General features: G+C 63.4%; 31 protein-coding genes and 2 tRNA genes. 18 read left to right on the forward strand and 15 right to left on the reverse strand.

What is annotated here, in order from left to right; genetic code table 11:
* The 4 genes from EK16_RS00005 to EK16_RS11680 all read left to right on the forward strand — a co-directional run.
* Positions 1–678 (forward strand): Hint domain-containing protein (locus EK16_RS00005; protein WP_051928679.1); only part of this gene is annotated, 678 nt, incomplete at its 5' end.
* Positions 679–947: 269 nt separating this feature from the next.
* Entirely contained in the window at positions 948–1,538 is a 591-nt protein-coding gene (locus EK16_RS00010) for a YqhA family protein (protein ID WP_038033309.1), read from the forward strand.
* 80 nt (positions 1,539–1,618) lie between these two features.
* A complete protein-coding gene (locus tag EK16_RS00015) occupies positions 1,619–2,251 on the forward strand; it encodes an RNA polymerase sigma factor (protein WP_156098387.1) in 633 nt (210 codons plus the stop codon).
* Positions 2,252–2,969: 718 nt separating this feature from the next.
* The gene (locus EK16_RS11680) at positions 2,970–4,673 is read left to right on the forward strand and encodes a pentapeptide repeat-containing protein (protein ID WP_081910087.1); all 1,704 of its coding nucleotides are present in this window, start codon (positions 2,970–2,972) and stop codon (positions 4,671–4,673) included.
* Between the two features lie 250 nt (positions 4,674–4,923).
* Here EK16_RS11680 and glnA read toward each other — a convergent pair whose 3' ends face one another.
* Both glnA and EK16_RS00035 read right to left on the reverse strand, forming a co-directional pair.
* A complete protein-coding gene (gene glnA / locus EK16_RS00030; protein ID WP_038033320.1) occupies positions 4,924–6,345 on the reverse strand; it encodes a type I glutamate--ammonia ligase in 1,422 nt (473 codons plus the stop codon).
* Positions 6,346–6,695: 350 nt separating this feature from the next.
* Positions 6,696–7,034 (reverse strand): P-II family nitrogen regulator, encoded by a 339-nt coding sequence (locus EK16_RS00035; protein WP_038033323.1) that lies wholly within the window; start codon positions 7,032–7,034, stop codon positions 6,696–6,698.
* A gap of 482 nt (positions 7,035–7,516) precedes the next feature.
* Between EK16_RS00035 and EK16_RS00040 the strand changes: the two genes are divergently transcribed.
* The 3 genes from EK16_RS00040 to tig all read left to right on the forward strand — a co-directional run bounded on the left by EK16_RS00040 (position 7,517) and on the right by tig (position 11,125).
* Complete coding sequence (locus EK16_RS00040; protein WP_231573544.1) at positions 7,517–9,151, forward strand: NAD(P)H-hydrate dehydratase; 1,635 nt, start codon at positions 7,517–7,519, stop codon at positions 9,149–9,151.
* Between the two features lie 133 nt (positions 9,152–9,284).
* Positions 9,285–9,369: transfer RNA gene (locus tag EK16_RS00045), tRNA-Leu, on the forward strand.
* Between the two features lie 187 nt (positions 9,370–9,556).
* The gene (gene tig / locus EK16_RS00050) at positions 9,557–11,125 is read left to right on the forward strand and encodes a trigger factor (protein WP_081910088.1); all 1,569 of its coding nucleotides are present in this window, start codon (positions 9,557–9,559) and stop codon (positions 11,123–11,125) included.
* Between the two features lie 308 nt (positions 11,126–11,433).
* Here the strand turns inward: tig and EK16_RS12065 are convergent, their stop codons facing one another.
* On the reverse strand, positions 11,434–11,577 hold the full coding sequence (locus tag EK16_RS12065; protein WP_156098388.1) for a hypothetical protein: 144 nt from the start codon (positions 11,575–11,577) through the stop codon (positions 11,434–11,436).
* 253 nt (positions 11,578–11,830) lie between these two features.
* On the opposite strand from EK16_RS12065, the gene EK16_RS12070 reads away from it, so the two are divergent.
* On the forward strand, positions 11,831–11,986 hold the full coding sequence (locus tag EK16_RS12070) for a hypothetical protein (protein ID WP_156098389.1): 156 nt from the start codon (positions 11,831–11,833) through the stop codon (positions 11,984–11,986).
* A gap of 61 nt (positions 11,987–12,047) precedes the next feature.
* On the opposite strand, the gene EK16_RS00055 is transcribed toward EK16_RS12070, so the two are convergent.
* The 7 genes from EK16_RS00055 to EK16_RS12075 form a co-directional block, all read right to left on the reverse strand.
* Positions 12,048–13,001, reverse strand: coding sequence for a sulfurtransferase (locus EK16_RS00055; RefSeq protein WP_038033325.1), 954 nt, complete (start codon positions 12,999–13,001; stop codon positions 12,048–12,050).
* 206 nt (positions 13,002–13,207) lie between these two features.
* Positions 13,208–13,642: a hypothetical protein gene (locus tag EK16_RS00060; RefSeq protein WP_038033327.1), complete on the reverse strand. Its 435-nt coding sequence runs from the start codon at positions 13,640–13,642 to the stop codon at positions 13,208–13,210.
* A gap of 81 nt (positions 13,643–13,723) precedes the next feature.
* A tRNA-Glu gene (locus EK16_RS00065) sits at positions 13,724–13,798 on the reverse strand.
* A 129-nt stretch (positions 13,799–13,927) separates the two neighbouring features.
* Positions 13,928–16,123, reverse strand: coding sequence for an HlyD family efflux transporter periplasmic adaptor subunit (locus EK16_RS00070; RefSeq protein WP_051928680.1), 2,196 nt, complete (start codon positions 16,121–16,123; stop codon positions 13,928–13,930).
* 14 nt (positions 16,124–16,137) lie between these two features.
* Positions 16,138–17,673 (reverse strand): efflux RND transporter periplasmic adaptor subunit, encoded by a 1,536-nt coding sequence (locus tag EK16_RS11205; RefSeq protein WP_051928681.1) that lies wholly within the window; start codon positions 17,671–17,673, stop codon positions 16,138–16,140.
* Positions 17,670–18,653: an HlyD family efflux transporter periplasmic adaptor subunit gene (locus EK16_RS00080; RefSeq protein WP_081910090.1), complete on the reverse strand. Its 984-nt coding sequence runs from the start codon at positions 18,651–18,653 to the stop codon at positions 17,670–17,672. The genes EK16_RS11205 and EK16_RS00080 overlap by 4 nt, the downstream gene beginning before the upstream one ends.
* Before the next feature lie 30 nt (positions 18,654–18,683).
* Complete coding sequence (locus tag EK16_RS12075) at positions 18,684–40,091, reverse strand: Ig-like domain-containing protein (RefSeq protein ID WP_038033329.1); 21,408 nt, start codon at positions 40,089–40,091, stop codon at positions 18,684–18,686.
* A gap of 283 nt (positions 40,092–40,374) precedes the next feature.
* Here EK16_RS12075 and EK16_RS11210 point away from each other — a divergent pair, with 283 nt between their 5' ends.
* A complete protein-coding gene (locus EK16_RS11210) occupies positions 40,375–42,612 on the forward strand; it encodes a putative bifunctional diguanylate cyclase/phosphodiesterase (RefSeq protein WP_051928683.1) in 2,238 nt (745 codons plus the stop codon).
* Between the two features lie 790 nt (positions 42,613–43,402).
* Here EK16_RS11210 and EK16_RS00095 read toward each other — a convergent pair.
* Together EK16_RS00095 and cysK are read right to left on the reverse strand one after the other, a co-directional pair.
* The gene (locus EK16_RS00095) at positions 43,403–44,263 is read right to left on the reverse strand and encodes a HesA/MoeB/ThiF family protein (protein WP_038033330.1); all 861 of its coding nucleotides are present in this window, start codon (positions 44,261–44,263) and stop codon (positions 43,403–43,405) included.
* 19 nt (positions 44,264–44,282) lie between these two features.
* Entirely contained in the window at positions 44,283–45,281 is a 999-nt protein-coding gene (gene cysK, locus EK16_RS00100; RefSeq protein ID WP_051928686.1) for a cysteine synthase A, read from the reverse strand.
* A gap of 182 nt (positions 45,282–45,463) precedes the next feature.
* On the opposite strand from cysK, the gene EK16_RS00105 reads away from it, so the two are divergent.
* The 8 genes from EK16_RS00105 to EK16_RS00140 all read left to right on the forward strand — a co-directional run bounded on the left by EK16_RS00105 (position 45,464) and on the right by EK16_RS00140 (position 52,407).
* Positions 45,464–45,940: a 4Fe-4S dicluster domain-containing protein gene (locus tag EK16_RS00105; protein WP_038033332.1), complete on the forward strand. Its 477-nt coding sequence runs from the start codon at positions 45,464–45,466 to the stop codon at positions 45,938–45,940.
* 205 nt (positions 45,941–46,145) lie between these two features.
* Entirely contained in the window at positions 46,146–47,996 is a 1,851-nt protein-coding gene (locus EK16_RS00110; RefSeq protein WP_038033334.1) for an aldehyde ferredoxin oxidoreductase family protein, read from the forward strand.
* Between the two features lie 203 nt (positions 47,997–48,199).
* The gene (locus EK16_RS00115; RefSeq protein ID WP_038033337.1) at positions 48,200–49,444 is read left to right on the forward strand and encodes an NAD(P)/FAD-dependent oxidoreductase; all 1,245 of its coding nucleotides are present in this window, start codon (positions 48,200–48,202) and stop codon (positions 49,442–49,444) included.
* 51 nt (positions 49,445–49,495) lie between these two features.
* On the forward strand, positions 49,496–49,915 hold the full coding sequence (locus tag EK16_RS12080) for a hypothetical protein (RefSeq protein ID WP_156098391.1): 420 nt from the start codon (positions 49,496–49,498) through the stop codon (positions 49,913–49,915).
* Positions 49,900–50,151 carry a MoaD/ThiS family protein gene (locus EK16_RS00125; RefSeq protein ID WP_038033340.1) on the forward strand — a complete coding sequence of 84 codons (252 nt, stop codon included), beginning with the start codon at positions 49,900–49,902 and terminating at the stop codon, positions 50,149–50,151. Before EK16_RS12080 ends, EK16_RS00125 begins: the two co-directional genes overlap by 16 nt.
* Before the next feature lie 71 nt (positions 50,152–50,222).
* Complete coding sequence (locus tag EK16_RS00130) at positions 50,223–50,498, forward strand: hypothetical protein (protein WP_038033342.1); 276 nt, start codon at positions 50,223–50,225, stop codon at positions 50,496–50,498.
* 142 nt (positions 50,499–50,640) lie between these two features.
* The gene (gene fumC, locus EK16_RS00135; protein ID WP_038033369.1) at positions 50,641–52,038 is read left to right on the forward strand and encodes a class II fumarate hydratase; all 1,398 of its coding nucleotides are present in this window, start codon (positions 50,641–50,643) and stop codon (positions 52,036–52,038) included.
* 123 nt (positions 52,039–52,161) lie between these two features.
* Positions 52,162–52,407 carry a ribbon-helix-helix domain-containing protein gene (locus EK16_RS00140; protein WP_038033345.1) on the forward strand — a complete coding sequence of 82 codons (246 nt, stop codon included), beginning with the start codon at positions 52,162–52,164 and terminating at the stop codon, positions 52,405–52,407.
* Between the two features lie 10 nt (positions 52,408–52,417).
* Here EK16_RS00140 and EK16_RS00145 read toward each other — a convergent pair whose 3' ends face one another.
* The gene (locus EK16_RS00145) at positions 52,418–54,292 is read right to left on the reverse strand and encodes an aminopeptidase P family protein (protein WP_038033371.1); all 1,875 of its coding nucleotides are present in this window, start codon (positions 54,290–54,292) and stop codon (positions 52,418–52,420) included.
* 525 nt (positions 54,293–54,817) lie between these two features.
* Here EK16_RS00145 and EK16_RS00150 point away from each other — a divergent pair.
* Positions 54,818–55,024, forward strand: coding sequence for a DUF1127 domain-containing protein (locus EK16_RS00150; RefSeq protein ID WP_038033347.1), 207 nt, complete (start codon positions 54,818–54,820; stop codon positions 55,022–55,024).
* A gap of 148 nt (positions 55,025–55,172) precedes the next feature.
* Here the strand turns inward: EK16_RS00150 and EK16_RS11215 are convergent, their stop codons facing one another.
* Together EK16_RS11215 and EK16_RS11220 are read right to left on the reverse strand one after the other, a co-directional pair.
* Positions 55,173–56,258 (reverse strand): 50S ribosomal protein L11 methyltransferase, encoded by a 1,086-nt coding sequence (locus EK16_RS11215; RefSeq protein WP_081910091.1) that lies wholly within the window; start codon positions 56,256–56,258, stop codon positions 55,173–55,175.
* 137 nt (positions 56,259–56,395) lie between these two features.
* Positions 56,396–57,196, reverse strand: a complete 801-nt coding sequence (locus tag EK16_RS11220) for a pentapeptide repeat-containing protein (protein WP_051928685.1) — start codon at positions 57,194–57,196, stop codon at positions 56,396–56,398.
* Between the last annotated feature and the right edge of the window lie 434 nt (positions 57,197–57,630).

The following is a 57,630-nucleotide window of genomic DNA, read 5'->3' on the forward strand; positions in this document are numbered from 1 at the left end:
GATCCGACGACGACGGAAACGGCCATGGAGTTTGCCTGTTTTCCGGCGGGAACCCGAATGCTGACGGCCTCGGGGCCGAAGGCCATCGAGCGGCTGCGCGCCGGGGATCTTCTGATCACCGCCTCCGGCAAGGCGCGGCCGCTGGCCTTTCTCGGTGTGCAGACGATCCATCCTCACCCCGTTCACGGGCATGCCGCGCGCAATCTGCCGGTGCGGATCGCGGCGCACGCCTTCGGGCCGGGGGCGCCGGCGCGGCCGCTGATCACCAGCTGGTGGCATGGCATCATGCTGCAGGGCGGCTGGATCCGCCGCTGGTTCGGAGAGGAGCGCATCATCGTGCCGGCCGGGCGGCTGATCAACGGCGGGAGCATCCGCCCGCTGCCGGCGGCGGGCGTGATCACGCTGTACAACGTGGTGCTGGAGGCCCATGACGTGGTTTTCGCCGAGGGGCTTTCGGTGGAGACCTTCCGGCCGCTGAACGGCAACCAGCGCGATTTCGACAACTGGCGGGAGTTTGCGCCCTTCCATCTGCCGGATGCCGAGCTGGAGGCGCGCTATCCGCCATGCTGCCCGGTTCTGGACAGCGACGCGGAGGGACGGTTCATCGGACAGAACCTGCACCGTCTGGCCGGCGAACAGCTGACAGCGGCGCTGCTCTGGCCGCTGCAGGCCGCGTGAGCGCACCCCGCGTGTCCCTCGCAGTCCGCTCGTTGCCCAAGCCCTGCCTGCAAGACGGGTATGATCACTGAGTCATTGCAGGAGAGGACGATCCCGGAGCGTGAACAGGGGGATGGGATTAGTCCTCTCCTTGCATGGCGGGCACTCGTACCGGAAAGACCTGATCTTACCGCCATTTAAAGAGAAAGAATTGCCCTGCCCCTTGCCAGATCGGAGAAAGGCTCTACCTTTTGCCGGAATCGTGTAACGGACAAGGGAGCGTCCCTGGCATGAGATACATCGAATGGCTTTTCGAGGGGTTTCTGTGGAACGCCCGCCTCATCGTCATCGTTGCCGTGCTTGCCTCGCTCGCCGTGGCCTTCGCCATCTTCTACATGGCCACGGTGGATGTCATTTCCATGCTCGTGCATCTCGGCGGCTACAGCAGCATGGAAGGCGCCGAGCGCGCGATTTTGCATGACCAGACCATCAAGCACGTGGTGCAGGTGATCGACGGCTATCTGCTCGCCACCGTCCTGCTCATCTTCTCGCTCGGCCTTTATGAGCTGTTCATCTCCCGCATCGATCAGGCCGATTCCAGCACCGCCTCGCGCATTCTGTCCATCCGCAACCTCGATGATCTCAAGAACCGCCTGGCCAAGGTCATTCTCATGATCCTGGTGGTGAAGTTCTTCGATCATGCCATCAGCATGAAATTCAAATCCTCCTACGACATGCTCACCTTTGCCGGCGGCATTGCCCTCATTGGCCTCGCCCTGTTCCTCACCCACGCCGCCGAATCCCATCATTTTCACAAGCACGTGCCCGAGAATGACGATCACCGCCCGAAAAGTGCGCAAAAACAGGCCGCCGATGATTGAAACCGGCCGCCGCGCACGCCAGATTGGCTTTTGAGGACGGAAATCTGAACACCACCGGATTTTACAAGCGGGAGAAAACAATGACCGACAAGGGCCTGTGGGAGAAGATCGTTGCCGGTGATCGCGAAGCCTTCGATGCGCTGGTGGAACAGGAGATGGCCGGCCTGCTCGAGGCTGCCAGGCACGAAATCCGCTATTATGAGGATGTCGGCGATTTTCCGCCCCGTTACATGACGCCGGAGGAGCTGGTGGCGGAGGCGATGATCCACGCCTGGGATCACCGCAAGAAGAAGCCCGAGGGCATGCAGCCGCGCGCCTGGCTCTATGCCATGCTGTTCAAGGCCGCCGATGCGCTGGCCGCCCGTCGCCGCGCCATTCAGGAGCACGAGACCCTTTCCACCGATGAAAGGATCCCCGACGATCCGCTGGTGCTCGATCCCGTCTATGATGACGATGAGGAATTCTACGAGTGGTATCAGCCGGACGAGGCCCTGAAATGGGAGGACACCCTGCCGGCCGACACCCTGCCGCCGGAGCAGATCATCGCCTTCTGTGAGCGCGAGCCGCAGGGCCTCGCGCCTGTGGAGCGGCGCGCCACCCTGCTCTATTTCCGGCTCGATTTCGACATGGAGCAGGTCTGCCGCATCCTTCAGCGCAAGCCGGAGGAGGTCGGCCCCATGCTGGAAAAGGCCAAAACCAAGGCCGCATCCTGATCCTCAAGACCCCGGCATCATCAGGGGCCCGTCCTGGCGCCCGAGTGCACATAGGCATGCCCCGGATATCCCGGGGCAGCTTGCTCATGCGCACGCTTGTCCAAGAAAATTTAGGAAGCATGACGCAGCCATCGAACAGTCCGAAGAAAAAGACTTTCCATACGTTGGGCGCTAGTTGCTTAACTCATTGATAGACAAAAAGAAAACGTCATTGCCGCCCTTGCCTGTCCCGGGCTTGAACCGGGATTCCGGCAATCCAGGGCCACAAGCGAAACGGTTTTGGTGGGCGGTGGCGTCTGCCAGCAGGCTTGGTTTGCGTCATATGGATATAAAATGCCGGAACGGGATTTTATCCCGTTCCTTCAACATTTTGGTGGGGTATTCTCCCCCCTGCATGGTGAACAGGATCGCGGGGGTTGGTGGCGGGATTGAAAATCCCGCCTAAACGTTCCGGAAGGGGTTGCAAACCCCTTCCGGCAATAAGGTTCTGTTTGCCCAAGGGCAGCTGGCAAAAAGGGCGCATAGCTCTATCCTTCCCCTGATAGGGGGAGGTCGGCCCCGCAAGGGGCCGGGAGGGGGTCGGGCCACAAGTGTATGAGATTGTTGCCCGCCCTGTCGCCTAAAAGCAGATTCCATCTGCTTCCGGAACGGTCTGGCTGCGTATTCTCCCCTGCCATGGTACAATAAATTGCCATTCCACCACCGCGAGCACAGAACCATGGCGACGGATTATTTGGAGCTGAACCGGGAAGTTCTGGAGGAGCTAAAGGAGAGCCATCCCGTCAAATACCGCTCCCTGAAGCTCTATCTGGAATGCCAGAATATCTATGCCAAGACAGGCGACTGGGACCAGGCCGCCGCCCACTGGAACGCCTGGGCCGAAAATCTGCTGGCCGAACGTAAGAAGCTGGAAGAAAGCGGGGAATGGCAGGTAACAAAACGCACACCTTTTGGGACTGAGGGAAAAAATATTCTGACAAGGCATTGGCTGAATGCCGCTAGGGTAGATTTCTCTAATGTTTATTTTATTACAAAAACTATGAACAACGAAAATAATAATAAAAACAATTCTTACAGTAAAGCACGACTTCGTGTGTTGGTGAATGATCTGTTATTTAGGGATTTTATTTTTCCTAGTGATGCCATTTTTTGGAATGCAAAATTCAGAAACGATGTCACCTTTTCATATGCCACAATAGAAGGTGATGCCAACTTTCAAAATGCTGTTTTTACTAGAAGTGCTTGGTTTCTTGGTACAACGTTCTACAGTCGTGTTGGCTTCGAGAATGCCAAGTTCAAGCGTGACGCCAACTTTGGGGATGTCAAATTTAGCAAAAATTCCAAGTTTTCAAATGCCACATTCAATGGCGCAGCTTGGTTCAGAGAAGCTATTTTCAGCAGCGACACCTCGTTTAGAGAAGCTACTTTCAGCGTCGAGGCTTGGTTTGGGAAAACTATATTTAAAGGTGTTGCTTGTTTCAATGAAGCGATATTTAGTGGCTATACTCGGCTCGAGCATGTCACATTTAGCGGTGACGCCTGGTTCAATGGAGCAAAGTTCAGCAATGATGCTTGGTTTGGAAAAATTGCATTCAGCGGTGATGCTTGGTTTAAAGAAGCTAAATTTAATCGTGGTGCTTGGTTCGATGATACCACCTTCAATCGTAATGCCAATTTTCAGTTAGCGCAATTTGAGCAACCAGCGCTTTTCCTAAGAGCCCAGTTTCGCCAAAAAGCCGATTTTTCCTCCATCCGCAGCGAGAAGGGCTTTTCGTTGCATGAGGCGCGGTTTCAGGTTGTGCCGGATTTCAACGAGGCGGCATTTCATGCACCGCCGGTGTTGGATGCTGTGCATGTTGATGAACAGCTTACGGCAAAAAGGGGCGCTTGGCCCTTCCGGTTCCGGCACGTTCCCGAGCCGGGGGAGAACGCCAAACGCATTTCCCGAAACTTCCGCGCGCTGGGCAAGATGGCGCACGAGGCGCGGGACTGGCTCAACGAGATGGAGTTTTTCGCGCAAGAAATCCGCGCCCGCCGCTTCGGTCAGGATTTTCCTTTTGGGAAGAACATGGGCCGCTTCTGGTTCGGGCTGATCTATGAGAAGGCCTCCAACTTCGGGCGCAGTTTTGCCCGTCCGCTCGTCTTGTGGGCCGTCACCACGGCGCTGTTCGCAGCCCTTTATGCCGCGCTGGCGTCAGAGCGGGGCGCGTGGAATGGTTGGGACGCGCTGTATCTGTCGGTGCGGCACGGGCTGGTGGTCGGCGGGCTGGTGCGCACCGGCCACATGCAACAGGTCATCGAGGCCATGTTCGGCGAGATGGGCAGTGGTCTCGCCCTGCTGATGATGGGGCAGACGATCGTTTCCGCTTTCTTCCTGTTCCTCTTCTTCCTCGCCGTGCGCAACCATTTCCGGATTCGGTAAGCGCATCCCATGATTGCCAGGGCGGGATTGTATCCCGTTCCTTCAACGTTTTGGCGGCGTATTCTCGCCACAGTGAACAAGGAACGCGGAGGATGGTGGCGGAATTGAAAATCCCGCCAAAACGTTCCGGAAGGGGGCTGCCCCCTTCCGGCAGGAGATCGTCCGGTCTTCCGCAACGAAAAACGCCCGCGGGCGCAAGGGCCTGCGGGCGCAAGTGTTGGTGCGTGCAATACGCTCCGGAAAGGGCGGATTACACGGAGTAGTACATGTCGAACTCCACCGGGTGCGGCGTGTGCTCGAAGCGGATGACCTCCTCCCACTTCAGCTCGAGGTAGGCCTCGATCTGATCCTTGGTGAAGACGCCGCCGGCGAGCAGGAAGTCGTGATCCTTCTCCAGGTTCTCCAGCGCCTCGCGCAAGCTGCCGCAAACCGTCGGAATGCCTTCCAGCTCCTCGGGCGGCAGGTCGTAGAGGTCCTTGTCCATGGCCTCGCCCGGATCGATCTTGTTGAGGATGCCGTCCAGACCCGCCATCAGCATCGCCGCAAAGGCGAGATAGGGGTTGGCCGACGGATCCGGGAAGCGCACCTCCACGCGCTTGCCGTTGGCCGAGGGCGCATGCGGAATGCGGCAGGAGGCCGAACGGTTGCGCGCCGAATAGGCCAGCAGCACCGGCGCCTCAAAGCCCGGCACCAGACGCTTGTAGGAGTTGGTGGTCGGGTTGGTGAAGGCGTTGATGGTCTTGGCGTGCTTGATGATGCCGCCGATGTAGTACAGGCACTCCTTGGACAGATCGGCATACTCGTTGCCGGCGAACAGCGGCTTGCCGTCCTTCCAGATGGACTGGTGGCAGTGCATGCCGGTGCCATTGTCGCCATAGACCGGCTTGGGCATGAAGGTCGCCGTCTTGCCGTAGGCCTGCGCCACGTTGTGCACCACGTACTTGTAAAGCTGCAGCTTGTCGGCGATGCGGGTCAGCGTGTCGAACTTAATACCCAGCTCGTGCTGCGCCGCGCCCACCTCGTGGTGATGCTTCTCCGGCTCAAGGCCGAGCTCGGCCATCACCGACACCATCTCGGAGCGGATGTCCTGCGCGGAATCCACCGGGTTGATCGGGAAGTAGCCGCCCTTGGTGCGCGGACGATGGCCCATGTTGCCGGTCTCGTACTCCGCGCCGGTGTTCTTCGGCAGCTCCACGTCATCGAGGTGGAAGAAGCAGTCATAGGGCTCCGCGGCGAAGCGCACGTCGTCGAACATGAAGAACTCCGCCTCCGGGCCGAAATAGGAGGTATCGCCCACGCCGGTCTGCTTCAGATAGGCCTCGGCCTTCCGCGCCGTGCCGCGCGGATCGCGCTCATAGCGCTCGCCGGTGTCGGGCTCCAGAATGTCGCAGAAGATGCCAAGCGTCGGCTGCGCATAGAACGGATCCACATGCATGCTGGCCGGATCGGGCATCAGCACCATGTCGGACTCGTTGATCGCCTTCCAGCCGGCGATGGAGGAGCCGTCGAACATGATGCCGTCGGCGAACGAATCCTCGGTGATGGCGTCCGCCGTCATGGTGAGATGCTGCAGCTTGCCGCGCGGATCCGTGAAGCGCAGATCCACGAACTGAATGTCCTTGTCCTTGATGGTCTTGAGAACCTCTTCCGCCGTGGCTTCCTTCTTGGCCATGACTTGCCTCTCTCCTGTTGTCGGTTGCGGTTGCTCGTCGTTCCGGATTGCGCCGGATTCATCCGGGCGAGGAAACGGCACACCGCGCCGGTGATCACCCTAGACGGATGAACCGCTTAACGTTCAGGTGATCACCCGGATTTGGGTCGCCCCCTCCCCTTGAACATGCGCGGGAAAAAGGCTCCGCTCCTGACGTGATGTGCTCTCCCTCCCGATGCCAGGTTCGGGCATGCCCTGTTGCCCTTTATCATCATCCGGCCAGGGCAACGCCCGGAAAAAATCTGTCCTGAAACGTCCTCCCCTCTGTGCCGGCATGGAGCCGGCCGCTTCTTAGATGTCTCTGCCCTGCCTTACAGCGCCTCTTCGCCGCGCTCGCCGGTGCGGATGCGAATGGCCTCGGCAATGTCGGAGATGAAGATCTTGCCGTCACCGATGCGCCCGGTGCGCGCGGCCTCCTGAATGGCCTCCACCGCCTTGTCCACCATGTCATCCGGCAGCACGATCTCGATCTTCACCTTGGGCAGGAAATCGATGACATACTCCGCACCACGATAGAGCTCCGTATGGCCCTTCTGGCGGCCGAAGCCCTTCGCCTCGATCACCGTGATGCCCTGCACGCCGACGTCCTGCAGAGCCTCCTTCACCTCGTCCAGCTTGAAGGGTTTGATGATGGCTTCGATCTTTTTCACGGTCCTGTCCCTGCTCTGGTTGCGACTGGCCCGGCCCGCCCCCGCTCGCCGGGCCGCCCTCCCCTGTTTTCGGCTGACGCCTCAGGCCCGCATGCTCCAAGGTCGTCAGCCTTTTCCTTTCATTGTCTAGCAGGAACCATGCCAAGCCTGTCAATGCCGCAAATCGCGCAAAACCGGGGCTTTTCCGCACAAAACGCCGCTTTTTCCCGCACCATGATGATGAAAAAATATGCATTTGATCAAAATTTAATCACAGACCAATGCACAAGGAGAGCCGCAAAATTGAACCCCCAGCCTTGATGAAAGAGCAAAGAAAGGAGCAAAAATCCCTGCCCATCGGGCTTTCCTCTGCGGGGAACAGCTCGTATCGTGCAGACAGGCAGCGCGGCGCAAACATAACAGACCCGCGGGCAATAGCCGCCTTGTCCTTTCCTTTAGGCCTGTGATGATGAACTAAAGATTCCGGTTCCGGGAACAAGGCCATGACGAAACAGGAGAACACCGGCCTGAATGCGCCAGACGATTCTTGCACCGTGGAAGGGACACGCCTGTGCGCCTGTGACATTCTCAGCGTCAGGGAAATGTATGCGGCCGATGCCGCCGCCATGGAATTCGGCGTTTCCGGCCCCGCCCTGATGGAGCGCGCCGGCCGCGCCGTTGCCGAGGCCGCGCTGGCCCTGTATCGCAGGGAAGGCTTGCATGACAGCCCCGTGCTCGTTCTCGCCGGTCCGGGCAACAATGGCGGGGACGGTTTCGTTGCCGCCCGCATTCTCGCAGACGAACACCGCCTGCCGGTCACGGTGGCGCTGCTTGGCCCGCGCCAGCGCCTGAAAGGCGATGCCGCCCGCGCCGCCGCGCAATGGACCGGCCCGCTCGCCTCTCTGGACAGCCTGGCGAAGGAACGCAAGCGGCTGTACGCCTATCCGCTGGTGATTGATGCCCTCTTCGGCGCCGGGCTTGACCGCCCCCTGAAGGATCCGGTGGCGCGCATCGTGCGCTTTCTCAACGCGCTGCATGAACAGGGGCGTGTGCGCATTCTCGCCGTTGACGTGCCCAGCGGCCTGCATGGCGATCTCGCCCGTCCCCTGCCGGAAAGCCTCTGTCTGAATGCGGATATCACCGTCACCTTCTTCCGCAAGAAGCCGGCGCACGTGCTCTATCCCGGCAAGGATCTCTGCGGAAAGGTGATTGTCGCCGATATCGGCATTCCCGAGCATGTGCTGGCAGGCCGTTTTCACACCACGAAAGAAAGCCACCCCTGCTTATGGCAGAATCAGCTGCCCGGGTTTTCGCGCGCCCAGCACAAATATGAGCGCGGCTCCGTCGTCGTTCTCTCCGGCAATGCCCTGCATACCGGCGCCTCCCGCCTTGCCGCATATGGCGCATTGCACGCCGGCGCCGGCGCCGTCACCCTCGCCGGAGAGCCTGAAGCCCTGAAAATCCAGGCCGCTCATGTAACCGAAATCATGCTCGATCTCTTCACCCGGCCGGATGAATTTCCGGACGTGCTGAAGCGCAAGCGGGCCCATGCCGCCCTGCTCGGCCCCGCCGCCGGCACCGATCAGCGCCTAAAGGAGAGCGTTCTTGAAACACTGAAGACCCCCGCGCTGGCCTGCGTGCTTGATGCCGATGTCTTCACCGTTTTCCGCAACAATCCGCAAGACCTCTTCTCCGCCATTGCCGAACAGAACGCCCCGGTGGTGCTCACGCCCCACGAAGGCGAGTTCGCCCGCCTGTTCCCTGACCTTGCCGTGAATGCCTGCGATCTCAACAAGATCGAACGCGCCCGCACGGCCGCGCGGCGCGCCGCCGCCACCGTCGTGCTCAAAGGGCCGGATACGGTCATTGCCACGCCTTCCGGTGATGCGTTTGTTGCCGCACATGCACCGCCCTGGCTGGCCCGGGCCGGATCCGGCGATGCTCTTGCCGGTCTCATTGCCGGCCTTCTCGCCCGGGGATGCCATGGCCCCGTGGCCGCCTGCGCCGCCGTTCATGCCCATGCCGAGGCCGCCTGGCGGCTGGGCCCGCACATGATCGCCGCTGATCTGCCCGCCGCAGCCGGGCGCATTCTTGCGGAATTGTCCGGCCAGGAGCAGGTTTGGCGCGTTCGAAGATAGGACAGCCCGATGACAGATGACAAAAGCGCGGCATTGTGGTCATACAAACACTGGCCGAATGCCCGGGGCTTTGCTATAGAGCGCGCAATTCACCTCCTGGCGCATGCTTGAGCCGGAGGGCGTCCTGCCGTTTGCGGGCGTGGCGGAATTGGTAGACGCGCAGGATTTAGGTTCCTGTGGGGCAACCCGTGAGGGTTCGACTCCCTCCGCCCGCACCACCGGGCGGGGCGCGAACCGGGCGGTTGGCTCACGGCGTGCGCCGCTTCGCCGGCAGGCAAAAAAGGGGAATTCGAAAAACGGGGCCGTCGCCACCGCATTCGGATCAGGACCGGTCTGAAACCGGCCGTGACGGAGGCGAAAAACGGCGGCCAAGAGGGTTTTGCCAGAGGAATGGATCGAAACGTCATGGAAGCACAGGAAATTCTCAACGAGGGCTTGAAGCGCCAGTACAAGGTCACGGTTCCTGCCGCGGAGCTCGCCGGCCGGCTCGATTCCCGTCTTGCCGAAATGGCCAAGAACGCACGAATCCCCGGCTTTCGTCCCGGCAAGGTGCCGGTGAAGCACTTAAAGCGCCTTTACGGCAAGCAGGTCATGGCCGAGGTCATGGACGAGGCCATCCGCGACACCGTGCAGAAGGTGCTCTCCGACAATGCGCTCAAGGCCGCCTATCAGCCGGACATCGCCCTTGCTGACGAGAGCAAGGAGGCGGTGGAGAAGATCATCAACGGCGAGGCCGATCTCGTCTACACCATGACCTTCGAGATCACGCCCGAGATCGAGGTCGGCGATCTCTCCGACATTGCCCTCACCCGTTACAAGGTGAAGGTGCCGGAGGAGGATATCGAGGAGGCGGTCAAGAACATCGCCGAGCAGTTCAAGGATTATGAGGATCGCCCCGAGGGTGAGCCGGCCGAGGAGGGCGACCGGGTTGTCATTTCCTTTGTCGGCCGCATCGATGGCGAGGAATTCGAGGGCGGTTCCGCCGAGGATGTGCCCCTCGTGCTCGGCTCCGGTCAGTTCATCCCCGGTTTTGAGGAGCAGCTCATTGGCGTCAAGGCCGGCGAGGAGCGCACCATCGAGGTCACCTTCCCCGAGCAGTATGGCGTGGAGAAACTGGCCGGCAAGAAGGCGGAGTTCACCGTGCGGGTGAAATCCGTGGAAAAGCCGGTGGAGCAGGAAATCGACGACGCCTTCGCCCAGAAGATCGGCTTTGAGAACCTCGAGCAGCTCAAGCAGCGTGTGCGCGAGCAGGTGGAGGCCGAATTCGAGCAGACCGCCTATACCGAACTGAAGCGCGCCGTTCTCGACGCGCTCGATGCGCGCTATGACTTCCCCGTGCCGCAGCGGCTGGTGGATTCCGAATTCGAGCAGATCTGGCACACCCTCGAACACGAGATGAAGGACGCCGGCCGCACCTTCGAGGACGAGGGCACCACCGAGGAAGAGGCGCGCAAGGAATATCGCGACATCGCCGAGCGCCGCGTCCGCCTGGGCCTTCTGCTCGGCACCATTGGCGAGCAGGCCGGCATCACCGTCAGCGACGAGGAGCTGCAGCAGGCGCTCATTGAGCGCGCGCGCCAGTTCCCGGGCCAGGAAAAGCAGGTGTTCGAATATTACCGTGAGCACCCCGAGGCCTTGATCGAGCTGCGCGGGCCCATCTTCGAGCAGAAGGTTATCGATCACATCATCGAGCAGGCTCAGGTGACCGAAAAGGAGGTCACCCGCGACGAGCTGGAGGAAATCCTCAAGGAAGAGGAAGAAAAGGCCGAAGCCAAAAAGAAGGACGGCGCCAAGGAAAAGAAGGCCAAATCCGGCAAGAAATCGGCAAAGTCGGCGAAATCCGCCTCCGGCAAGGCTGCTGAAAAGAAAACGACAAAGAAGGCCTCCGCCAAATCCACGTCAGCGAAGAGCAAGTCCGCCTCCAAGAGCAAGAAAAGCACCAAGAAGAGCGCGGACTCCGAGAACAAGGACTAAGTGCCTACGTAAAGATTCTAAAAAGCCCCCCGCGCTCCCACCCAAGTACCCTGTTTGATGCACAAATATCGGGTAGCTTAAGTGGGGGCGTGGGGCGATGGGCGGTGCGAAAATTTGCCCGCGGGCGAATAGCTCTAAGGAGCCCCGATTACAACATGTCTTTGCGCCTTCGCCGGTTCTGGCCGGTGAAGGCGTTTTCTTCTTCACACCCTGAAACCGAAAGGGCGATGCATCCGGCGGGATGCATCGCCCTTTTCATTCTCGGCATCACAGAAGCACGCGGAATGAAAATCACAAACCAACCCTTGTCATTCGCGCAGGTCGGGCCGCAGGTCCATCACGCGATCCGCATGTTCTCGTGATGCCCGCACCAGCGCCATGAAATGCAGCGCAAAAATGCTGGCCATGGCCATGACCAGCAAGGCGAGAAAAATGATCAGTGCCGAAGACATTGATCCAAGCCCCCGTCCATGTGCGGCCTGCCCCGTCCGGCCGCGTGCCTTGCCTCTGTTCGAATCACCTGCCCCTGGGAAAACTTTAGCAGGCCCACAAGCCTCTGCAACCCGCACGCGCCTTTCGCGTGCGGTTTTATGCTTAACCGGGTGTTAAGCGCCTTTGGGCAATCTTGCTGAACATGACCGCCGGATTGCGCCGGCGTCGTGTCATGTCAATCGTGTCGATCTCAAGTTCCGGGGTTAAGGGGTCATGATGCTGTTTGTGGGCGCTTCCTTCCTTCTGGCCACCGTTCTCGTCTTTGCGCTGCATGCCATCGCCCTGCGCAAGGCCATGCGCGAAACCGAGGAGCTTTACGCCATTACCTGGTTCATGAACGAGGACGCCGACCTCGGCGAACAGGCCTGAACGCTCCCCTTCCCTGAAAGCCGCCTTTTTCCGGGCGCTTAAAACCCTGTCCGGGGCGGCATCAGCCCTTTATGGCGTGAATATCCAGCGCGGCCACCACCGGATGCGTGGCCGGATCCAGCCGCGTCCATTCCGCCAGTGAGCCGTCATAGAGCTTCGAGGGCTCTCCCAGCATTTCCGAGCGCACAAACCAGCCCAGGGAAGCCCTGTGGCCGGTGTTGCAGAAATGAATGGCCGCCCCCGGCTTCACGCCCAGCAGCTCATGCAGGCGCGCGGCCTGTGCCCGGGTCAGGAGCTTGCCCTTGTGGGCCAGCCAGTCTTCCGGCACGTTGATCGCGCCGGGAATGGTGCCATAGCGCTTCACCGAGCCGGACTTGAACACGCCCTTGTGCTGCCCCACCGGGCGGTTGTCGATCAGCTGCACCGCCTTCGTCTTCAACGCTTCTTCCACATCCGCCGCCTTGGCCAGCCAGGCTTCGGTGTAACGGGGTTCAAAGCGCTTGGCCTGTGGCTTGCGGCTGCCCTTTTCCAGCGGAAAGCCCTTCGCCGCCATCCAGCCGCGCATGCCGCCGGCAAGCATGGAGACGGCCTTATGTCCCATCGTCTTCAGCGACCAGTACACGCGCGTGGCCATGCCCACATCACCGGAGGAAAAGCCTGCCGGCACCACGATCACATGATCCTCGTTGCCAATGCCCAGCGCGCCGATCATCGCCGCCAGCTTCTCCGGTGGCAGCATCACACCCGGCACGCCGTTGATTTCCGTGCGCCAGTCGTCATAGGCGGTGAAAACCGCGCCCGGAATATGTCCCCGCGCATAGAATCGCGGCGAGGTCACATCGAGAATCACAATCCCCGGCTTGTCCAGACGCGCTTTCAGCCACTCCCGGCTCACCAGCGGCGCAACCGCGCTCTCGCCCGTCTTCGCCGCAACGGAGCGCACGCCGCCAACGCCCATGATCATCGCCAGCGCCGCCGCACCGCTCAACCATTCCCTGCGCGTGATGCCCTGCATGCTGACGCCCTCCCTTCTGGCATGGCTTTCCCTCGATAAGATAGGCAGCAGCCCCCCACTCTCACAAGGGGAGCACACCATTTCGTGATGCACTCAGGAAAGCCCGCAGGCAAGGCGTTTGCTCAGACTGTAATCCGAAACACCGCCTTCAACGCGCCAAAAAACAGGCAGGGAAAAGATGGAATGGAACGGATGAGAATCAGCCTTCAGCGCCGAAAGCGCAGCCGGGGCGTGCCGTCCTTTTTATAGAGCCCCTCAAACCAGCGGCCATTGCGATAAACACGGCCGCATTTGTAGCGCCCCTTCGTCCAGACCTTGAAGGAAACACAAAGGGCGTTGCCCTTGACCGTCCAGCGCCCTTCATCAAACCGGTTATCGGAAACCGCGCGCAAGGTGCCATTGGGCTCAATCTTCACCTTGGCCTTGTGCCCTTTCCAGATCGCCACATAAACCCCGCGCAAGTTTTTCAGCGTCGCGGCGGAAACCGGCGCGCCTTTCGCATGGGCCGAAACCGAAAGATGCGCAATGAAAACAAAGTTCAGGCCGGCCAGCAGAAAGACCAGGAGAAACGCCCGGAAAACGCCTCTGCTTGTGTCTTTAAACCATGAGCGATGAAACGGGCTGGAAAGTCTGACGATCATGCGGATACGGCTCGCTTCGCTTGATCAGGTCCCCCATTCACACGTCGTCTGAATGCCAAAACATATGGGGGAAAGCGGCAATGGCGCGCCCTAGGGGAATCGAACCCCTCTTTCCAGCGTGAAAGGCTGGCGTCCTAGCCGATAGACGAAGGGCGCCCGATTGGCGAGCCCTCTATAGGGAGGTTTTGCGAAGCTGACAAGAGGGAGAATGCATCTTCTGCGCCGGAATTGGCCCAACTTCCCTCTCATTACATCCCAAAACGGCAAAGTCTCCGGGATTGGGGCTCAAAAACCCGCTCCCCGAAAGATGACGAAAAAGACCCGCCGCATGATGCGCACAAGCAGGCTTTCCGGTTCCGCCTCCACGATCACCCGCCCACGACAGGCCTGTGGACAAAGATCCGCCTTCTCCGGAAAGCCATCCATCCGCGCCCGCAGCCGCAGCGGAAACATGCCGCGCCGCAAACGAATGGCGCCCCTTTCGTCCCGTTCCGCCGCCACCGGCCCGCCATGCACCGAGGCAAGATACGCAATATCGCGTCCTTCCCGCCGCGCCGCATCAATGCGGGTCAGCACAAGCGGTACGCGCGCCCGTGTCGGATCATCGGCGATGAACCAGGCCTTCGCTCCCGGCTTGATACGGCGGACCTCGGTTTCCACAATCAGGGCTGCCGCGCGCTGCCCTGCGCCATCGGCAATGCGGGCAAGCAGCGCGCCGCGCTCAACCCATCCCCCGGGGCGCAACCCGCGCGCCACATCGCGCAACTGCCCGCTCACCGGCGCTTTCAGAACAAGCGCCGCACGCCGCTTTTCCAGCCCGGCGATTTCCGCAAGCAGCGCCGCGCGCCGCTTTTCCAGCACCGCCTTCTTCTCAAGCAGCGTGCGGCTGGCCGCCAGCCGCGCAAGCTGCACCTCAACCAGCCGCAGGCGGATGCGCGCCCGCTTCAGCGCATGCGCAAGCTCCGGCGAATGAAGCGTTGCCAGAACCGTTCCGGCCTCAACCCGCTCACCGGGCCGGATATGGATCTCATCGATGCGTGCCGCTTCCGGCGCCCGGATCTCCGCCTCCTGCCCTGCCAGCAACACCGCCGGCGCCTGCACCGTATGCCAGATCGGCAACACCAGAAAGAGCATAAGACCGGCAAGGATGAGCAAAGGGCGCAGTGGCCGCCCCTGCCGCAGAACCTCCCCGCGGCGCGACCACCAGTCCCGAACCACGCCGCCCACAGGCTTCAGCACGAAAAACCAGATTCCCACCCCCGCCAGCGGCAGGCCCAGCACCTTGGGAAAGGCGTGATAGACAAGAAGGGCAATGCCCGTGAACAGCAGCAGGCGATAGATCCACGAGGCCCAGGCATAGAGAATGAGCCCGCGCGCCAGCCGCGACGGAAACTGTTCCGGCGGCGCCTCTTTCAGCCCCAGCAGCACCTGGCGCAAATGCCACAGAGCCAGGGCGAAGGCCCGCGGCTGCAGGTTGTGCATGCTCAAGATATCGGCGAGGATATGATAGCCGTCAAAGCGCATGAAGGGGCTGGCGTTGATCGCCAGCGTCCCCACCAGCGAGGTTACCGCAACGAAATAGGCCGCCGCGCGCCCCGGCCCGTCCGGCAGAAAGGCCCATAGAAACAGGGCAACACCCGCCAGCGCCAGTTCCACCAGAATGCCCGCGGCGCTGATCAACAGCCGTTTTTTATGATCGCGCACCCGCCAGGCATCGCCGACATCGGTATAGAGCATCGGCATCATCACCAGAAACGCTACCCCCATCGTCGGCACCCGGCAGCCAAAGCGCAGCGCTGTCAGGGCATGACCCAGCTCATGCGCCGTCTTCACGAACACGAGCGCCAGCGCATGCAGCATCAGCCCTTCCGCCGTAAGAGACCGCGCGAAGGTGGCCGAAAAGACATCCCACTGCCGCAGGGTCATGAACAGACCAAAAAGCCCGATCACCAAGACAAGGAACAGCCCCGCCGGTCGCCCCAGCCACAGCACATGGGGCAAAAGCCGCTCAAGCCACCTTTGCGGCTTCACCAGCGGAATGCGGAAGAACAGGTATCCGTGCAGAATGCGCTTCCACAGCGGCTGTCTGTGCGCCTGCGCCTGCCGCACCAGCCCTTTCCAGCCGCCGCCGGCGACGGCAAGCAGGCCGTTGCTCGCCAGGAAGCGTAGCATCGCCGCCACGCCCTCTTCCGAAACATCCAGCCCGTATTCGGCCTTCAGCGCTTCGCACAACCTGAACACGCTGCCCGCCTGCCAGCAGGCCAGCGCCCGCGCCATGGTGCGAGTGATGTGAAAATAGCGGTTACGCACGGGATCGAAGATCAGCCAGCCCTTTCCGCGCGCCGCATCCCGCCCCGCCGGCATCAGGCGCAGATCCTCCCGCAGCGGCGGCAGCGGCACATCTTTTTCCGCTGCCTCGCCGAGATCATCATCCTGCGGCGTGATGCCATCCCTTGCCGCGATGTGCAGTTGCGCCGTCATCCCCGCGCCATCCCCTAGAAGCCGAAATACTGGCGCAATGCCGCAATCGGCCGCCGGAACAGATAAAAGCCAAGCGGCACCGTCTCCCCGGAAATCTGCGCCGTACCGCGAAAACCGATGCGCAAGGCCTTCTGCGCCGCATCCTTCTTTGTCTGGGCTTTCTCCCTTTCACCGGCCGCAACCGCTTCCGGCTCGAAACGTGCCATGACCCGATAGGCCAGAACGCCGCCGGCCACTTCCCGCGCGTGATAGCCGGCGTCCGTCACCCGCGCCGGTATCGCATGCAGCGGATCGGCATCGAGAAAGACACGCACCCGCGCGCCGGGACGGATGGCAATGGCATCCTTCACCGGCACGTCGATCCGAAGCGCCAATATGTGCGGATCGGCGATTTCCATGATCTTCTCGCCGGTGCTCACCGGCCGCCGCACCCACTCCCGGCGGTCGGAAAACACGGCAATCCCCGCCTGCGCCGCCCGCAGCTCCACCTTGGACAACAGCTCCTGCGCCCGCGCCTGCTCGGCCAGCGCCAGGTCCAGCTCGGCCTGCGCCTGCGCCAGCTCCGCTCGCGCCCGCGGATCGTCAAACGCCGCCTTGCGCAGGGTTTCCACCCGGCTTGCCGCCACCGCCACCTTGCGCGCCGCCAGCTCCGCATCGGCCTTCAGGCGCGTATCGTCATAAACGGCAAGCAGCGTGCCGCGCATCACCTGCGCCCCGGGATCCACCACCACCTCGCGAATAACACCGTCCATGGGCGCGGCCACCACCAGCGGATCGGCCGCCACCACCTCCGCCGGCGCCATGACCGTCATCGGCACCGGCACCAGCATCAGCAGGGCCACGAGTGTCGCAACGGCAATAAGCACCCGCGGCTTGCGCCAGAAGGCCAGCCACGCCTTTCGCGGGCTGAGCAAGGCATGCGCCTGCCCCAGCGCTTCCGCCAGGCGCATGCCGATGGCCGCATCCGCCTCCGTGAAGGGCTCCGCCCGCAACAAAAGAAGCCCGGCCCGCGGCTGTGCCCTTGCGGAAGAAGGCGTTTCCCCTTCTGTGTCATTGGCCTCTGGCCCGTCTGCCTCCGGTGCATGCGGCGGAATGAGGGGCAGCCACAAGGCCTCGCGAAAGGCCCATTCCTCCATCACCGGCCCGTCAAGCCAGGCCTCCAGCCGCCCCATGCGGGCGGACAGCCCCGCCTCCGCCGCCGCACGCCCGGCCGCGGCCTCCATCATGGCGATCAGCGGTGCCTGCCTGTCGATCACCGACAGCCCCGTGGCCGCAAGAACCCGCGCTTTTTTGCGCCCGCGCCGTCCGCCTTCGTCCAGTTCCACGAAGAAGCCCTGCACGAAGGGCAGAAGCGTCTTCAGCTCATTGACCGCGAAAATGCGCATCGCGTTGACATCCGGCAGGCGGCGGATTTCGCCCTCCAGCCGCAGCAGGCGTTCCATGCGGGCGATGCGCACCGCATCCGCCCCCGGCAATGCGTTCTGTTCCTGGTCGGAATGCTGGGACTCCGCAGGCTGTTGCCGCCTTTGCGCCCGTGCTGCCATGGTCATGGCATGCGCCTTTCCTCTCGCGCCGGATCATGCCGGTCGGCCTGCTTTCTCTTGCGCATGAAACGCACAACCCCGCCCATGCCCGGTCGCACTGAAGGCGGCAACACCGCCATCCTGCCCGTAACCTTCACCGTCTGCGAAACCGGATCCACCACCGCGCCAATGCGGGCGAGCATGCCCTCAAGCCGCAGGTTCAGGCCATCCACATCCAGCGTGAAGCGTTGCTTGAGCTTCAGCCACGCCAGCCACGCCGCCGGCACGATCACGTCCACTTCCGGCTTGTCCGTGCTCACGATTTTCAGGATCGGCTCGCCGGCGGAAGGCGTCTCATGGGGATGCTTCAGCCATTCCGCCACCAGGCCGTTCCACGGCGCACGTATGGTGCATTCCTTCACCCGCGCCCGGGCCGCTTCGGCCTCGGCCGCCGCCTTTTCCGCCTCCGCCCCGGCCACGGCGACATCCAGCCGCCCGGCCGCCATGTGCTTCAGCATCTGGCGCTTGCTGCGCGCCTTCAGCGCCGCCGCCCGGGCTTCCGCCTGCGCCGCCTTCAGCGCCGCCTTCAGGCGGTCACAGTCGAAGGCAACGAGAATGTCGCCCTTGCGAAAGGCCTCGCCCTCGCGAAAGGGCATGCGCAGTATCCGCGCCGAAAGCCCGGCCGCCAGCGCCGCACTGTGCGCGGCCCGGATCACGCCCCGCGCCTGCCCTTCCGCATCAGGATGTGCGGATGTTCCACTCTGCAGATCACGCCCGTCAGAACCGGCGGCAACGGCGGAGGTCGTGGCCATGCCAGCGGAAGCGGCAAGCGCAGGCCCCGCAAAGATCACAGAACAGATCACGCCCGTCACACACGCCAGCGCCCATCCGGCAACCCGCCGCTCTATCCGCCCTGTGCGCACAAGTCCCCTGCGCCGCACCGCAGCTTCGTCATCGGCGGCGGGGCGAACCTCATCGCCCCCCACCGCCATGCTTTGTTTCGTCATTGACTGCCTCCTTGGGATTTCGCCATCCGGTCACTCAGCCGCATGCAGCGCCCGCAACAGGGCCGCATGCCGCTCCTCTTCCGGATCCAGAAGCTGCTTTTGCACATCGTTCAGCAGCCCCTGGCGCTGAGCGCCTGTTTCATGGGAAAGCACGGTGATGGTGCCGTCGCTGACGTTGACGCGCACAATCCAGCTTTCCATCACCACCTCACCCTGCATCCGCTCGATACGCAGGACCACCGCGCTCTGCCCGGCCGGCACGTCCACGAGGATCGTGCGCATATCAGCCCGGTTCATCTGCCAGGGCAGCGCCCGCCCTGCCGCATCGCGCACGCGCAAGGAGTCATGGGCGGGAAGCTCGATCGCCAGCAGGCCATCGCGCGTCACCAGCGTGCGCACCTGCATGGCCGTGCCATCCGCAGCCGCCTGCAGCAGATGATCCGAACCGCGGTAGGGCGGCGTGAAGAGATCATCGGCCGCCGGCGTGCTGTGCGCGGCATCAAGGCCCCTGTCTTTCGCGCCCAGATCGCGCGCCCAGGCCACCACGCGGGTGATGCTCCGGTCATTGCTCAACGCGGAAGCGGCGCCATCAAGCCCGCCCATGGCGTTGACCACGCCGCCAATGGCATTGTCACGGCCAAGAGCGCTGCCGCCGAGCGGATCGATGGCATCCACCACCGCGCCAATGAGGCCGCTGGAGCCACTGCCGTCGCCATCGCCACCGGGGCCGAAGCTGCCGGGATCGCCCGCGCCGGAACCATCACCGTCGCCTTCGCCCAGGCCGGTGCCGAAACCGGAAGCGCCACCATCACCGGATCCCCCTTCGCGGCCGTTGCCTGCGCCGGCACCGCCGCTCTCCTCGCCGCCATGACGGCCGCGTCCGCCGCCGCCATCGGGCGTGATGCGGTTGGGCGCCTTGGCGCCGAGGATGAAGGTGGTGCTGGCGGTGCCGCCCTGTCCGTCATCCGCCGTCACCGTGATCACGAAGGGCCCGCGCACGGAGGCATCCGCCGGCAGAACGCCGCTGATGACGCCGGTGTCCGGATCAATGGAGAGCCCTTCCGGCAGACCGCTGGCGCTGTAGGTGAGCCTGTCGCCATCGGCATCGACAAAGGCCTGCGCCGTTTCAATGCGCACCGGCTCGGCATTGTTGCCCTCCACATCCGCAAGCGGCGTCACCACCTGCGGCGGCACATTGCGCGCCTCATACGTGAACCGCAGCACCACAGCATGGCCGCCTTCATCCGTAATTGTCACCGCCACCGGATAGCGGCCATCACCATTCGGCCCGCCGGTGGAGGCATCCGGCGCCACCGTGCCGGAGATCACACCGGTGGCGGGATCGATGCTCAGGCCTTCAGGCAGGCCCGTGGCGGAGAAAGTGAGCGTCCCGCCTTCCGGATCCGTCACATAGGCGGACAGATCAAGCCGCACCTCTTGCGCATCCGAAACCGTCTGTGTGGGCACGACGGTATCGGGATCCACCTGCGGCTGCGGATCGCCGGGATCCACCGGACGCTGCGGATCCACCACCCGCGGCCCGTCATCACTACCATGCAGGGTGATGGACAGCGTCGCCGTATCCATGCCGCCTTGACCGTCGGCAACGGTGTAGGTGACGGTATCGGTGGCCGTCTCACCCGCCTTCAACGCCTCGCCAAGGGCATTGGGCACAAAGCGCCAGCGCCCGTCAGCCTCAAGAACGAGATCGCCATGGGCGAGATCGATCACCTGCCCCACATTCGCCGCCTCGCCATTGACGGCCGTCACCGTCAGGGCATCGCGATCCGCGCCGCCGTCATGGTCATTGACCAGGACGGAGCCCGCCTGCTCGGCGCTGTCATCGCTAAAGGCAACATCATCCTCCGCCACCGGCGGCACATTGTGCACGGCATATTCGAAGGTGAAGGTCACCTGTTCGCCGTTCTCATCGGTCACCGTCACCGTGACCGGATAGCGGCCATCGCCGTTCGGTCCGCCGACGGAGGCATCCGGCGTAACCGTGCCGGAGATCACGCCGGTGGCCGGGTCGATGGTCAGGCCCGCCGGCAGGCCGGTGGCGGCAAAGGTCAGCGCCCCGCCCTCCGGATCGGCCACATACTGGCTCACATCAAGCGGCGTGATGGCCTCGCCATCGTTCACCGTCTGCACCGGCATGATGCTGTCCGGATCCGCCGGCTTCGGATCGCCCGGTTCGCCCGGATCGGTCGGGTCGATCACCACCGGCCCGTCGTTGGAGCCGGTCAGCGTGATCGACAGCGTGGCGGTGTCCGTGCCGCCCTGACCGTCGGAAACCTGATAGGTCACCGTATCCGTGACCGTTTCGCCTTCGCCCAGGGCGTTGGCCGCCGCATTCGGCGTGAACGTCCACGAGCCGTAAGCATTGATCACCACCGTGCCATGATCCAGCTGCACCGGCTGGCCTACGTTGGCTGCATCACCGGCCACCGTCGAGACCGTCAGCACATCGGCATCCGGCGCACCATCCGCATCGCCCGTCGCGACATCGGTGATGACATTGCCCGACAGCACGGCATCCTCACCACCCGCCGCCGCATCATCCTGCGCCACAGGCGGGATGTTGCGCACCTGTAAGGATACGGTGAACTGCACGTTCGCGCCGGAGGGATCGGTCACCGTCACCGTGACCGGATAGCGGCCATCGCCGTTCGGTCCGCCAACGGAGGCATCCGACGTAACCGTGCCGGAGATCACACCGGTGGCCGGATCGATGGTCAGACCCGCCGGCAGGCCGGTGGCGGAGAAGGTCAGCGCCCCGCCCTCCGGATCGGCCACGTATTGCGAGACATCAAGCGGCGTGATGGTCTCGCCATCGTTCACCGTCTGCACCGGCACGATGGTGTCCGGATCTGCCGGCTTCGGATCGCCCGGCTCGCCCGGATCGGTCGGGTCGATGACCACCGGGCCGTCGTTGGAGCCGGTCAGCGTGATCGACAGCATGGCGGTGTCCGTCCCGCCCTGGCCATCGGAAACCTGATAGGTCACCGTATCCGTGACTGTTTCGCCTTCGCCCAGGGCGTTGGCCGCCGCGTTCGGCGTGAACGTCCACGAGCCGTCGGCGTTGATCACCACCGTGCCATGATCCAGCTGCACCGGCTGGCCGACGTTGGCCGCATCGCCGTCCACCGCCGAGACCGTCAGCACATCGCCATCCGGCGCGCCATCCGCATCGCCCGTGGCGGCATCGGTGATGACATTGCCCGACAGCACATCATCCTCACCACCCGCCGCCGCATCGTCATTGGCCACCGGCGCAACGTTCGACACGGCGATGGTGAACTGCTGCGTCACCTGCGCGCCGCTGGCATCGGTGGCCGTCACCGTCACGGTGTAGAGGCCATCGCCGTTCGGCCCGCCCTGGCTGGCGGAATGGTCGATGGTGCCACTGATCGTGCGCGTGGCCGGATCAAACGCCAGCCCCTGCGGCAGGCCGCTCACGGTGTAGGTGACCGGATCGCCGTCCGGGTCGATGATCAGGTCGTCCAGCACGATCGGATCGATGGTCTCGCCGTCCGTGGCCGTGCGGTTGGTCAGCCCCACATTCGGCCCCAGGTGACCGCCATTGCCGCCACCATTGCCGCCACCGGTGCCACCGCCGGAACCACCGTTGCCGCCATTACCACCGGAGCCGCCATTGCCGGCACCGTCATCGCCCACGTGCACCGTCACCGTAGCGGTATCGGAAGCGCCCTGCGCGTCCGTCACCGTGTAGGTGAAGGTATCCGTGCCCTCAAAGCCCGCCTCCGGCGTGTAGGTAATGGAGCCATCGGCGTTCACCACCACCGTGCCGCGCTGCGGCTGATCAGCGATGGACGCTGTGAGCGCATCACCGTCCGCATCCAGGTCATTGGCCAGCACGCCCAGCTGCAGCGGCGTGTTCGGGTTCGTCCAGCCCGTATCATCCGCCGCCTCGGGCGCCGGGTTGGCAACGTTCAGCGTAAGCACGCCCGTCACCTGCTTGCCATCCGGATCGGTGGCCGTGATCAGCACATCATACGGCCCTTCCGCCGAGGCATCGTTCGGCAATGTGCCGGTGATGACACCCGTGGCCGGATCGATGGAGAGCCCTTCCGGCAGGCCGAGGCCTGAGAACGTCAGCGGCTGCCCGTCCGGATCGGTAAAGGCCGAACCCGCATCGATCGGCGTGATCGTCTCGCCATCCGTCACCTCCACCGGATCCATGATCACCGGCAGGCCGGAGCCGCCCGTGCCTCCACCGCCACCGGAGCCACCGGAGCCGCCGCCGGGGCCGACGATCTCCGGCACGCCGCCATCGTCATTGCCCACGTTCACCGTGACCGTCGCCTCGTCACGCCCGCCGTTGGCGTCTTCCAGCACGTAGGTGAAGGTATCCGTGCCGGTGAAGCCCGCCTCCGGCGTATAGGTCAGCGTGCCGTCCGGGTTCCGCGTCACCGTGCCGTGCTGCGGCTGATCGCTGATCAGCGCGATGTGCAGCGGATCGCCGTCCGGATCGCTGTCGTTGGCCATGGCGTTGATCACCACCGGCGTGTCGGCAGCGGTGTTCACCACGTCATCCACCGCATCCGGGCCGGGGTTGGAGACGTGGAAGGTGAACGTCTCCGTCACGTGATTGCCATCCGGGTCGATGGCCGTCACGTGCACCTCATATGGCCCGTGCTTCGAGGCGTTCGGATCGATGGTGCCGGAGATCACGCCCGTGGCCGGATCGATGGTCAGGCCCGCCGGCAGGCCCGTGGCCGTATAGGTCAGGTCTTGCCCGTCCGGATCGGTGAAGTGGCCGGAGACATCGATCGGCGTGATGGTCTCGCCATCATTGCCGGACTGATCGGAAAGTCTAGTGCCTTCCGGCACGCCCGGCAGCTGCGGCTTCGCCGGACCAGCGCCCACTTCCACCGTCACCTGCGCCGTCACCGTGCCGCCCTGGCCGTCCGTGACCGAGTAGTCGAAGGTATCGGTGCCGACAAAGCCCGTGTTCGGCGTGTAGGTGACGGTGCCATCGGCATTGATGCTCACCGAACCATGCGCCGGCGCCGTGGTGCCGGAGATGGCAAGCGCATCGCCGTCCGGCGCGCCGTCCGCGTCGTTCGCCAGCACGTTCACCACCACGGACGTGCCCTGCGTGGTCGCCGCCGCGTCGTCCTGCGCCTGCGGATCCACGTTCTCCACGGTGAACAGCACCGTCACCGAGGTCATCTCGCCACCGGGCCCATAGGCCGTCACCAGCGCGTGATACGGCCCGGAGACGGAAGCGTCATCGGCAATGGTGCCGCTAATCACGCCCGTGGCCAGATCGATGGAGAGCCCCTCGGGCAGGCCCGTCGCCACATACGTGAGCGGCAGGTTCTGCGGGTTGCTGATGGCCTGCGAGACATCAATCGGCGTGATCGTCTCACCATCGGTCACCGTGCGCTGCACCGCCGGCGGCGCGATGATCAGGCCGTCGTTGGAGCCGGTCACCGTCACCGTCAGCGTGGCGGTGTCAAAGCCACCCTGCCCGTCCGAAACCTCATAGGTGATGGACGTCGTGCGGCTCTCGCCTTCCGCCAGGGCATCGAAGTCCATGCCCGGCTCGAACGTCCACGAACCGTCCGCTTCAATCACGAACGTGCCGCCGCCGGAGCCGGCCACCGGCTCGCCCACATGGGCCGGCGAGCCCGCCACCTCGGACACCATCAGCGCATCCGCATCCGGTGCACCGTCGGTGTCGTTGGTCAGCACATTGCCTGTTACGGCCGCGTTCTCATCCGTGCTGGCCGCATCGTCCGCCGCCACAGGTGCCTGGTTCGACACCGCAAGCCGCACGGTCAGCTCCACGCTCTCGCCGTTGCCGTCGGTGGCTGTCACCACCGCCTCATACACGCCCGGCGCGTTCACCGGATCGGTGCCGCCCTGCGAGGCGGACGGATCAACAGTGCCGGAGATCACGCCGGTGGCCGGGTCGATGGAAAGGCCCGCCGGCAGGCCGGTGGCGGAGAAGGTCAGCGCCCCGCTCTCCGGATCGGCCACATATGGCGAGATGTTGAGCTGCGTGATGGCCTCGCCATCGTTCACCGTCTGCACCGGCACGATGGTGTCCGGATCCGCCGGCTTCGGATCGCCCGGCTCGCCCGGATCGGTCGGGTCGATCACCACCGGGCCGTCGTTGGAGCCGGTCAGCGTGATGGACAGCGTGGCGGTGTCCGTGCCGCCCTCGCCGTCGGTGATCGTGTAGCTCACCGTGTCCGTCACCGTCTCGCCTTCGGCCAGCGCGTTGGCCGCCGCATTCGGCGTGAACCTCCACGAGCCGTCGGCGTTGATGGTCACCGTGCCATGATCCAGCTGCACCGGCTGGCCGACGTTGGCGGCATCGCCATTCACCGCCGAGACCGTCAGCACATCGGCATCCGGCGCGCCATCGGCATCGCCCGTCGTGGCATCGGTGATGACGTTGCCGGAGAGCACATCATCCTCGCCGCCCGCCGCCGCATCATCCTGCGCCACCGGCGGGATATTGCGCACCGTGAAGGTGATGGTGGTGCGGGCTTCCGCACCCTCCGGGTCGGTGGCGGTAACGGTCACCTCATACACACCATCGCCGTTCGGCCCGCCCTGCGAGGCGGATGGGTCTATGGTGCCGGAAATGACACCGGTGGCCGGATCGATGGAGAGACCTTCGGGCAGACCGCTGGCGCTGAAGGTGAGCGCCGCACCTTCCGGATCGGCGAACACCGCCGCCGCGTTAATAGGCGCAATCGCCTCGCCGTCTGTCGCCGTCACGTCGGCCAGCACGTTGTCCGCATCCGGCGCCGGTTTCGGATCGCCCGGCTCGCCCGGATCGGTCGGGTCGATCACCACCGGCCCGTCGTTGGAGCCGGTCAGCGTGATCGACAGCGAGGCGGTGTCCGTGCCGCCCTCGCCGTCGGAAACCTGATAGGTCACCGTATCGGTCACCGTCTCGCCCGCGCCCAGCGCGTTGGCCGCCGCATTCGGCGTAAATGTCCACGAGCCATCGGTGTTGATCACCACCTCACCGTGCGGCAACTGCACCGGCTGGCCGATGTTGGCCGCATCGCCAGCTACCGCCGCAACCGTCACCGGGTCGGCATCCGGCGCGCCATCGGCATCGCCCGTCACCGCGTCCGTCAGCACGTTGCCGCTCACGGCCGCATCCTCGCCGGTGCTCGCCGCATCATCCACCGCCACCGGCGGCACGTTGTTCACCTTGATGGGCACGGTGAACTGCGTGCTTTCGCCCGAGGGATCGGTGGCCGTCACCGTGACGGTATAGCCGCCATCGCCGTTCGGCCCGCCCTGCGAGGCGGAGCGGTCGATGGTGCCGGAGATTACGCCGGTAATGGGATCGATGGACAGCCCCGCCGGCAGGCCGGTGGCGGCGTAGGTAAGCGCCTCGCCCTCCGGATCGGCCACGTATTGCGCCGCATCGAAGGTGACCGCCTCACCGTCCGTCAACGCCTGCTGCGGCACCACGGTGTTCGGATCGGCCGGCTTCGGCTCGCCCGGCTCGCCCGGATCGGTCGGATCAATCACCACCGGCCCGTCATTCAGGCCGATGACCGTGATGGTCAGCGTCGCCTGCGCCTCGCCGCCCTGACCATCAGAGACGCGGTAGATCACGGTCTGAATGGCCGTCTCGCCGCTCTTCAGCGCGTTGGCCGCCGCGTTCGGCGTGAACGTCCAGCTGCCATCCGCGTTCAGCACGATGGAACCGTGCGACAGCAGCAGCGGCTGGCCCACCTGCCCGCCGACGACGGCGCTCACCGTCAGCGCATCCGAGTCCGGCGCGCCATCGGCGTCGTTGGCCAGCACGTTGCCGCTCTGCGTGGCATCCTCCGTATCCAGGCTGGTGTCCGCCTGCGCCACCGGCGCCACGTTGGCCACCATCCAGGTGAAGGACATGCTGGCCGTGCCGCCGTTGCCGTCATCCACCGTCACCGTGACGGGATAGACGCCATCGCCGTTCGGCCCGCCCTGCGAGGCAGACGGATCAATGGTGCCGGAAATCCGCCCCGTGGCCGGATCGATGGACAGCCCCGCCGGCAGGCCAGACGCGTTGTAGGTCAGCCTATCGCCGTCCGGATCATTGAAGAAGGCGGAGACGTCCAGCACCGCCGGCTGCTCGCCGTCGTCACTGGTCATGTCCGCCGGCGCTGCGGCAGGATCCGGCTGACCGGTGGCCGGGTCGATCACCTGCGGCGCGTCGTTCACGCCGGTGATGGTGATGGCAAGCTGCGCCATGGCCGTGCCGCCCTGTCCGTCGGAGATGGTGTAGGTCACGGTGTCGGTCACCGTCTCGCCCACGGCCAGCGCATTGGCCGCATCATTGGGCGTGAATGTCCAGCTGCCGTCCGCAGTGATCACCAGCGCGCCATGCGGCAATTGCACGGGCTGGCCGACATTCACCGCATCGCCGTTCACCGCGGCCACACTCAGGGTATCCCCGTCCGGCGCCCCATCCGCATCATTGGCCAGCACGTTGCCGTCGGTGGACGTATCCTCATCCGTGGCCCCGGTATCGTCCGCCGCCAAGGGCGCAACATTGGTCACCGCCAGGGTGACGTTCACCGTCGCCTGCGCACCATCCGGATCGGTGGCAGTGATGGTGAACGGATAGACACCATCGCCATTGGGCCCGCCCTGCGAGGCATCCGCCGGCGCCGTGCCGCTCACCACGCCCGTGGCCGGGTCGATGGAGAGCCAAGAAGGCAGGCCGCTGGCGGAGAACGTCAGCGCATCGCCGTCCACGTCGCGGAACATGGCCGCGCCGTCGATGGAGATGGTATCACCGTCCGCGTTGGCCGCCGAGCCGGCGTAATCCGGATCGGGCTGGCCGGTGGCCGGATCAATGACCTCCGGCGCATCGTTCACGCGCACCACATCGATGTATGCCGTGCGCGGCACGGAATCGGCCTCGCCGTCGTTCATCACTACGGTGAATACCCGCTGCGTGGTATCCGGGTTCTCGGAACTGCTGCGGAAGCTCACCGCCTGAAGCGCGGCCACATAATCCGCCTTGCTGGCCGTGCCGGAGAAGGTGATCACAAGCGCACCGTTGGCGCCAGTAGAGACGGCATAGGAGATGCCGTTCACCGTGCCGGTATCACCGGCCTGCACCGCCGTGCCGTTCACCTCCAGCACGTCATCGGCCTGCGGATTGGTGAAGGTGACGGTGGTCGATTCCATCTCCGCATCATCCGGATCGATGAGCACGATGCCGGAAGAGATGGGCATGGCCGAATCGTTTTCCGTATAGGTGCCGGCGTAGTCACCGCCGCCCAGACCGCCGGAGTCGTCATCGTCCAGATCCAGCCCCGGCGCATCGTTCACCGCCACCACATTGATCGTGGACTGCACGACATTCGAGACAGCCCCGGCCGCATCCGTCACCTGGAAGGTGAAAGTGCGCGGCGTCGTGTCCGGGTCATTCGGACTGGTGGTGCTGGGCAGCAGGGTGAGCGACTGCAGCAGGTCGTTCCACTGCGCCATGGTCGTGCCCTGCCCGGCGGTGAAGGTGAGGGTCATCTGACCATCGCTGGCAAGCGTCTGACCCGGCACGGCCATGGCCGAAATGCCGCTGCCGGCCGGAATGACGTATTGCACGAGATCCCCGGCCTTGCCGTTTGTCAGCACCACCTCCAGCACCTGCACGTTGCCTTCGGGGTCGATGATCGCCGCATCCGTATCGACAATGGCAATGGCCGGATCGTTCTCCGTGTAGGTGGTCAGAAAATCATCCGCGTTGGCCGCGCCGGAGGAGCCATCCGCATCCGCCGTGATGGTGGGCGGCGTGTTCGGCTCGCGGTAGGCCACCTCGCCATCGCCCGGGGTAAGGTCTGCAAGATCCCTGGCCGGATCATTCACATCACCGTCCGGGTCGGCATAGGAGGCATTTACCGCATCATCGATGCCGTCCCGGTTCACATCCTGCCCGGAAAGCGTCAGGCCGGACTCCTCCGAATCTGTGAAGGAATCGTCATCGGCATTGGTGTCGAGATAATCCGGCGTGCCGTCCATGTCGGTATCCACCGGCATAACCAGCGTGGATCCGTCCGGCGCGGTGTATCCGGCCGTCGGCTGAGCCTCCACCGCATCGGGGATGCCGTCATTATCGGAATCCAGGTCGAGCTGGTCCGGCAGGCTGTCGCCGTCCGTATCCACCGGCGCGACACCGCTGCCGCCATTGGCCGCCAGCGCCACGCCGTCGTCGTTCACCGGGCCGTCCACGATGCCATCGTTGTTGGCATCCACGGTCGCGGCGTCCTGACCGCTCTCGATGAGATCGGAAATGCCGTCGTTATCCGAATCCACATCGAGGTAATCGGGCGTGCCATCGCCGTCGGTATCCTTCTCCTCTAGCAGCACGGGCGGGCTCACCCAGGCCGTATCGCCCTGATAGATGGTGCACGGCCTGATCGAGAGCGCATGCAGCCGCGTGCCCGTATCCTCGTAGCTCAGGCGATAGCGGATGACATTCGTATCCACATAAACGGCGGAGGCCTGAAACTGCGGATCGGTGCCAATGCCACCCAGATTGGTGCCATCGCCGATGAAGCCCATCCAGCCCGCACCAAAGCCGCCATAGGCCTCCTCGTGCGTGGGATCATCGGTAAACGCGCGCGTGGCCGTTGCGGCATCAAAGGCCACGATCTCGCGCCCGTCATTGTCAATCGCCGTCACGAAGAAGGTCTGCGGGTCAATGGGATCCGTCGTGCCGCTTTTGACGAACTGAATGGCGATCTGCACATGACCACCGGCCTGGTGAGTGATCATGGGCTGGAAGAAGACATCCTGACCATAATCGGCCGTATCCAGCTCCTCGATGGTGGTGCCGCCCGCCATCTCCTCGATGGTGACGATGGCATCCACCCCCTCATAGACGTTGTGGTAACGGAACTGATCGCCTTCCTGCGGATTGTACGGATCGGCGCCATTGATGCCCGTTACATTCTGCGCCGTGCTGAAATCGGGGCTGGGCAGCTCGTTGCAATTGACGGCCTCGTCGGCATTGAGGATGCCATCCCCGTCCGCATCCAGATCCCGCGTGTCAGGCACGCCATCGCCATCGGCATCGGCAAACTCGCGCCAGGCCGCTTCGTCATTGCCGGCAATCTCATCGGCCAGATCCGTGGCCGGATTGTCCACCACACCATCCGGATCGGCATAGGAAGCATAAACGCCGTCATCGATGCCGTCGCGGTTTGTATCCACGCCCACCAGCGTGGCAATGCCGGCCTCCACGGCATCAGGGCGCGTGTCATTATCGGAATCCGTATCGCGGAAATCCGGCGTGCCGTCATCATCGGTATCGATGGGCTGCTGCAGCCCGTCATCGTTCACGCCGTCATTGCTGGCGTTATTGGCGTGTGTCGGCGTCGCATACCCCGCGCTTGGCCGTGCCTCAACGGCATCCGGAATGGCATCACCATCCGAATCCAGATCGATGCGATCGGCCACGCCATCGGCGTCCGTATCCACCGGGGTCACGCCGCCATTGGCCGCAACCGGCACGCCATCGGCATCCACCGCACCATCCACGCGCCCGTCGCCATTCACGTCCACGGCCGCGTTCTGGCCGCTTTCGATGACATCGGAGATGCCATCGTTGTCGGAATCCAGGTCCAGATAATCGGCGATGCCGTCTCCGTCGGTATCCGTGGCCAGCGAGTAGCCCTCATAATGGATCAGGCGCACGCGCTGATCGTTCTTGGCTCCGCCCGTGCTGGCGCTGAAACCGAAGTAGGCCCTGGAATCGCCGCCCAGATATTTGTTGAAGAAATCAGGATCGGAGAGCTCCGTCACCTTCTGCCCGTTGAACCAGACAGCAAGGGTCTTGCTCTCGGCATCCCAGCGCACGGAAACATCGTGCCACTGGCCATCCTCGATATTGCCGAGATCGGTCACCGGGGTCAGCAGTCCGGCGACACCACTGACATCCGTATCGCGAATGGCGGCGTGATCATTGGGAATGTCGCCGAGATCGTCACCGGGCTTGTTGTTGTCCCATGTATCAAATTCGACAAAGATACCATCCTTGATGCCTACCGCGCCCAGACCACCGCCATAATTGCCCAGCGCGTTCGAGCCACGCGGATCGTTGTGCAGGGTGAAGGCGATGCCATCCGCCCCTGCCGCATCCGCCGTGCCGAGATAGACCTGGAAGTCGAAGACAAAGTCCTTCGACAGATCCAGCGCGTTGCGCGACATGGCCGTGCCGGCCTTTGAATAGTCATCCGGCGTCAGCTGCACCTCATCGGGCGCAATCTTCACCGCATCGCCATTCAGCACGAACAGGTTCTCGATATCCGTGAAATCGGCAAACGCGCCTTCATCCACGTTGAGGATGCCGTCATTGTCCGCATCAAGATCAAAGGCATCCGGCACCCCATCACCATCCGCATCAGGCAGCGGCTCGCGATAGGCCACTTCTGGCGAGGCCGGCTGATCATCGCGCAGATCGGCAGCCGGATCGTTCACATCACCGTCCGGATCGGCATAGGACGCATGCACGCCATCATCGATGCCGTCCCTGTTGGCATCCGCCCCAAGAAGCGTCAGCCCCGTCTCATCGGCATCCGGCGACATGTCATTGTCGGAATCGGTGTCCAGATAGTCCGGCGTGCCATCGGCATCGGTATCCACCGGCAGCCGCAGGCTCGTGCCGTCCGGCGCGACATAGCCCGTTGTGGTCTGCGCCTCCACCGCGTCAGGAATGCCGTCGGCATCCGCATCCAGGTCCTGCGTATTGGGCAGGCCATCGCCGTCGGCATCCACCGGCCTCACACCGCCATTGGCATCCACCGGCACGCCATTGGCATCCTGGGCACCGTCATGCACGCCGTCATCGTCGGCATCAAAAGCGGCCTGCTGCTGCCCGCTCTCGATCAGATCAGAGATGCCGTCATTATCGGAATCCACATCGGCATAATCGGGAATGCCGTCGGAATCCGTATCCCCCAGTGCCGTGAAGGTCATGGAGGGGAACATCAACGAATAGGCACCATTAGAGCGGTTATAATCGAAGGTGATGACACTCACGCCATCCGTTCCCAGCACGGCGGGAGAGAAACGAATGGTGCCGCGGTTCTCCGTGGTGCCGCTGCCATCACCGCGCACGATGTCATCACCATTCCAGGTGCTGGGTTCGACCTGACCCGAAACCTCATCCGGGAAGATGTTGAAATTGCCGAGATATTCCTGCTCGTTGCCGCTGGGAGACTGCAGCCCGTACAGCTCCAGGGTCAGGTCGCGCAGCGGCACGCTGGAGGTGATGGTGACCGGCACCGTGGTGGGGCCGTTGTTGGGAATGGCCGCCTTGCCGCCAATCTGCTCCCAGGTTTCGCCGTTGCCCAGGGTGAGGCTGAGCGTCACGCCCTTGATGGTGCCGGTGATGGTATCCGTCCCCCAACCGGTAAAGCCGGCGAGCGTATCAGTGACGGTGACGGTTTCATCCGCATTGAGAATGCCATCGTTGTCCACATCCAGATCATCCGGATCCGGCGTGCCGTCACCATCGGTATCCGCCGCCGCCACCGGCCCCAGGCTGAGGATGGCGCTGTCAGAGCCGCCGCGCCCGTCCTCCACCGTGTATGTGACGGGGGCCACATCCCCCACATAGCCGAACGCCGGCGTGAAGGTGTAGCTACCATCGGCATCAAGCTCCAGCGTGCCGGCCACCTTGCCCGGATCGGAAGCGCTGGGGATCAGAACAGGCTTCCCCACGGGCTGCACCGTTGTATCCGCCCCGATGGTAAAGCCGGTTACGCTCAAGTCATCGCCGGCATCGGGATCGGTATCGTTGGCCAGCACATTGCCCCTCACCGCCGTGTTGCCGGGCACAGCCTGCGGCCCGTCATCCGCCGCCACCGGCGCATCGTTCACCTCCACCACGTTGATGGACGTCGTGGCCACGTTGGAGTCCTGATAATTGTCATCAGTGACCTTCACCGTGACCTCGCGCACGGTCTCCGTATCCGGATTGTCGGAGGTATTGGCGAAGGCGATGGCGGAAATGGCCTGCTCATAATCCGCCGGAGTAGCAGTGCCGGTGATGGTGACCACCACTTCACCATTAGCGCCGCTCGTTACCGCATAGGTCAGGCCATTGACCGTGCCCGTGTCGCCCGCCTGCACCGCCGTGCCGTTCACAAGCAGCACATCACCGGCCTGCGGGTTGGTCAGCGTGACCTCGGCGCTGGTGAGATTGCGGTCGTCGGTGATCTTGATGTTCGGGCTGGCGATGGATACGGGCGAACCGTCCTCGAAGAAGGTGTTGCCATAGTCCGCGTTGGTATCCGTCACCTGCGGGTTTCGGAAGAACCCGCTGATGTTGCCGTTCATTCCGAAGCCGCCAAAGCCGGTGCGCTTGTAGGTAACGGTAAAGGCACTGGCCTTGGTAAAGTTGAACTGCACCGAATTCTGCGGCGAATTGGTGTTTCGGTCTTCATCAACGGCCTTGAAGCTGAGGATGCCGTTGTTCTCCGTCACCCGGACATCCGTGTTGCCCTCCAGGACATAGCCGTCGATCTCATCCCTGGACACCTGAATGACCTCATAGCGGCCGTTATTGTTGTTATCGAGGTCACTGATGAGCAGGCTGAAGTCGCCCCTGAACGGCGTGCGCGTGCCATGCAGCACCAGCTCGTAGCGCACCACGGATGTCGTGAGCGGCCCGGCGGCATGCTGAATGGAGGTGACAGCCAGCCCATCCCGGGTCTTGAACACGACATCGTCCGCATCATTGGACACCACCGTCGCCACCAGATCCAGCGCCTGGCCGTTCACCGTCGCCACATTGGCCCACACGGCGGTTTCACCATTACCTGCGCCATGAGTGGCCTCCGTCTGCCCCTCGTTGGTCACCACCGGCGGATCGGTGAAGGTCAGCGCCAGCTGCTCGCCTTGTCCCGGTGTGGGCGGTGTATCGACATAATCGAGATCAATGGTGGGCGGTTGGCTGGGCGGCAGCTGAAACTCGCGGAAGCCCACCTCGTCATTGCCGCTTATCTGATCGGCAAGATCGGTGGCCGGATTGTTGATATCGCCATCCGGATCGGCATAGGACGCGTTCACGGCATCATCGATGCCATCGCCATTCGCATCCGCGCCGGAAAGCGTAAGGCCGGATTCATCGGCATCAGGCGTGCTGTCATCATCGGAATCCGTATCCAGGAAGTCCGGCGTGCCGTCCCTGTCAGTATCCACCGGCATAACCAGCGTGGAGCCGTCCGGCGCGGTGTAAGTGCCCGTGGGCTGCGCCTCCACCGCGTCGGGAATGCCGTCGGCATCGGAGTCCAGATCGATGCTGTTGACCACACCATCGCCGTCGGTGTCCGCCTGCGCCTGACCGCCGTTGGCATCCACCGGCACACCATTGGCGTCCACGCCATTGTCATGCACGCCGTCATTGTCACTATCCACGGCCACGGCATCCTGCCCGCTCTCGATGAGATCGGAGATGCCGTCATTGTCCGAATCCACATCGAGGTAATCGGGGGTGCCGTCAGCATCCGTATCACGTGGCACGAAGGTGGCCACCTCGCCCACCAGCTGCGTCGGCCCGGCCACGATCTGGCTGATGGTCACCGCATTGGTGCCGGCGCTGTTCATGCCGATCGTGTTGAAGCTGCCGTTGCGCAGCTCCAAAGCCTCCAGCGGATCATTCAGGCTGCGCCGCCCCAACAATTCCACAGAGCCGTCATTGTGAATGATGACGCGGATGATCGGCGTGTTGCTGCTGCGCCCGTCCAGCGTCCAGATCCACGGGTTGTAGCTGCCGTCCGCGCGCTGCTCGCCATAGGCCGTGCCGTCGGAGGCGAACTGCACCACATTCCCCGGCTGCCCGGGCACGAACTGTAGCTCCTGATCGCCCAGCGCCGTGCCGTTGATGACCATGTTGAAGGAATTGTCGAGGTAGAAAATATCCACCACGGCCGCGCGCCCGGCGGGCAGAGTGAAATCCTGCGCGATGCTGGAGCCTTCAGGCTCGTTCGTTTTCTGCATGCTCAGCGGGGTGATGCCGGAGCGGGTGTTGATGCCCTCGTCGGTGTTCAGGATGCCGTCGTTGTCCGCGTCCAGGTCCTGGATGTCCGGGATGCCGTCGTTGTCCGTATCTACGAGATTGCTGGTGCGGAAGGCAGCGCCGTTGAGATCGGCCGCCGGGTCGTTCACATTGCCGTCCGGGTCGGCATAGGAGGCACCCACGGCATCATCGATGCCATCGCCATCGGCATCGTTGCCGGAAAGCGTCAGGCCGGATTCGGCGGAGTCAGGGCTAAAGTCCCCATCGGAATCCGTGTCCAGGTAGTCTGGCGTACCGTCGTTGTCGGTATCCACCGGCGTGTAGAGCGTGGTGCCGTCCGGCGTGGTGTAGGTGTCGGTGGCCTGCGCTTCCACTGCATCGGGTATGCCGTCGCCGTCAGTATCCAGGTCGCGCACGTCGGCCACGCCATCACCATCGGTATCCGGCAACGTGGCCAGGCCGCCATTGGCCGCCGTCGGCACGCCGTTCGCATCCACGCCGCCATCATGCCGCCCGTCGTTGTCCGCATCCACGGCGGAAGCATCCTGCCCGCTCTCCACCAAGTCGGAGATGCCGTCGTTGTCGGAATCCACGTCCAGACTGTCGGGAATGCCATCGCCATCGGTATCGCGCGGAGGCGATTCGAGGGAATACCGGATATTCTCGACGGCCCAGTCATCGCCCCAGTAGGAGCCGGAAGAGCCGTCATCGGAAATGCGCAGAGTGTAATTCCCGGCGCTCAGGCCCGTGGCCGAAAGCGTTACGGTCTGATCGTTGTCGGAACGGTTGCCCGTGGACGTGCTGTCCTCCCACGTGGTGGAAGCAACCACATTGCCGCTGGCATCGAGAATTTCGAACCTGCCGCGCGTAGTGCCGGGATAGGAGGTCGCGTTCCACTCGCGGCGCACCGTGAGGGAGATTTCCAGCGAGCCGTTGTCGTTGTCCACGCTGAAATGGCCGATTTCCACCACGCCATCGGCGGTGGTGCCGATTGATGCATCCGTGTTGAAGGTGATGCCATTGGGCGTGTAGCTGTTGGAAAGCACCTGCACGTTGCCACTGGACGAGAGCACTTGGTTCTGCAGGTCCACCTGGCCACTCTCGCTGGTGACGCCGCTTTCGGCGGCATCGAGAATGCCATCGTTGTCGTCATCCTCGTCCAGCAGGTCGTTCAGGCCGTCGCCGTCGGTGTCCGGAATCTCACGATATCCCACCTCCGAGGTGTCACCGAACTCGTTGGCCAGGGCGCTCGCCGGATTGTTCACGTCGCCATCCGGGTCGGCGTAGCTGGCATTGATGTTGTCGCCGATGCCGTCACCATCCGCATCCGCTCCCGGATTGAGGCCGGATTCGGCGGAATCGGGCATGCCGTCGCCATCGCTGTCCGTATCCAGGTAGTCCGGCGTCCCATCGCCATCGGTATCCACCGGCTGGTGGAACGTGGAGCCGTCCGGCGCCGTGTATCCCGTGGTCGGCTGCGCCTCCACCGCGTCGGGAATCCCGTCGTTATCGGAGTCGAGATCGTTCATGTCGAGCAGGCCGTCGCCATCCGCATCCTGCGGCATGGCGCGGGCGGGGCCGTCATTCGTGAGAGGCACGCCGGAAACGGGATCCACGTTGCCGTCGTGAACGCCGTCGCCATCGGCATCCACGGCGGAAGCATCCTGCCCGCTCTCCACGAGGTCGGAGATGCCGTCATTGTCCGAGTCGAGATCGCGATGATCGGGAATGCCATCGCCATCGGAATCCCTGCAGGGCTGCGACTGGGTCACCGGCTCGATGCGGATGCCGTCAACGGCCATGTAGGAATAGCTGTTGCCAGTCGTGCCGTGGGCAAAGATGAGCTGCTGGGTGTCGCTGGTGGCGGTGAAGACCAGGCTCACCCTGTGCCAGGTCTGGTTGCCCTGCCCAAGGTAGGGAATGTCGGGGCTGGACAGGGTCTGGTTGCCGAACGTCACATCCCAGTGCGCTTGGTCGCCCACGGGCGTGGCGCCTTCCGTGCCGGCATTGGCCTGGTAGAAGGTCACCCTGTACTGTTCGCCCGGCGTCAGGCCGGTAATCGTCGTACCGAAGCTTTCGGGCCCCCAGCGCCCGGCGGCGGCGAACACGCCACCGTCGGGAGACGGCGGCATGCCGTCGGCAAGGCCACCCCACACGCCACTGCTCGTCGTTGGCGTGGGCGTCACCCACGTGTCGGCGCTTCCTGAGAGGTTGGTCCAGCCGCCGCCCGTCACGTTGCTGTTGTAGGCGTCGGTGCCGGCCACATCGGCCAGGGCCTCGAAGGAACCATCCACGTTCGACGGCAGCAGGTTCGTGTCGCAGCCTTCATCTTCGTCACGGATGCCGTCGTTGTCGTCGTCCAGATCATCGATATCGGGCACGCCGTCGCCATCGGTATCGGCCAGCTGCACCGGGCCGAGCGCAAGGGTGGCGCTGGCGGTGCCGCCGTTGCCGTCGGAAATGTCGTAGTGGATGGGCGCCACGTCCCCGGTGTAGCCGGTCGCCGGCGTGAAGGTGAACGTGCCATCGGCGTTGATCACGATGGTGCCGGCATGCACCGAGGGATCGGAGGCGCTGGGCACGTTGTGCGTCTGCCCCACCGCCAGGGTGGTGGTGGAGGATCCGATGCGCAGCCCGGTGACCGTCAGGGTGTCGCCATCCGCATCGGAATCGTTGGCCAGCACGTTGCCGGTGAGTTGCCCGTTGTAGTCCACCGCGAACGGACCGTCGTCCACCGCCACGGGCGCACTGTTGGACGATCCGCCGCTGCCGGTGCCTCCGCCACTGCTGGCGGAAGTGCGGAAGGCATCGTTGTTCAGCGGCACGCGCACATTGCCGTCCGGGTCGGCGTAGGAGGCACCCACGGCATCGTCGATGCCGTCGCCGTCGGCGTCGTTACCGGAGAGCGCAAGGCCGGATTCGGTGGAGTCCGCCTGCCCGTCGTTGTCGGAATCCGTGTCGAGATAATCCGGCGTGCCATCGGCGTCCGTGTCCACCGGCGTGTAGGTGGCGGAGCCGTCCGGCGTGGTGTAGCCGGCGGTCGCCTGCGCCTCCACCGCGTCGGGAATGCCGTCGCCGTCGGAATCCAGATCCTTGTAATCCGCGACACCGTCGCCGTCGGTGTCCACCGCCGTGGCGCCGGAACCGCGCTCCACCGAGTCGGCGATGCCGTCATTGTCGGAATCGATGTCCACCCGGTCGGGCGTGCCATCGCCATCGGTGTCCACATCCGCCGGCGGGCCATAGGTGTAGCTCATACCGGCAAGGCCCCAGTCATCGCCCCAGGCACTCCAGCCCTGATCCGACTCTTGATCGCGAATGCGGATGAAATAGCTGCCGGCCTCCAGATTGGATGCGGTCAGCGTCACGCTCTCCGCATTGGCGGGGCCCACATTGTCATTGAGCGCCCCCTGCCAGTTCACGGACGCCACAACATTGCCGTCAGAATTAATGAGCTGGAACTGCGCCCGCGGCACGCCGCCATACTGGCTGTATTCCCAGGCGCGGAACGGACGGAACGTGGCGGAAACGCCCTCCCCCTGCTGCACCGTGAAGGGCTGCAGATCCACGTAGGTGGGCGAACTCTGCCCCGGCTCGTTGAACAGCAGCTCGTTGGCATAACTGCCGCTCTGGCCATATTGCCCACTGTTGCCCGGATACTGCACGCTGCCCTGGGCGGAAGCGATGTGGCTGGCCCACTGCCCACTGCCGATACTCACCGTGGTGCCGGTGCCGCCGCTCAGCCCGGCATTTTCATCGGCATCAGAAATGCCGTCGTTGTCATCATCCGGATCATTGGCGTTGGTCAGGCCGTCCCCGTCCGGATCAGCATCCGGAGCGGCTGCTGCGGCATTGCCGCCGGTGGCCCCCTGCCCCGCTTCGCGATAGGCCACCTCATCATTGCCCAGCACCTCATCGTTCAGCCGGGTCAGCGGCGTGGACCCGGTGCTGGGATTCCACATCACGCCGGCAGGGTTGGCATAGCTGGCGCCGTTGCCGTCCTGCACGCCATCCTTGTCGGCATCGCTAAAGTTGGTGCCGTTGATGTAGTCGAAATTCGTTTGCAGGCCGGATTCCTGATAGTCCAGATAGCCGTCGTTATCAGAATCCGCATCCAGATAGTCCGGCGTGTCGTCGTTATCGGTATCCTGCGGCGTGTATAGGGCATTGTTCGCCGGCGGTGTGAAGCTGGCCGTGGGCTGGGCTTCCACCGCATCGGGGATCTGATCCTGATCGCTGTCGAGATCCACATAATCCGGACGCGTGTCAAAATCGGAATTCACCGGCGTCACACCGCCATTGGCCGCCACGGGTACACCATTGGCATCCACCGCGCCGTCAATGCGCCCGTCACCATCAGCATCCAGAGACGGATCCAGCCCCGCCTCGATGAAATCGGCGATGCCATCACCGTCGGAATCCACATCCAGCCGGTTGGGCAGGCCATCGCCGTCCAGATCGTCGGAGCCGGTATCGTAAGTGACCTCGCCATTCTCGACCGTATCGAGAATGCCATCGTTGTCGTCATCCAGATCGGTGACATCATCCACGCCGTCACCGTCCGCATCCGCCAGTACGGCGCGATACCCCGGCGCCGCAACAGCTGCCGTTTCCACCACGCCGACCTGCGCCTCCAGCTCCCAGTCACCACCGAACGCGGCTGCGCCGGTGACATCGGTGGACGCCGCAACATCCACCCCCGTGGCCTCCGCCAGCGCTTCAACCGCCGCGCGCCCGCGCGCCCAGCGGGCGAAATCGCAGCCATAGATGAGAATGTCGGCTTCCTCGCTCAGCGCCCGGGAGATCACCTGCATCTCATCGGCATAGCGCCGGGCCATGGAGGCAGCAGTCAGCTTGGCGGAACCGAGATCGAGCGTACCCGGCCGGCCATGGGAGACGATGTGAATGGCGCGCACATCGTGCCGCTCCGCCAGCGACTCCGCCATGAGGCGCACGCCATCCACCTCCGGATCGATCAGCACAACCTCGGCCCGCTTTGCAAAACGGCTGGCCAGACGCTCCCAGTCCGTCAGCGACGTATCAATGAAGGCGATTTCCCTCTTTCTGGCCGCTGCATTTTCGGTTGCCGAAAGCGCCGCAAACAGCGCATCGGCATCCCCGGCCGCGGCATCGCCCGCCTGTGCATCCCCTTCATGGGCAGATGCATCCGCCGCATGATCCTGAGCGGCATCCTTCGCCGCCTGATGCTCCATATGCTGCATCATCTCGGCGGCCGTGGAGACGGCGGCGCCGTCATAGAGCACCCGCGGCTCCAGCGCCATGCCCTCCGCCAGCAGGCCGCGCCCGGCCATGCCCTCCGTCCCTTGTGTCTTCGCAGGCTCGTTTTCGTGTCCTTTCCCGATGGTCTTCTTCGTCGTCTTCTCGTCCTGGCCGTTCTTGAACAGTCCGCGCTTGCGCATTCCTGATCCCTCCTCGCTCGGCAAAGGCCTTCTCGCCGCTCTCCCCTCCGGCGAGCAGGGCACACCCGCTATAGGCGAATTTCGATTCGGCTAACTACTATTGGGTGTATTCCTTAACTGATTCTTACCATTGCGCGCAAGCGCCTCTTCCCCGGGAAAGGAACAGAGAAGACCCGCCCCGGCAGACCGGCGCCCGTTCTTGAGTCCTCATCACTTGTTAAGAATTGACCGCTAATCTTGCGCCTTGCGGGGGCCCCAAGCTGATGGGAGGGGCTTCTGGGGCATGACGAAGACCAAGGGACAGATCGCGGTAAGCCAGGACATCGGCGGCGATGTTCACGCCAGCCGCACGCTTGCCGTCGAGAAAGAGATCCCTCACGACAAGCTGAAAATTCTCGGCGATGAACTGATGCGGCTGACCGAATCCTTCGCCTGGATCAGCCGCAACGGGCATGACATTCTCCTCTGGCGAGGCAATCCGCACGACATTCTCGGCATAGACCTCCCTGACGGGCACATCACCATAGACAACATCCTCGCCGCCTTCGATTCGCGCACGCGCGGCGACATGCGTCGCTGCATCGCCCGCAGCCTCACCCGCGGGGAATCATGGGACATGGATCTCGAGCTTGCCGCAACCGCCGGCAATGGCAGCGGCAAGTGGCTGCATGCCTCAGGCTCCGTCACCGACATTGACGGCGTGCGCTACCTCGTGGGCGTTTTCCGCAACGAAACCCGCATCCGCCATATGGAGGATCGCCTGGCCATGGAGCGGCGCGAGCGCACCCTGGCCACGCAGATGCTCACCCAGCTGCTCGATGTGCTGCCCAACGCCATCGCCGCCTATGATCCGGATGACCGCCTCATCTTCTACAACCGGCAGTACAAGATCTATTACGACCGCGCCGCTCCCGCCATCAACATCGGCGAGAAATACGAGAACATCCTGCGCTATGCCATCGAACACGGACAATATCGCGATGTCGATCCTTCCCTGGCGCGCTCCCGCGAATGGATGCTGCAGCGCCTGGAACGGCATCGCAAGGGCACGCGCACCGATCTTGTCCAGCAGCTCGCTTCCGGCCGCTGGGTGCAGGTGCGCGAACGCAAGTCGAAAAACGGATACACCGTTCTCATCAGCACCGACATTTCCGAGCTGAAGCGCGCCGAGCAGCGCATCCGCGAACAGGCCGAGACCGATGCCCTCACCGGCCTTCTCAACCGCACCAGCTTTATGAAGCGCTTCGAGGGCTGGCTCGGCCGGCGGCGTCATGATGATGAATGCTGCGGCTGTTTCATCCTCTTCGATCTCGATCACTTCAAATCCATCAATGACACGCTCGGCCATCAGGCGGGAGACAAGCTTCTGCAGGAGATTGCCGAACGCTTGAAAAGGGTCACGCGCGCAACCGACCTGCTCGCCCGCCTCGGCGGAGATGAGTTCGCCATTTTCCTGCCCATGCGTGATACGCGCCATTGCGATGCCGTGGTGCGCAAGATCCATGATGCCCTCACCGAACGGCTCACCATAGAGGGCAAGACCCTCAACCCGGGCGTGTCCATGGGCGTCACCATTGTGGAAGGCGATGATGCCAAGACCGACGAGGTCATTCGCCGCGCTGATACCGCCCTGTTTCATGCCAAGGCGGCGGGGCGCAATGCCTGGCGCTATTTCGACCATGCCCTGCAGGAACATTTCGAGCGCCGCCGGCGCCTGACCGCCAATCTGCGCGAGGCCATCGCCTGCAACGCCATCGACATCAATCTCCAGCCGCTCGTTTCGTTCCAGAACGGCGCCCACGTGGGCTTTGAGGTGCTCGCCCGCTGGAAGCATGAGGGGCAGAACATCTCGCCGGCGGAATTCATCCCCATCGCCGAGGATGCGGGCCTCATCCTCGACATTGGCTGCCTGGTGATGAAAAAGGCGCTGGCCTGGTTCACCGAGATGAAGCGCAAGGGGCTGCATCCGGGCCGCCTGGCCGTGAACATCTCGCCGGTGCAGCTTAAGTGCCAGAACTTCTTCGAGCGTCTGGAACAGGCTCTTGCCGCCTTTGATGTTCAGCCGCACGAACTGGAGTTCGAGATCACCGAGACGGCCCTCATCGGCCGTGATGAGGAGCTGATCGGCCGCACGCTCAAGCGCCTGGCCGAGCTCGGTTTTGTCATCGCGCTCGATGATTTCGGCACCGGTAATGCCACCTTCTCGCATTTGAAGCGCTTCCCCATCCACAAGCTGAAGATCGACAAGACCTTCGTGGACGATATCGGCTCCGATCCCGACAACACCATCATCACCCAGGCCATCATCAACCTCGCTCACAACCTCGGCATGGAAGTGGTGGCGGAAGGGATCGAGACGCAGCGACAGAAGAGCTTCCTGCGCATTTCCGGCTGCGACATCGGTCAGGGCTATCTCATCTCTCGTCCGCTCGACCTTGAGGCGGCCGAAACCTGGCTGAAGGGGCATCAGCCCGATGCCGATGGCACCCCGCGCGGCAATGGCCGTCATATCGTGGCCTGAAAACGATTTTTGCGCATGCCGCACACTCTCCCCACGACATGCGCCACAGGGCCGGATCCAGACCTGATGGATCCGGCCCTTCTCAGAGCCCAACCGGTAATTCACAAAACAGCCCCGCGTTCCCGCCCAAGCACCCTGTTTGGTGCATAATATCGGGTGGCCCAAGCGGGGGCGCGGGGCGGTGGGTGGAGGCTCTCAGCAAAGCGTTTCCGTTCTCCCCATCCTTAAAGCCTGCCTGTTGCAGGACGGGGCTTCCTCCCCGTCCTGCAATGACCATTCTTATTAAGAGGATGAAGCCTGCGTGCTTTCTGCCTACTGCCGGTGAAGACGCTTGAGAAAAAGTAACGGCACGGGACGCATCCGCCCCCGGTGGGATCGCCCCGTGCCGCCTCGCCGCATCCACATCCACGCGGCGATTCTCGGAATTGCATAGATCGATCCGCAGGAAAAATGCCACTACGCTGGCGATATGAAGCCCGGTATCACTGCCATACGCAGATGGCCACTCCGTTCCCTCACCGGGCGGAACCTGATCGCGCCAGCTGGATGCATCATGCATCACACGCTTTTACAGCTGGCAGCAATCTTTCAGGTCATTACTGGGCAACGCCCCCTCATCGTCCGATGGCATGTGCCATTTGACTGTGCATGTGCATCCGAACCTTGCGGATCGTCTCCCCCGCACCATGCATATGATAATAAATACCCGCTATAATTTCACTATGGTTGAATTACCATATGACAAGTGGTCACATGAACAATCCATTTTTGGGCATATTCCAAGTCCGCCTCACCGCCCTTTTTCCGCCTCCTTCTGCGCCGCACATAGTGTTTCATCTTCCCGCCCGGCATGCACTGAAAGATCCGTGATGGTGGGGTTTCGGCCGGTGAGCGGATTGTCGGGGCGCCATTTCAGCCGCACCTTTGTGAAGGAGGTGTCCAGGGCGTCATAGAGCAAAAGCCAGCCGGCGAGCGAGGTGCCAAAGCCCACGATTTCCTTGATTGCCTCCATGGCCTGCAGCGCGCCGATCACGCCCGGCAACGCGCCGATCACCCCCGCTTCCGCGCAGGACGGCACGCTCCCCGGCGGCGGCGCTTCCGGCAACAGGTCACGATAGCCGGCAAGAGGCTGCCCGTCCGCATCCCTTTCATAGGGCTTGAATACGGAAAGCTGCCCGGTGAACTGCCCGATCGCGCCCCAAATGAGCGGCTTTTTCGCGAAATAACAGGCATCGGAAACCAGATAGCGCGTGGCGAAATTGTCCGAGCCGTCCACAACCACATCATAACGCGAAATCACCTCAAGGGCGTTCTCCGCCCGCAGGCGAAAGGGCAGCGCCTCCACCGTCACATGCGGGTTGAGCCTTTCAACGAAGGCGGCCGCGCTTTCCGCCTTGGCGCGCCCGACATCGGAAGTGGCATGAATGATTTGCCTCTGAAGATTGCTCAGATCCACCGCATCGTCATCGACAATGCCGATGCGCCCCACACCCGCCGCCGCCAGATACATGATCACCGGGCTGCCAAGCCCGCCGGCACCAACAACGAGAACCGAGGCCGCCTTCAGTTTCGCCTGCCCTGCGCCCCCCACCTCCGGCAGCACGATATGGCGGCGGTAGCGTTCAAGCTCTTCCCGGGAAAAGGTTGCCATGAGCCAGGATGTCCCTCGCTTAAAGCCCCTCGAACAGGGCGGTGGAAAGATAGCGCTCTGCCGTATCCGGCACGATGACGACGATGCGCTTTCCCGCCATCTCATCCCGCGCCGCCACCTGCAGCGCCGCTGCCACCGCCGCACCGGAGGAAATACCGGCGGCAATCCCCTCCTTCCGCGCCAGCGCCCGCGCCGTTTCCATCGCCGTGTCGGAATCGATGCGGATTACCTCATCGATGATGCCGGTATCGAGCACATCCGGCACAAAGCCGGCACCAATGCCCTGGATCTTGTGCGGCCCCGGCGCGCCGCCGGAAAGCACCGGGCTTTCCGCCGGTTCCACCGCAATCATGCGCACATCACTTTTGCGCGCCTTCAAGACCTGGCCCACACCGGTGATGGTGCCGCCCGTGCCCACGCCGGCAACCACCGCATCCACCGCCCCCTGCGTATCGGCCCAGATCTCCTCCGCCGTCGTCAGCCGGTGAATTTCGGGATTGGCGGGATTCTCGAACTGTTGCGGCATTATCGCCCCCGGCGTGTTCTCAACAATGCGCCGGGCCTCTTCCACCGCGCCCTTCATGCCCTTCTCCGCCGGTGTCAGCACAAGCTGCGCCCCCAGGAGCTTGAACATCTTGCGCCGCTCAACCGACATGCTCTCCGGCATCACCAGAATCAGCGGAATGCCCTCGGCCGCACAGACGAAGGCAAGCCCGATGCCGGTATTGCCCGATGTCGGCTCCACCAGCACCGTATCGGCGCCGATCCGCCCCTGCTCTTTCAGCGCCCGCACCATGTTCATGCCGATGCGGTCCTTCACCGAAGAGAGCGGATTGAAAAATTCGAGCTTGGCCAGCACCTCCGCCTTCGACCCGGCTTCCGCCGGCAGCACATTGAGGCGAACGAGCGGCGTGCCTCCGATGGTCTCCGTAATCGAATCGAAAATGCGTCCCCGAGGCGCTGCCACGGAAAGGCGCGCTTTCGCCTGCCCCGTCTCGCCTGATTGGGCCCCGGTCATGTCGGAACGCACATCCTTTTGAGTGTTTTCTTGTTTATCGGCCATTGACGAACCCTTTCCTGGGGTGTGAAATGGTCTGCGTGTCGAACCACCCTTGCGGGTGATCGCGACATGTCCTTGAGAGATTTCCGACCACAGTTCATGATCGGACAGCAATTCATCGTCCGGGGAGGGAAGATACCATGGAAATGGCGCTTGTCATCGATCCCGACAAGTGTACCGGCTGCCGGCAATGCGAGCTGGCCTGCTCCAGCCGCCACACGGGAGCCTACAATCCGGCGCGCTCACGCATCGTCGTCTTCGATTTTCAGGAGGAGCGCGGCAAGTTCGTGCCCTACACCTGCACCCAGTGCGATCAGGCCTGGTGTCAGCAGGTCTGCCCGGTGGAGGCCATCACCAACGAGAACGGCGTGAAGGTGGTCAACGAGGCCATCTGCGTTGGCTGCAAGGTCTGCACCATCGCCTGCCCCTTCGGCACCATCAACTACGATCCCGCAAGCGGCAAGGTCATCAAGTGCGACCTCTGTGGCGGCGATCCCGCCTGTGCCGCGGCCTGCCCCACCGACGCCATCGTCTATACCGACATCGCGGTGCAGGGCTACGAGAAGATGCGGGAATGGGCGGCGAAAACCGACACCGCGCCGCAGGCCAGCGCATAAGGCCGGCATCACGCCGCCCCTGCCCTGCCCGGAAGCGGCAGTACGCATTTTCGCGGCGTGAACTAAAGATCCCGCCCACATGGAACCTGTCGGGCACATATCGATCGGATCCGAATGGAACATGAAGCGCCCGGGCTGATGACCGCACCTGTTAAGGCATCACCGCGCCGGGACAGCGAGGTAAGGCTGAGGGAGGAGTGAGACAATGGCTTGGGCCAGGCGCATTCTGCGCGTGAACCTCACCGAAGGAACCTGTAGCGAAGAGCCCCTCAACATGGAGTGGGCCATGCAGTATCTGGGCCAGCGCGGTCTGGCCACCAAGTATCTGGCCGAGGAAATCGACCCGAAGGTCGATCCCCTCTCCCCGGACAACAAGCTCATCTTTGCCACCGGCCCGCTGACGGGCACCGGCGCCTCCACCTCGGCCCGTTATTCCGTCATCACGAAAAGCCCGCTCACCGGCTGCGTGGCCTGCTCCAACTCCGGCGGCTACTTCGGCCCGGAGCTGAAGAACGCCGGCTGGGACATGATCATCTTCGAGGGCAAGGCGGAAAAACCCGTCTACCTCGTCATCGAGGATGATGTGGCCGAGCTGCATGACGCCTCCGAGATCTGGGGCAAGTCCATCTGGTATGCCGAGGACTGGATCAAGGAGAAGCATCAGGAGCCGCTGTTTCAGGTGGCCGGCATCGGCGTGCCCGGTGAGATCGGCGTGCTCTTCTCCGCCGTTGTCAACAACAAGCACCGCGCCGCCGGCCGCTCCGGCGTCGGCACCGTCATGGGCTCCAAGAACCTCAAGGCCGTGGCCGTGCGCGGCACCAAAGGCGTGACGGTGGCGGATCCCGAAGCCTTCGAGGCCGCCGTGGCCGCCGCCAAGAAGGTGCTCGCCGACAATGCCGTGACCGGTCAGGCCCTGCCCACCTACGGCACACAGGTGCTGATGAACGTCATCAACGAGATCGGCGCCCTGCCCACGCGCAATGCCCGCGACGTGCAGTTCGAGGGCGCTGACGACATTTCCGGCGAGGCCATGCACCGCCCGCGCCGCTCCGACGGCAAGCCGAATCTCGTGCGCAACACCGGCTGCTTCGGCTGCACCATCGCCTGCGGGCGTTTGTCCAACATCGATCCCACCCATTTCTCGGTGAAGGACAAGCCGGAGTATCATCACCCCTCCGGCGGTGTCGAATACGAAAACGCCTGGGCCCTGGGCGCCGATACCGGCGTGAACGATCTCGAGGCGCTCACCTACTGCAACTACCGCTGCAACGAGCACGCGCTGGATCCCATCACCACCGGCGCCACCATCGCCGCCGCCATGGAGCTGTATGAAACCGGCGCCATGACCAAGGAGGACACCGGCGGCATTGAGCTCAAGTTCGGCTCCGCCGAGGCGCTGGTTGCCGCCATCGATGCCCTCTGTGACGGCACCGAGTTCGGCAAGCTCCTCGGCCTGGGGTCCAAGCGCCTGTGCGAGAAGTTCGGCAAGCCCGAGCTGTCCATGACCGTGAAGGGCCAGGAGTTCCCGGCCTACGATCCGCGCGGCATTCAGGGCATGGGCTTAACCTACGCCACATCCAACCGCGGCGCCTGCCATCTGCGTTCCTACACCGTGGCCTCGGAGGTTCTCGGCATTCCCGAGAAGACCGATCCGCTGGTCACCGAGGGCAAGGCGGCGCTGGTCAAGGCCTTCCAGGACGCCACCGCCGCGGTGGATTCCACGGGCCTGTGCATCTTCACCACCTTCGCCTGGACTCTGGAGGACATCGCGCCGCAGGTCGATGCCGCCTGCGAGGGCGAATGGACGGTGGAGAAGCTCCTCGAGGTGGGCGAGCGCATCTGGAACCTCGAGCGCAAGTTCAACCTCGATGCCGGCATCACGCCCGATCAGGACACCCTGCCCCAGCGCATCCTCAAGGAGGCGGCCAAGACCGGCCCGGCCAAGGGCATGGTCAACCGGCTGGAGGAGATGCTGCCCGAATACTATCAGCTGCGCGGCTGGACGCCGGAAGGCGTGCCCACCCAGGATACGCTGGCGCGCCTCGGCCTGGCATGACGGCTGGCCAAATGACAAGAATGGCCAACCAGAAATCCTCCCCCTGGTAGGGGGAGGTCGGCGCAAAGCGCCGGGAGGGGGTCGGGCCATGGACGCCTGATGCTGTTGCCCGCCCCCTCCCTGTCACTCTCCCTGCCGGGAAGAGGGGTCATAAGGGCGCGCAGCATATTATTCACGGTTTTGCCAGTGCAAGGGAGAAGGCCATGCATCATCTCATCATCGGTGCCGGGCCCGCGGGCGTGCGGGCAGCGGAAACCTTGAGAAAGCTGGATCCGCAAAGCCGCGTCACCCTCATCGACGGCGAGGGCGAGGCGCCCTATTCCCGCATGGCCATTCCCTATTACCTCGAGGGCAAGATCGACGAACAGGGCACCTGGCTGCACCGCCCGCTGGACTGGTATGGCGAACAGGGCATTGAGCTCATCCGCGGCCGTGTCAAGTCGGTGGATGCTGCGGCCAAGAGCGTCACGCTCGAAAACGGCACCACCCTGCCCTACGATCGCCTGCTGCTGGCCACCGGCGCGCGTGCCGTCAATCCGCCGGTGGAAGGCCTCTCAGGCGCGCGCGTGCGCCATTGCTGGACGCTGGACGATGCCCGCGCCATCGAGACCTTTGCGCAGAAAGGATCCGACGTCGTGCTCATGGGCGCGGGCTTCATCGGCTCCATCATCCTCGAGGCGCTGGTGCGCCGCGGTGTCAACCTCACGGTGGTGGAGATCGAGGACCGCATGGTCCCCCGCATGCTGGACGAGACCGCCGGCAACATGCTCAAGGCCTGGTGCGAGAATCATGGCGTGCGCGTCCTGACCTCCACCCGCATCGAACGCGTCGGTGAAACGGACAAGGGCCTTGAGGTCTTCACCTCCAACGGCGAGACCCTGCACGCCGATCTGCTGGTCGTTGCCGCCGGTGTCACCCCCAACATCGAGTGCATGGACGGCACCGGCATCGAGAAGCGCACCGGCGTCATCGTCAACGCCCGCATGGAAACCTCCCTGCCCGATGTCTGGGCCGCCGGCGACTGTGCCGAGGGCTGCGATTTCTCCACCGGCGATCTCAACACGCTTGCCATTCAGCCCGTTGCCGTGGAACAGGCGGTCATCGCCGCAAAGAACATGGCCGGCATCCCGGCGGAATATCATTGCGCCCTGCCCATGAACGTGCTGGACACCATGGGCCTGATCACCACCAGCTTCGGCCGCCATGACGGCCTGGAAATCGGCGAACGCGCCGTTCTGCACGATCCCGATCACTGGCGCTATATCCGCCTGGAGTTTCACGAGGACCGCATCATCGGCGCCCAGACGGCGGGGCATGTCAACATGGTCGGCGTGCTGCGCGGCCTCATTCAGGGGCGCATGGCCTTGGGCCCCTGGAAGGAACGCCTGCTCAAAACGCCCCATCGCGTGGCCGAGGCCTATGTCGATCTCGCCCGCGGCCTGTCCTGAAGCCCTTCTCGCCACCGGTGCGATTGGGCCCCACAATGCGGATCAGGTGCGATGAGAAGGCAAGCGACATATCGGTTGGGAATTTTCGCCCTTTTCATCCTCTTGACCGCCACGCCTTTTGCCCGGGCCGGGCAAAACGTTTGCGCCGATTATCCGTCCAGGAAAAAGTGCATCGCGGAATTACGGGAGCAACTTAGCCATTACACATCGGAAGTCGAGGTCTGGTGGCAGCACTTAAGTGACGATCTGGGAGAAAAGGCCGCATCCCGCGTGCAGGCCGCGCACCGGGCCTGGCAAAGGGCCCTGCACAGAAAATGCGGCGTGAAAGACCATCGCGTGCCGAAAGATGAGAAAACCATGTCCTGCCTGATAAAAGGCATGTATGATTGTCTCTGGACCTTGCGCGATGCCGTCTTCCGCCTGGAAAATGGTCAATCCCTGAATAGCTGGCCCCCATGCGCATCACGATAAAGCTTTTCGCAACACTGCAGAAATACCTGCCCGCCAACGCCACGGCCACCTCGGCCGAGATCGACGTGCCCGAAGGCGCCACCGTGGCCGATGTGCTCACCCGCCTCGGCATCCCGGAGCAAGAGGTGCACATGACCCTGATCGACGGCCGCTATGTCGCGCCGGAAGAGCGCGCCAGCACAAGGCTCTCGCCGGATGCCGCCCTTGCTGTCTGGCCGCCCGTGGCCGGTGGCTGATGAAGAAGGGATGCCACATCAGGCCGTTGAAACGAAGGCTGCTTTCCTCAATCCATCATGAACACTCCGACATGATCGTGGAGATGGAAATGAGCCTCAGCCTGAAGGAGCTGCGCCGTCAGCTGAAGGCCCTGTCCGGCTTTTCCGCTGAGACGGAAACAATCACTGCCTGCACCTGGCGCATCGGGGCCGCTCGCCTGCACATCACGCCTTTGCCGCCGCGGCGCACCGGCGCGCTCACACTCCCCCGCCTCGCCCTGCGCCTGGACCTTTCCGCCCTTGCACCAGAAGACCGCCGGGACTTCCTTGATCGCTTCCGCCGTCTCACCTTCCGCGGCGGCGGCTGATGAGAAAGCCATCTCCAGTCTTGAACCATTTCCCGCCTTGTCCGGCGCATCCGCCTGTCCTACCCCTCTCAAGACAAAGAATCCGATCAGCACCGCCGGCAGCTACGGGCGCGGACAGAAGAAAACAACGGGGTTTGCGATCATGAGCGAGAATTACCGCATCGAGAAGGACACGTTTGGTGAGCTCAAGGTCCCCGCCGATCGCTATTGGGGCGCACAGACCCAGCGTTCGCTTCAGAACTTTCCCATTGGCACCGAGACCATGCCGCGCCCGCTCATCCGCGCCCTCGGCATCATCAAGCGCGCCGCCGCCGAGGCCAACATGCGCCTCGGTGTTCTCGATGAGCGCATCGGCCGCGCCATCGTGCAGGCCGCAACCGAAGTGATGGAAGGCAAGTTTGACGATCACTTTCCGCTGAAGGTCTGGCAGACCGGCTCCGGCACCCAGACCAATATGAACGCCAACGAGGTGATCGCCAACCGCGCCATTGAAATCCTTGGCGGCAAGATCGGATCGAAGGATCCCGTCCACCCCAACGATCACGTCAACCGCTCCCAGTCCTCCAACGACACTTTTCCCACCGCCATGCACATCGCCGCGGTGGAGGAGCTCACCGGCCGGCTGCTGCCCGCGCTGGAGCACATGCTGCGTGTTCTGGAGGAAAAGGTCGCCGCCTGGGCGGACATCATCAAGATCGGCCGCACCCATACCATGGATGCCACGCCCCTGACCCTCGGGCAGGAATTCTCCGGCTACGCCCAGCAGGTGCGTCTGGCCATTCAGCGCCTGCGCGATACCTTGCCCAGGCTCTATGCCCTGGCTCAGGGCGGCACCGCCGTCGGCACCGGGCTGAACACCAAGAAGGGCTTCGATGTGCTCGTTGCCCGCTTCATCGCCGAGATCACCGGCCAGCCCTTTCGCACCGCGCCCAACAAGTTCGAGGCCCTGGCCGCCCATGACGCCATGGTCGAGCTCTCAGGCGCCCTGAACGTCACCGCCGCCTCCCTGTTCAAGATCGCCAACGACATCCGCTTTTTGGGCTCCGGCCCGCGCTGCGGCCTGGCCGAGCTGATCCTGCCCGCAAACGAGCCCGGTTCTTCCATCATGCCCGGCAAGGTCAACCCCACCCAGGCCGAGGCCTTAACCATGGTCTGCGCCCAGGTCATGGGCAATCACGTCACCGTCTCCATGGCCGGCAGCCAGGGACATTTCGAGCTCAATGTCTTCAAGCCGGTGATCTATTACAACATCTGGCAGTCCACCCGCCTGCTGGCCGATGCTGCCGTAAGCTTCACCGACCGCTGCCTTGCCGGCATTGAGCCCAATCGCGCGCGCATCGCCGAACTTATGGAGCGCTCCCTGATGCTGGTTACCGCTCTTGCTCCGGTCATCGGCTATGACAAGGCTGCGGAAATCGCCAAGGCGGCCTATGCCAACGGCACCACGCTGAAGGAGGAAGCCGTGCGCTTGGGTTACGTCACCGCGGAAGAATTCGACCGCATCGTCCGCCCCGAAAAGATGATCGGCCCTTCCGAGTGATTATGGGCCGTCTCTTGATGCGGGCGGGATCACAACGTGCCGTATGCGATCAAGGCTGCACAAGATGAGTTTCCTGCGCTAGGAAAAGATAAGGAAGCCATCTGCCGCAAATGATGGGCAGCCATGACCGATCCGCGGCCAAAGAAGCGATCCGTGATCATTTCCGGACACGCCACAAGCATCTCCCTGGAGGATGAATTCTGGCAGGAGCTGCAGGCCATTGCCCGCGAGCGGGGGCAGACCATATCGCAGCTTTTGAGCGACATCGATGAAAGCCGCGGCCGCCGCTCCTTGTCCTCGGCCGCGCGTATCTTTGTGTTGCGCTGGCTGAAACGCAAGATCAGCGGCGCCCGCCCGCCGGAGGCATAAGCGTTTTATCTCAAAGCGGCGCGCAGGCCTTCTTCAGCCATTCCTGCGCTGATGTATCGCCCAGCTCTTCAAGCAGCGGCAGGATTACGCGCGCCACATGCGCATGATAGGCATCAAGCCAGGCGCGTTCCTCGGCACTCAGCAGGGACGGCTCGATCAGGCGCCTGTCGATCGGCGCCAGTGTCAGCGTTTCAAAGGAGAGCATGGCCCGCTCCTCGCCCTCCCGCCGCTCGGCCTTTCTGCACAGTATGAGGTTTTCGATGCGGATACCGTAATGCCCCTCGCGGTAATAGCCCGGCTCGTTGGAGGTGATCATGCCGGGGCGCAACGCCACATCGCCGCCCCGGGAGATGCGCTGCGGCCCTTCGTGTACGGAGAGGAAGGCGCCCACGCCATGGCCGGTGCCGTGATCATAATCCAGCCCGTGCTGCCACAGGGGCTGCCGCGCAAGTCCATCCAGCTGCGCGCCTGTGGTCCCTTCGGGAAAACGAATGCGGGAGAGCGCAATCATGCCTTTCAGCACCAGGGTGAAATGAAATTTCTGCTCCGGCCGGGGCGTCAGATCAGGCGGGCCGATGAAGACCGTGCGCGTGACATCCGTGGTGCCGTCCCGGTACTGCCCGCCGGAATCGACAAGATAAAGCGAGCCGGGTTTTAAGGGCCGCACCGTGTCACAGGTGACACGGTAGTGCACGATGGCACCATTGGGCCCGGCACCGGAGATGGTGTCGAAGGAAATGTCGAAAAGCGCGCTGCCCAGCGCCTCGGCTGTTTCGATGCGAAATGCTTCAAGCTTCGCCACCGCGTCGATCTCGTCCACCTCCCCGCGCGCAGCCGCCTCCTCAAGCCAGGCCAGAAAACGGCACAGCGCCACACCATCCCGCATATGCGCCGCGCGCATACCCTCCTGCTCGGCTTCCGTCTTGCAAGCCTTGGGCATCAGGCAGGGATCCTCGCCCTCAACGACGGAAACCCCCGCCTCTTCCAGCCACAGATACAAAGCCTCGGCCGCGTGCGCCGGATCGATGAGTACCCGTGCCTCTCCCGGCAGAGAGGCAATGGCCGTCTTGAGCATCTCGGGAGCGAGGATCTCCACATGCCCGGCAAGCGCCTTTTGCATATCATCCGGCACTTTCTGCGGCGCGATGAACAGGCGGGCCGGCCCCTGAAGCGGCACCAGCGCGAAGGCCAGCACCACCGGCGTGTGCGGAATATCCCGGCCGCGGATGTTGAACAGCCAGCTGATCGAATCCGTCAGCGTGATCAGCGCATGTGTCGCCTGCCGCTCGGCAAGGGCGCGCTTCACATCCTTAAGCTTTTCGCTCACGGAGCGCCCGGCCAGAGACTCAGGCTGCAGAAAGATCGGGGTGTCTGGCTCCGGCGGCCTGTCTGCCCACAAGGCATCCACGGGATTGGTCCAGACAGGTTCAAAAGCCGCACCGCGCTTCTTGAGTGCCTTGCGCCAGCGGCCCGCCTGGCCTTTCGTCATCAGCCACGGATCGAAAACCACCCGCGCTGAGGCTTCAAGCCGCTCTGCCAGCCAGTCTTGCGGCTTCACATGCGGCACCTGCAGGATTTCGAACAGATCGCCCCGCACCTGCTGGCGCGCCTGAATGGTATAGCGCCCGTCCACGAACAGCGCCGCCCCTTTGGCCAGCACCACCAGCAAACCGGCCGAACCGGTAAATCCCGTCAGCCACTTCAGCCGTTCATCACAGGCGCGCAGATATTCGTTCTGCCAGGCATCGGATCGCGGCAAGACGAAAGCATCCACCTTTTCCGCCCGCATCCATGCCCTTAAGGCATCAAGCCGCTCTTTTGCCTTTTCCGGCTCGGCATCATCAACAAAGCTCTGAAATCGCGTGCGTTTTATCCGGCAGCTCATGCCATGATCCTTGTGCTTTTTTTGAGGCCACTTCCGCAAACGCAAGAACAGCGAAAGGCTCATGCCCTTGTCCTGTAAAGAGTGCGCGTTCAAGGCCTTCCCTGTGTGGTGATGCCCGGGCCAGGGCAGGGCATCAAGAGAAAAGCGGCATTTTTCCCTTCATCCGGCCCATTCGGCCCTCACCGACAAAAGCGCGGAGCAAAGCGCCGTATGCTTTTCTGGCCGAAAGGCGATGCGGCGAAAGGCCAAAGATCGCGCCCTGAAATGTGAACATTTTGTGGCCTGGTTTCGACCAGTTCAAAATTTGACAGCTTTTTCAATAAGATAAACGCATCATTAGGTATGCATTCAGTGCATATCCGGATTTCCGCATTTGCGCTTGTCCTTATATGAGAACGCCCTCATATAGGGGGCGAACAGTTGGTCGGGCTGCACGGGTTGGCAAGGCGGGGCGCCCTCCCCCGCCGGAAACACCGCGACAACCAGGCCATCGCACTCCCTCGTGTGAACGCGGAGTTAGGAGCCATGAGCATTCTCGCGCATGCCCATGCAGACAGGTTGCCCTCTCTGCTCGAGACCGTCCGCCAGGGCGTGAAGCAGGCCATTGCCCGGTATCGTCACCGCATCGCCTGCCAGCGCGCCGAGGCGGAGCTGATGGAGATGAGCGACCGCGAGCTTGCCGATCTCGGAATCACCCGCGGCGAAATCCATCAGAAGGTCTGGGGTCAGTAAGTTTAAGATCGGTTTCCCCTCCCTCTGACGAAGCAGGCCAGGCAAAGAAGTTTCTTCCCTCCCTCTTCTTCTTTCCTCCCTGGCTTCAAGACTTCCCCGGCCCCTCCCGGCCGGGGATTTTTTTATCCCTTGTCCGATGCCGCCAGCATCAGCGCCCCTTGCGCAGCACCAGGGTGGACCAGCCATCACTGCGGATGCGAAAGGCGTGTTCAAAACCCAGTGCAGTATAGCGCATCAGCACCATGGCCTCCTGCTCAATGAGAAGGCCGGAGAGCACAAGCCATCCGCCATCCGCCACACAGGCGTTTATAGTGCGGGCCATGGCCCGCAGCGGCCCGGCAAGGATGTTGGCCATGACCAGATCATAGCCGCGACAGGCCGCCCTTTGCTTTTTAACAGCAACGCGCCGCCGTCCGCTGCCAAATCCAGTGGCCAGACGTATGTATCCCAGGGGCATGAACCGCCGCAGGGCCGCCTCCGCCCCCTGTGCAGCGGGGCCGGTGTGTACGCGTTTGAAGTTCCTTTGGCCTGGCCGACGCCGCCCTCCGGCCCGCCAGGGGGGCTGGGGCAGGCGCTGCTGGCGCACCAGCGCATGGCGCACGCCATCGGCCACGACCGTGCGCACCAGGGGCCTTGTCTGATTCAGACGGAAGTTTTCAGCCGCCACCTTCAGCGCGGTGGCATCGATATCCGTGGCCAGCACCGGAATGTGCCACAGCCGCACCGCCGCCATGGCGAGAACGCCCGAGCCCGTGCCCACATCCAGCGCCTGACGGGGAGAAAATCCGGCCCGTTGCATCTTTTGCAAAGCCAGCAGGCAGCCCTGGGTGGTGCCATGATGGCCGGTGCCGAAGGCCTGACCCGCCTCCAGCTCAAGAGGGATGCTGCCCGCAGGCACTTTCCCGCGATCATGCCGGCCATGCAAAAAGAAGCGCCCGGCCCGCACCGGCGAAAGCCGCCGCTGGGATTCACGCACCCAGTCCAGCTCGGGCAGGGCTACCGCCCGCAGCACCGATGGCGCAAAGCCCGCAGGTTTCAGCACCGCCGCCAGTGCCTCAATATCAGGAGGCGCCTCATAAAGCGCCTCCACCTGCCACAGATCGGCCGCCTCATCCACCTCGAACACCGAAACCGCCGCCGCTTCCGGCACCCCCGCCTCGGACAGCACCGTCGCCAGCCGCCCCGCCGCCTCTTTCGGCAGGGCCCGGCTCAGCATGCGCACCAATGCGCTCATGAACGCTCCTTTCGCAACGGTATCTCCCTTTTCCTGCGGGCGTTATATACCGCAGCGATCATGCGAGGCGAGAGATGCCGCGCATCATACGCCCTTATTTCACGAAAATGCCGGTGCGGCCCCTGGAAGAAAGTCGTTCAGCGCTTGCCGGGCACGCCGGTGGCACCCAGGAAGATGGCCGCCTGCGAGCGCACGTTGCTCATGCGGGCGCCGGCAAAGCGCGCGCCGATGAATCGGCCCTTGGTGAGCGAGGCGCCGGAGAGATTGGCCCCGCGGAAATCCGCGCCGGAAAAGTCGCTCTCCTCGGCCGCCGCACCCGTCAGCTCCGCGTTGCGAAAATCGGCCCAGCGAAAATCACCGCCAATGATCACCGCCCGCAGCATATGCGCCCCCACGAAGCGGGCGCGGCGAAAGCGCGAGTTTTCCATCACCACGTCCTTCATGAAGCTTTCGGAGAAATCGGCGTCATCCCCGTAAGCGAAGGAAAATTCCGTGCCGAACAGGAAGGCGCGCCTGAAATCCGCTCCGCGCAGCATGGTGTCGGCGAGATTGGTGTGAAACAGATCGGCGCTTTTCAGGTCGGCGTATTCCAGGAAGCAGCCCGAAAGATCCGCCCATTTGAACGAGCTCATGCGCAGCCGCGCACCGATGAGGTCGCAGCCGGGCATTTTCGCGTTGTCGAACTTCACGCCCGTGAGATTCGCCCCGTGCAGATCAATGCCCGCAAGGTTGCGCCCCGAAAAATCACAATGGCGCAGATCGGTCTTCGGCTTTGGTGCCGCGCAATCGCCCTTCGGCAGGCGCACCCGCGGCCCTTCCCGCTCCTGCGCCGGCATCTCCACAATGCCACCGGCAAGCACAAACACTGCAGCCGCCCCTGCCAGCACGCCGGCCCGCCGCCAGGCAGCCCGGCGCCTTTCCGGCCTGTTTGCCCGCATTGCGTCTCCTCCCGTTGATTTTAAGGATCGTTATCGTTTGCAGGCCGCATTATAGACCATCCACTTCCCAAGCAAACAGCCCCGCCCCGCCGCTTAAGGGCACGGGTGCAATCCGGCGCCTTCATGAAAGGATATGCGAAAGGCAAACGTGAACCGCATGGCTTTTATCTAAGGCTGTCCTCCGCACGGACTGAGCTCAGACACACCGCCTTCTCTTCCATACCCCCCACCGCCAGTCGCCCCTGGACAGCCGGGACACTTCCGCCGGAAGGGGATTTCATCCCCTTCCGGAACGTTTTGGCCGGGTTTTCAACCCGGCCATGTCTTCCGTTGCGGCATCGGCTGATGGGCAGGGATACAATCCCTGCCCAAACGTCCGGGACGGGGATGCAATCCCCGTCTCGCAAGGAACACATCGTCATACCGGCGAAAGC

Source organism: Thermopetrobacter sp. TC1, assembly GCF_000746275.1.
Taxonomy (GTDB): domain Bacteria; phylum Pseudomonadota; class Alphaproteobacteria; order Rhizobiales; family Aestuariivirgaceae; genus Thermopetrobacter.

Bases quoted from the DNA above. Each gene is read 5' to 3' on its own strand.
- EK16_RS00010 (WP_038033309.1), top strand. From the start codon at position 948: ATGAGATACATCGAATGGCTTTTCGAGGGGTTTCTGTGGAACGCCCGC.
- EK16_RS00015 (WP_156098387.1), top strand. From the start codon at position 1,619: ATGACCGACAAGGGCCTGTGGGAGAAGATCGTTGCCGGTGATCGCGAA.
- EK16_RS11680 (WP_081910087.1), top strand. From the start codon at position 2,970: ATGGCGACGGATTATTTGGAGCTGAACCGGGAAGTTCTGGAGGAGCTA.
- glnA (WP_038033320.1), bottom strand. From the start codon at position 6,345: ATGGCCAAGAAGGAAGCCACGGCGGAAGAGGTTCTCAAGACCATCAAG.
- EK16_RS00040 (WP_231573544.1), top strand. From the start codon at position 7,517: ATGACGAAACAGGAGAACACCGGCCTGAATGCGCCAGACGATTCTTGC.
- tig (WP_081910088.1), top strand. From the start codon at position 9,557: ATGGAAGCACAGGAAATTCTCAACGAGGGCTTGAAGCGCCAGTACAAG.
- EK16_RS12065 (WP_156098388.1), bottom strand. From the start codon at position 11,577: ATGTCTTCGGCACTGATCATTTTTCTCGCCTTGCTGGTCATGGCCATG.
- EK16_RS12070 (WP_156098389.1), top strand. From the start codon at position 11,831: ATGATGCTGTTTGTGGGCGCTTCCTTCCTTCTGGCCACCGTTCTCGTC.
- EK16_RS00055 (WP_038033325.1), bottom strand. From the start codon at position 13,001: ATGCAGGGCATCACGCGCAGGGAATGGTTGAGCGGTGCGGCGGCGCTG.
- EK16_RS00060 (WP_038033327.1), bottom strand. From the start codon at position 13,642: ATGATCGTCAGACTTTCCAGCCCGTTTCATCGCTCATGGTTTAAAGAC.
- EK16_RS00070 (WP_051928680.1), bottom strand. From the start codon at position 16,123: ATGACGGCGCAACTGCACATCGCGGCAAGGGATGGCATCACGCCGCAG.
- EK16_RS11205 (WP_051928681.1), bottom strand. From the start codon at position 17,673: ATGACCATGGCAGCACGGGCGCAAAGGCGGCAACAGCCTGCGGAGTCC.
- EK16_RS00080 (WP_081910090.1), bottom strand. From the start codon at position 18,653: ATGACGAAACAAAGCATGGCGGTGGGGGGCGATGAGGTTCGCCCCGCC.
- EK16_RS12075 (WP_038033329.1), bottom strand. From the start codon at position 40,091: ATGCGCAAGCGCGGACTGTTCAAGAACGGCCAGGACGAGAAGACGACG.
- EK16_RS11210 (WP_051928683.1), top strand. From the start codon at position 40,375: ATGACGAAGACCAAGGGACAGATCGCGGTAAGCCAGGACATCGGCGGC.
- EK16_RS00095 (WP_038033330.1), bottom strand. From the start codon at position 44,263: ATGGCAACCTTTTCCCGGGAAGAGCTTGAACGCTACCGCCGCCATATC.
- cysK (WP_051928686.1), bottom strand. From the start codon at position 45,281: ATGACCGGGGCCCAATCAGGCGAGACGGGGCAGGCGAAAGCGCGCCTT.
- EK16_RS00105 (WP_038033332.1), top strand. From the start codon at position 45,464: ATGGAAATGGCGCTTGTCATCGATCCCGACAAGTGTACCGGCTGCCGG.
- EK16_RS00110 (WP_038033334.1), top strand. From the start codon at position 46,146: ATGGCTTGGGCCAGGCGCATTCTGCGCGTGAACCTCACCGAAGGAACC.
- EK16_RS00115 (WP_038033337.1), top strand. From the start codon at position 48,200: ATGCATCATCTCATCATCGGTGCCGGGCCCGCGGGCGTGCGGGCAGCG.
- EK16_RS12080 (WP_156098391.1), top strand. From the start codon at position 49,496: ATGAGAAGGCAAGCGACATATCGGTTGGGAATTTTCGCCCTTTTCATC.
- EK16_RS00125 (WP_038033340.1), top strand. From the start codon at position 49,900: ATGCGCATCACGATAAAGCTTTTCGCAACACTGCAGAAATACCTGCCC.
- EK16_RS00130 (WP_038033342.1), top strand. From the start codon at position 50,223: ATGATCGTGGAGATGGAAATGAGCCTCAGCCTGAAGGAGCTGCGCCGT.
- fumC (WP_038033369.1), top strand. From the start codon at position 50,641: ATGAGCGAGAATTACCGCATCGAGAAGGACACGTTTGGTGAGCTCAAG.
- EK16_RS00140 (WP_038033345.1), top strand. From the start codon at position 52,162: ATGACCGATCCGCGGCCAAAGAAGCGATCCGTGATCATTTCCGGACAC.
- EK16_RS00145 (WP_038033371.1), bottom strand. From the start codon at position 54,292: ATGAGCTGCCGGATAAAACGCACGCGATTTCAGAGCTTTGTTGATGAT.
- EK16_RS00150 (WP_038033347.1), top strand. From the start codon at position 54,818: ATGAGCATTCTCGCGCATGCCCATGCAGACAGGTTGCCCTCTCTGCTC.
- EK16_RS11215 (WP_081910091.1), bottom strand. From the start codon at position 56,258: ATGAGCGCATTGGTGCGCATGCTGAGCCGGGCCCTGCCGAAAGAGGCG.
- EK16_RS11220 (WP_051928685.1), bottom strand. From the start codon at position 57,196: ATGCGGGCAAACAGGCCGGAAAGGCGCCGGGCTGCCTGGCGGCGGGCC.